General features: G+C 63.5%; 54 protein-coding genes (1 of these 54 running past the window's edge). 31 read left to right on the forward strand and 23 right to left on the reverse strand.

What is annotated here, in order from left to right:
• The 4 genes from BLT66_RS07030 to pip all read left to right on the forward strand — a co-directional run.
• Positions 1-108 carry the end of an oxidoreductase gene (locus tag BLT66_RS07030; protein ID WP_092756872.1) on the forward strand. Its footprint begins 705 nt before the window's first position, so 108 of the gene's 813 nt are visible here — the last part of the coding sequence; the start codon falls outside the window, past its left edge; it ends in the stop codon at positions 106-108.
• A gap of 35 nt (positions 109-143) precedes the next feature.
• Complete coding sequence (locus BLT66_RS07035; protein WP_092756873.1) at positions 144-1,145, forward strand: NADP-dependent oxidoreductase; 1,002 nt, start codon at positions 144-146, stop codon at positions 1,143-1,145.
• A gap of 186 nt (positions 1,146-1,331) precedes the next feature.
• Positions 1,332-1,760, forward strand: a complete 429-nt coding sequence (locus BLT66_RS07040; RefSeq protein WP_092756874.1) for an Hsp20/alpha crystallin family protein — start codon at positions 1,332-1,334, stop codon at positions 1,758-1,760.
• A 72-nt stretch (positions 1,761-1,832) separates the two neighbouring features.
• Positions 1,833-2,798, forward strand: coding sequence for a prolyl aminopeptidase (pip, locus tag BLT66_RS07045; RefSeq protein ID WP_092756875.1), 966 nt, complete (start codon positions 1,833-1,835; stop codon positions 2,796-2,798).
• 9 nt (positions 2,799-2,807) lie between these two features.
• Here the strand turns inward: pip and BLT66_RS07050 are convergent, their stop codons facing one another.
• Positions 2,808-3,566, reverse strand: a complete 759-nt coding sequence (locus BLT66_RS07050; RefSeq protein ID WP_092756876.1) for an IclR family transcriptional regulator — start codon at positions 3,564-3,566, stop codon at positions 2,808-2,810.
• Between the two features lie 94 nt (positions 3,567-3,660).
• Here BLT66_RS07050 and BLT66_RS07055 point away from each other — a divergent pair, with 94 nt between their 5' ends.
• From BLT66_RS07055 to BLT66_RS07065, 3 genes are all read left to right on the forward strand, one after another.
• A complete protein-coding gene (locus BLT66_RS07055; protein ID WP_092756877.1) occupies positions 3,661-4,647 on the forward strand; it encodes a Bug family tripartite tricarboxylate transporter substrate binding protein in 987 nt (328 codons plus the stop codon).
• A gap of 112 nt (positions 4,648-4,759) precedes the next feature.
• Complete coding sequence (locus tag BLT66_RS07060; RefSeq protein ID WP_092756878.1) at positions 4,760-5,443, forward strand: RraA family protein; 684 nt, start codon at positions 4,760-4,762, stop codon at positions 5,441-5,443.
• Positions 5,440-6,372: an NAD(P)-dependent oxidoreductase gene (locus BLT66_RS07065; RefSeq protein ID WP_092756879.1), complete on the forward strand. Its 933-nt coding sequence runs from the start codon at positions 5,440-5,442 to the stop codon at positions 6,370-6,372. Before BLT66_RS07060 ends, BLT66_RS07065 begins: the two co-directional genes overlap by 4 nt.
• 34 nt (positions 6,373-6,406) lie before the next feature.
• On the opposite strand, the gene BLT66_RS07070 is transcribed toward BLT66_RS07065, so the two are convergent.
• The 5 genes from BLT66_RS07070 to BLT66_RS07090 all read right to left on the reverse strand — a co-directional run bounded on the left by BLT66_RS07070 (position 6,407) and on the right by BLT66_RS07090 (position 13,689).
• Positions 6,407-8,494 (reverse strand): laminin G domain-containing metallophosphoesterase family protein, encoded by a 2,088-nt coding sequence (locus BLT66_RS07070; RefSeq protein WP_255406795.1) that lies wholly within the window; start codon positions 8,492-8,494, stop codon positions 6,407-6,409.
• A gap of 335 nt (positions 8,495-8,829) precedes the next feature.
• Positions 8,830-10,950: a putative bifunctional diguanylate cyclase/phosphodiesterase gene (locus BLT66_RS07075; protein ID WP_092756880.1), complete on the reverse strand. Its 2,121-nt coding sequence runs from the start codon at positions 10,948-10,950 to the stop codon at positions 8,830-8,832.
• Between the two features lie 87 nt (positions 10,951-11,037).
• The gene (locus BLT66_RS07080) at positions 11,038-12,354 is read right to left on the reverse strand and encodes a HAMP domain-containing sensor histidine kinase (RefSeq protein WP_092756881.1); all 1,317 of its coding nucleotides are present in this window, start codon (positions 12,352-12,354) and stop codon (positions 11,038-11,040) included.
• Positions 12,355-12,362: 8 nt separating this feature from the next.
• A complete protein-coding gene (locus BLT66_RS07085) occupies positions 12,363-13,034 on the reverse strand; it encodes a response regulator transcription factor (RefSeq protein WP_092756882.1) in 672 nt (223 codons plus the stop codon).
• A 169-nt stretch (positions 13,035-13,203) separates the two neighbouring features.
• Positions 13,204-13,689: a Spy/CpxP family protein refolding chaperone gene (locus tag BLT66_RS07090; protein ID WP_092757053.1), complete on the reverse strand. Its 486-nt coding sequence runs from the start codon at positions 13,687-13,689 to the stop codon at positions 13,204-13,206.
• A gap of 803 nt (positions 13,690-14,492) precedes the next feature.
• Here BLT66_RS07090 and BLT66_RS07095 point away from each other — a divergent pair.
• Positions 14,493-17,321, forward strand: coding sequence for a putative bifunctional diguanylate cyclase/phosphodiesterase (locus BLT66_RS07095; RefSeq protein ID WP_143029156.1), 2,829 nt, complete (start codon positions 14,493-14,495; stop codon positions 17,319-17,321).
• Positions 17,322-17,390: 69 nt separating this feature from the next.
• Here BLT66_RS07095 and BLT66_RS07100 read toward each other — a convergent pair whose 3' ends face one another.
• Together BLT66_RS07100 and BLT66_RS07105 are read right to left on the reverse strand one after the other, a co-directional pair.
• A complete protein-coding gene (locus BLT66_RS07100) occupies positions 17,391-18,341 on the reverse strand; it encodes a tRNA dihydrouridine synthase (RefSeq protein WP_092756883.1) in 951 nt (316 codons plus the stop codon).
• A gap of 168 nt (positions 18,342-18,509) precedes the next feature.
• The gene (locus BLT66_RS07105) at positions 18,510-19,019 is read right to left on the reverse strand and encodes a DUF1993 domain-containing protein (RefSeq protein ID WP_092756884.1); all 510 of its coding nucleotides are present in this window, start codon (positions 19,017-19,019) and stop codon (positions 18,510-18,512) included.
• 491 nt (positions 19,020-19,510) lie between these two features.
• Here BLT66_RS07105 and BLT66_RS07110 point away from each other — a divergent pair, with 491 nt between their 5' ends.
• The 4 genes from BLT66_RS07110 (at position 19,511) to BLT66_RS07125 (ending at position 23,738) form a co-directional block, all read left to right on the forward strand.
• On the forward strand, positions 19,511-19,999 hold the full coding sequence (locus BLT66_RS07110; RefSeq protein WP_092756885.1) for a hypothetical protein: 489 nt from the start codon (positions 19,511-19,513) through the stop codon (positions 19,997-19,999).
• Positions 20,000-20,093: 94 nt separating this feature from the next.
• Positions 20,094-22,208 (forward strand): sensor domain-containing protein, encoded by a 2,115-nt coding sequence (locus BLT66_RS07115; RefSeq protein ID WP_092756886.1) that lies wholly within the window; start codon positions 20,094-20,096, stop codon positions 22,206-22,208.
• A gap of 116 nt (positions 22,209-22,324) precedes the next feature.
• Positions 22,325-22,792, forward strand: a complete 468-nt coding sequence (locus tag BLT66_RS07120) for a CHRD domain-containing protein (protein ID WP_092757055.1) — start codon at positions 22,325-22,327, stop codon at positions 22,790-22,792.
• Positions 22,793-22,925: 133 nt separating this feature from the next.
• The gene (locus tag BLT66_RS07125) at positions 22,926-23,738 is read left to right on the forward strand and encodes a class I SAM-dependent methyltransferase (protein WP_092756887.1); all 813 of its coding nucleotides are present in this window, start codon (positions 22,926-22,928) and stop codon (positions 23,736-23,738) included.
• A 96-nt stretch (positions 23,739-23,834) separates the two neighbouring features.
• On the opposite strand, the gene BLT66_RS07130 is transcribed toward BLT66_RS07125, so the two are convergent.
• The 11 genes from BLT66_RS07130 to BLT66_RS07180 form a co-directional block, all read right to left on the reverse strand.
• A complete protein-coding gene (locus tag BLT66_RS07130) occupies positions 23,835-25,409 on the reverse strand; it encodes a methyl-accepting chemotaxis protein (protein ID WP_092756888.1) in 1,575 nt (524 codons plus the stop codon).
• A gap of 46 nt (positions 25,410-25,455) precedes the next feature.
• The gene (locus tag BLT66_RS07135; RefSeq protein ID WP_092756889.1) at positions 25,456-29,052 is read right to left on the reverse strand and encodes a hydantoinase B/oxoprolinase family protein; all 3,597 of its coding nucleotides are present in this window, start codon (positions 29,050-29,052) and stop codon (positions 25,456-25,458) included.
• A 37-nt stretch (positions 29,053-29,089) separates the two neighbouring features.
• Entirely contained in the window at positions 29,090-29,623 is a 534-nt protein-coding gene (locus BLT66_RS07140) for a nuclear transport factor 2 family protein (RefSeq protein WP_092756890.1), read from the reverse strand.
• A 9-nt stretch (positions 29,624-29,632) separates the two neighbouring features.
• Entirely contained in the window at positions 29,633-30,607 is a 975-nt protein-coding gene (locus BLT66_RS07145) for a TRAP transporter substrate-binding protein (RefSeq protein WP_092757056.1), read from the reverse strand.
• A 48-nt stretch (positions 30,608-30,655) separates the two neighbouring features.
• Positions 30,656-31,423 carry a putative hydro-lyase gene (locus tag BLT66_RS07150; protein ID WP_092756891.1) on the reverse strand — a complete coding sequence of 256 codons (768 nt, stop codon included), beginning with the start codon at positions 31,421-31,423 and terminating at the stop codon, positions 30,656-30,658.
• Between the two features lie 43 nt (positions 31,424-31,466).
• Positions 31,467-32,171, reverse strand: a complete 705-nt coding sequence (locus BLT66_RS07155; protein ID WP_092756892.1) for an ABC transporter ATP-binding protein — start codon at positions 32,169-32,171, stop codon at positions 31,467-31,469.
• A 1-nt stretch (position 32,172) separates the two neighbouring features.
• Positions 32,173-32,883: an ABC transporter ATP-binding protein gene (locus BLT66_RS07160; RefSeq protein WP_092756893.1), complete on the reverse strand. Its 711-nt coding sequence runs from the start codon at positions 32,881-32,883 to the stop codon at positions 32,173-32,175.
• Positions 32,880-33,899 carry a branched-chain amino acid ABC transporter permease gene (locus BLT66_RS07165; RefSeq protein ID WP_255406796.1) on the reverse strand — a complete coding sequence of 340 codons (1,020 nt, stop codon included), beginning with the start codon at positions 33,897-33,899 and terminating at the stop codon, positions 32,880-32,882. Before BLT66_RS07165 ends, BLT66_RS07160 begins: the two co-directional genes overlap by 4 nt.
• Positions 33,900-34,044: 145 nt before the next feature.
• A complete protein-coding gene (locus tag BLT66_RS07170; protein WP_092756895.1) occupies positions 34,045-34,914 on the reverse strand; it encodes a branched-chain amino acid ABC transporter permease in 870 nt (289 codons plus the stop codon).
• A gap of 34 nt (positions 34,915-34,948) precedes the next feature.
• The gene (locus tag BLT66_RS07175; RefSeq protein WP_092756896.1) at positions 34,949-36,214 is read right to left on the reverse strand and encodes an ABC transporter substrate-binding protein; all 1,266 of its coding nucleotides are present in this window, start codon (positions 36,212-36,214) and stop codon (positions 34,949-34,951) included.
• A 150-nt stretch (positions 36,215-36,364) separates the two neighbouring features.
• Positions 36,365-37,285, reverse strand: coding sequence for a LysR family transcriptional regulator (locus tag BLT66_RS07180; RefSeq protein ID WP_092756897.1), 921 nt, complete (start codon positions 37,283-37,285; stop codon positions 36,365-36,367).
• A gap of 118 nt (positions 37,286-37,403) precedes the next feature.
• Here BLT66_RS07180 and BLT66_RS07185 point away from each other — a divergent pair, with 118 nt between their 5' ends.
• The 4 genes from BLT66_RS07185 to crcB are packed head-to-tail and all read left to right on the forward strand — an operon-like array spanning position 37,404 to position 40,633.
• Positions 37,404-38,390 carry a TRAP transporter substrate-binding protein gene (locus BLT66_RS07185; protein WP_092756898.1) on the forward strand — a complete coding sequence of 329 codons (987 nt, stop codon included), beginning with the start codon at positions 37,404-37,406 and terminating at the stop codon, positions 38,388-38,390.
• 3 nt (positions 38,391-38,393) lie between these two features.
• Positions 38,394-38,927 carry a TRAP transporter small permease gene (locus BLT66_RS07190; protein WP_092756899.1) on the forward strand — a complete coding sequence of 178 codons (534 nt, stop codon included), beginning with the start codon at positions 38,394-38,396 and terminating at the stop codon, positions 38,925-38,927.
• Positions 38,928-38,942: 15 nt separating this feature from the next.
• Positions 38,943-40,253 (forward strand): TRAP transporter large permease, encoded by a 1,311-nt coding sequence (locus tag BLT66_RS07195; protein ID WP_092756900.1) that lies wholly within the window; start codon positions 38,943-38,945, stop codon positions 40,251-40,253.
• Positions 40,250-40,633: a fluoride efflux transporter CrcB gene (gene crcB / locus BLT66_RS07200; RefSeq protein ID WP_092756901.1), complete on the forward strand. Its 384-nt coding sequence runs from the start codon at positions 40,250-40,252 to the stop codon at positions 40,631-40,633. The genes BLT66_RS07195 and crcB overlap by 4 nt, the downstream gene beginning before the upstream one ends.
• A 151-nt stretch (positions 40,634-40,784) precedes the next feature.
• Here crcB and BLT66_RS07205 read toward each other — a convergent pair whose 3' ends face one another.
• Entirely contained in the window at positions 40,785-41,192 is a 408-nt protein-coding gene (locus BLT66_RS07205; protein WP_092756902.1) for a hypothetical protein, read from the reverse strand.
• A gap of 138 nt (positions 41,193-41,330) precedes the next feature.
• Here BLT66_RS07205 and BLT66_RS07210 point away from each other — a divergent pair, with 138 nt between their 5' ends.
• Positions 41,331-43,139, forward strand: a complete 1,809-nt coding sequence (locus BLT66_RS07210) for a glutamine--tRNA ligase/YqeY domain fusion protein (protein WP_092756903.1) — start codon at positions 41,331-41,333, stop codon at positions 43,137-43,139.
• A 117-nt stretch (positions 43,140-43,256) separates the two neighbouring features.
• Here the strand turns inward: BLT66_RS07210 and BLT66_RS07215 are convergent, their stop codons facing one another.
• Positions 43,257-45,113 carry an AIPR family protein gene (locus BLT66_RS07215; RefSeq protein ID WP_176954989.1) on the reverse strand — a complete coding sequence of 619 codons (1,857 nt, stop codon included), beginning with the start codon at positions 45,111-45,113 and terminating at the stop codon, positions 43,257-43,259.
• A 55-nt stretch (positions 45,114-45,168) separates the two neighbouring features.
• On the opposite strand from BLT66_RS07215, the gene BLT66_RS07220 reads away from it, so the two are divergent.
• The 7 genes from BLT66_RS07220 (at position 45,169) to udk (ending at position 48,793) form a co-directional block, all read left to right on the forward strand.
• On the forward strand, positions 45,169-45,573 hold the full coding sequence (locus tag BLT66_RS07220) for a DUF924 family protein (protein ID WP_092756905.1): 405 nt from the start codon (positions 45,169-45,171) through the stop codon (positions 45,571-45,573).
• Positions 45,574-45,679: 106 nt separating this feature from the next.
• The gene (locus BLT66_RS07225) at positions 45,680-45,988 is read left to right on the forward strand and encodes a nucleotidyltransferase family protein (RefSeq protein ID WP_092756906.1); all 309 of its coding nucleotides are present in this window, start codon (positions 45,680-45,682) and stop codon (positions 45,986-45,988) included.
• Positions 45,978-46,322 (forward strand): HepT-like ribonuclease domain-containing protein, encoded by a 345-nt coding sequence (locus BLT66_RS07230; protein ID WP_092756907.1) that lies wholly within the window; start codon positions 45,978-45,980, stop codon positions 46,320-46,322. Before BLT66_RS07225 ends, BLT66_RS07230 begins: the two co-directional genes overlap by 11 nt.
• Before the next feature lie 188 nt (positions 46,323-46,510).
• Positions 46,511-47,011, forward strand: a complete 501-nt coding sequence (locus BLT66_RS07235; RefSeq protein WP_092756908.1) for a helix-turn-helix domain-containing protein — start codon at positions 46,511-46,513, stop codon at positions 47,009-47,011.
• Complete coding sequence (locus BLT66_RS07240) at positions 47,001-47,714, forward strand: nucleotidyl transferase AbiEii/AbiGii toxin family protein (protein WP_092756909.1); 714 nt, start codon at positions 47,001-47,003, stop codon at positions 47,712-47,714. Before BLT66_RS07235 ends, BLT66_RS07240 begins: the two co-directional genes overlap by 11 nt.
• Before the next feature lie 51 nt (positions 47,715-47,765).
• Positions 47,766-48,092 (forward strand): hypothetical protein, encoded by a 327-nt coding sequence (locus tag BLT66_RS07245; protein WP_092756910.1) that lies wholly within the window; start codon positions 47,766-47,768, stop codon positions 48,090-48,092.
• A 56-nt stretch (positions 48,093-48,148) separates the two neighbouring features.
• Entirely contained in the window at positions 48,149-48,793 is a 645-nt protein-coding gene (gene udk / locus BLT66_RS07250; RefSeq protein WP_092756911.1) for a uridine kinase, read from the forward strand.
• 77 nt (positions 48,794-48,870) lie between these two features.
• Here the strand turns inward: udk and BLT66_RS07255 are convergent, their stop codons facing one another.
• Positions 48,871-49,782: a M14 family metallopeptidase gene (locus BLT66_RS07255; RefSeq protein ID WP_092756912.1), complete on the reverse strand. Its 912-nt coding sequence runs from the start codon at positions 49,780-49,782 to the stop codon at positions 48,871-48,873.
• Positions 49,783-49,880: 98 nt separating this feature from the next.
• On the opposite strand from BLT66_RS07255, the gene trxC reads away from it, so the two are divergent.
• The 4 genes from trxC to BLT66_RS07275 all read left to right on the forward strand — a co-directional run bounded on the left by trxC (position 49,881) and on the right by BLT66_RS07275 (position 52,246).
• Complete coding sequence (trxC, locus tag BLT66_RS07260) at positions 49,881-50,321, forward strand: thioredoxin TrxC (protein WP_092756913.1); 441 nt, start codon at positions 49,881-49,883, stop codon at positions 50,319-50,321.
• Positions 50,322-50,433: 112 nt separating this feature from the next.
• Entirely contained in the window at positions 50,434-51,489 is a 1,056-nt protein-coding gene (locus BLT66_RS07265; protein ID WP_092756914.1) for an alkene reductase, read from the forward strand.
• A 141-nt stretch (positions 51,490-51,630) separates the two neighbouring features.
• On the forward strand, positions 51,631-51,879 hold the full coding sequence (locus BLT66_RS07270; protein WP_092756915.1) for a hypothetical protein: 249 nt from the start codon (positions 51,631-51,633) through the stop codon (positions 51,877-51,879).
• A 154-nt stretch (positions 51,880-52,033) separates the two neighbouring features.
• Entirely contained in the window at positions 52,034-52,246 is a 213-nt protein-coding gene (locus tag BLT66_RS07275) for a hypothetical protein (protein ID WP_092756916.1), read from the forward strand.
• 158 nt (positions 52,247-52,404) lie between these two features.
• Here the strand turns inward: BLT66_RS07275 and BLT66_RS07280 are convergent, their stop codons facing one another.
• Positions 52,405-53,031, reverse strand: coding sequence for a dioxygenase family protein (locus BLT66_RS07280; RefSeq protein ID WP_092756917.1), 627 nt, complete (start codon positions 53,029-53,031; stop codon positions 52,405-52,407).
• A 264-nt stretch (positions 53,032-53,295) separates the two neighbouring features.
• Between BLT66_RS07280 and BLT66_RS07285 the strand changes: the two genes are divergently transcribed.
• From BLT66_RS07285 to BLT66_RS07295, 3 genes are read left to right on the forward strand one after another with little or no spacing between them, the layout of a single operon-like run.
• Entirely contained in the window at positions 53,296-54,477 is a 1,182-nt protein-coding gene (locus tag BLT66_RS07285) for an S-methyl thiohydantoin desulfurase domain-containing protein (protein ID WP_092756918.1), read from the forward strand.
• 8 nt (positions 54,478-54,485) lie between these two features.
• Entirely contained in the window at positions 54,486-55,517 is a 1,032-nt protein-coding gene (locus tag BLT66_RS07290) for a sensor domain-containing diguanylate cyclase (RefSeq protein WP_092756919.1), read from the forward strand.
• Positions 55,518-55,548: 31 nt separating this feature from the next.
• Positions 55,549-56,088: a DUF924 family protein gene (locus BLT66_RS07295; protein WP_092756920.1), complete on the forward strand. Its 540-nt coding sequence runs from the start codon at positions 55,549-55,551 to the stop codon at positions 56,086-56,088.
• The last annotated feature ends 1 nt before the right edge of the window (position 56,089 follow it).

A 56,089-nucleotide genomic window follows, 5' to 3' on the forward strand; every position in this document is an offset into this window, starting at 1 on the left:
ACCCACTACGCCCCCGGCCTGGCCCGCCGCATGCGCTTGCTGCGCAGGTTCGCACCCGCCAGCGTACTGGATGCAGGGGTTCGCAAAGACCTTCGGCTTGCAGCATAAGAGCCCGATCCGCACACGACAACCAAGGAAAAAACATGAAAGCATTCATTCTCGAAAGATACGGAAAAAAGCGCGCATTGCGGGCGGCAGACGTGCCAGAGCCGGAGCTGCATGACGACGAGGTTTTGGTCCAGGTGCATGCCGCTGGCGTGAACCTGCTGGACTCCAAGATCCGCGACGGAGAATTCAAGATCCTCCTGCCCTATCACCTACCGCTCATCCTGGGCCACGACGTGGCAGGAAAGGTTGTCAAAGTCGGCCCGCGCGTGCGGCAGTTCAAGCTGGGCGACGAGGTCTATGCGCGGCCGGATGATTTCCGCATCGGCACATTTGCGGAATTCGTCCCTGTGAAGGAAGCGTCCCTGGCGCTCAAGCCCAATAACCTGACGATGGAAGAAGCCGCTTCCATCCCCCTGGTGGCTTTGACGGCCTGGCAGGCGCTGGTCGAAAAATCCCAGCTGAAAAAGGGACAGAAGGTCTTCATCCAGGCGGGCTCGGGCGGCGTAGGCACGTTTGCCATCCAGTTGGCCAAGCATCTGGGCGCCACCGTCGCCACGACCACCAGCAGCAGCAATGTCGCGCTGGTGAAGAGCCTGGGCGCTGACGTGGTCATCGACTACAAGACGCAAAACTTTGAAGATGTCCTGCGCGACTACGACGTGGTGCTGAACAGCCAGGACGGCAAAACGCTGGAGAAATCCTTGCGCGTGCTCAAAGCCGGCGGCAAGCTGATTTCTATCTCTGGCCCGCCCGATCCCGCATTCGGCCAGGAAATCGCGGCTCCCGGATTCGTGAGACTGGTCATGCGGCTATTGAGCGCGGGTATACGGCGTAAGGCAAAAAGCCGTGGCGTCAGCTTCTCGTTTCTCTTCATGAAGGCGAACGGAGGCCAGCTGCGCGCGATCACCCTGCTCCTCGAGGCCGGCATCATCCGCCCGGTGATCGACAAAGTGTTCCCCTTCGAACAAACCAACGAGGCCATGGCCTACGTCGAAGCCGGCCGCGCCAAAGGCAAGGTCGTTGTCAAGCTCAAGTAAGTAACTAATTGGGGCTTTGCGCTTATTCCACCGGCACAACATGCTATCAAAAGCAGAGCGTTTGACGGGTGCATGCAGCCCGCGGCCAAACAGCTCTTGAAACCGCGGCAGTCGACACCATCATCGGTTGACGGTGGTTAGCAGAGTTGGCCACCGGCTTTTCATCCACTCATTAAGGAGCCCAAAATGAATGCACTGACGAGCCGCAACAACAGCCTGTTTGACGAATTCTTCCGCGACATGGCACCTGGCTTTTTCATACATCCCCTGCACGGCGCCGCCCAGCCCGCACCCGCCCAGATCAAGGTGGATGTGCAGGAGGACGCGGAAGCCTACAAGGTAGTGGCCGAGCTGCCCGGTGTCCGCAAAGAGGACATCCAGGTATCCGTGGACGGCAGCACCGTCACCCTGCGGGCCGAAATCAAGCAGCAGGACACGCACAAGGATGCCAAGACCCTGCGCAGCGAGCGCTATTACGGCGCTGTGGGCCGCAGCTTCCAGCTGCCACAAGAGGTTGACGCCAGCAAAGCCCAATGCCAGTACAACGACGGCGTGCTGAGCGTGGCCCTGCCCAAGAAGGCCGGGAACAGCGTGCACCGGCTGAACATCAGCTAAACCTTCCGTCCTGCATCGGCGGAGTTTTCTTTGCCCGGATGGCCTACCATCCGGGCAAAGGAATTGACCGCCATGCCCGACGCAGCACTGCACGCCCCCTACCCGCCCATCGAACCCTACCGCACCGGCAGACTGCCGGTAGACGATATCCACACCCTGTACTGGGAAGAATGCGGCAACCCGGACGGCGTGCCGGTGCTGTTTCTGCACGGCGGCCCGGGCGCTGGCCTGTCGCCCAAACACCGGCAGTTCTTCGATCCGGCCTACTACCGCATCGTGCTGTTCGACCAGCGCGGTGCCGGCCAATCGACACCGCTGGGCGAGTACCGCAACAACACCACTCAGCTGCTGATCCAAGACATCGAGCAGATCCGCGAAATGCTGGGCATTGCCCAATGGCTGGTGTTTGGCGGCTCCTGGGGCTCCACGCTGTCGTTGGCCTATGGCCAAGCCCATCCCGAGCGCTGTACCGGCTTTGTGCTGCGTGGCATCTTCCTCTGCACCCGGCCCGAGGTCGAATGGTTCCTGAACGGCATCCGCTGGTTCTTCCCCAAAGAACACGCGGCCTTTGCCGGCCACATTCCCGAGGCCGAGCGCGGCGACCTGTTGAAAGCCTATGTGCAACGCCTGTTCAGCGACGACCCGGCCGAAAACCTGGCTGCCGCCCGCAGCTGGAGCCGCTACGAGGGCAGCTGCTTGCACCTGCTGCCGCACCCCGAGGTAGCCGACCAATTTGGCTCCGACGCCGTGGCCCTGGGCGTGGGTCGGCTGGAAGCGCATTACATGTGCAACGGCGCCTTTCTGGACGACAACCAACTGGTCCGCAACGTCAGCCGCATCCGCCACCTGCCGGCCGTCATCGTACAGGGCCGCTACGACGCGGTATGCCCGCCGCGCTCGGCCTGGGCATTGCACGAAGCCTGGCCCGAAGCCCGTTTCCAGGTGATTGAAGACGCCGGCCACGCAGCCTTCGAACCCGGCATCGCCAGCGCCTTGGTGGCAGCCACCGAGCAGTTCAAGCGCGACGGCACGCTGTAGGGCAAGCGATCAGGGATGCCAGGTGGTCGGGCGCGCAACCCGCACCGGCTGCTGACCGCCGGCCAGCGCGTAAGACAGCTGGTTCGCCGCGTCCATCACCGTGGTCGCCAGCTCTTCCAGCCGAGCCAGGTGCAGCCGCGAAGTTGGGCCTGAAATGCACACCGAACCCAACAGCCGCCATTGCACGCCGAAGATCGGCGCAGAGACGCTGGAGACCTCGGGCTCGCGTTCCCCCTGCGACAAATGGTAGCCACGCCGGCGGATCGCTTCATACGGCTCCCCAGGCTCGCCGGAGAACGCCAGAATCACCCGCCCAGGCGCGCCCAGTTCGAGCGGCAGAGCAGCGCCCACCCGCACATGGTGGCGAATCGCCTGCGGCCCTTCGACCCGCACCAGGCAAGTCCGGCTATCGCCTTCGCGCACGTAGAACGAGGCGCTTTCGCCGGTCTTCAGCGCCAGATCGCGCAGCACCGGCTCCACCACTTCATGCACATTGAAAGTCGCCTGGTAGCACGCCCCCAGCCAACCCGCGGCCCGGCCCAGCCGCCAGCTACCGTCCTCTTTTTGCACCAGATACTGGTCCATGGCCAGGGTGCGGGCGATGCGCAACACCGTGGTCTTGTGTAGGCCGGTGTGGCGGCTCAGCTCGGCCAGGGTCAGCTGCGCATGGCTGGTACCAAAGGCCTCCAGCAGCCGCAGCGCGCGCGTCACGGCGACCACGCCACCCTCGTCCGGGGTGGCGGTTTCAGGATCAGGTGTGGGTTTCATGCTTCGGCAGTTGTTTCAACAGACGCAACACAATTGTACAGAACGAAACGAACGATGAAAATTCGCCCATCGATCACAACAACGGAGACTTTCCATGCAACCCATCCGCCACGGCCTTCTGTGCGCTCTTACCGCGGCCTCGGCTTTTTCCCTTCTGGCCGCCGCACCTGCGCTGGCGCAGAACTACCCCAGCCGTGCGATCCGCGTGATCGTGCCCTTCCCTGCCGGCGGCGGCACCGACATCATTGCCCGCGAGGTGGTCAACAAAGTCGCCACCACCCAGGGCTGGACACTGGTGATTGACAACAAGCCCGGTTCGGGTGGCAACCTCGGCGTCGATGCCGCGGCCAAGGCCGCGCCCGACGGCTACACCGTGGTGCTAGGCCAGACCAGTAATCTGGCGATCAACCCCACGCTCTATCCCAAGCTGCCCTACAACCCCGAAAAAGACCTGGCCCCGGTGGGCCTGGTGGCCAGCGCCGCCCTGGTGCTGGTAGTGGCCGCCGACTCACCGTACAAAACCCTGGCCGACGTGGTGGCTGCGGCCAAGGCGAAGCCCGGCGCGCTGAACTACGCCAGCTCGGGCAACGGCACGGTGGCCCACCTGGCCACCGAACAGTTCCAGAAAACCGCCGGCATCCAGCTCACCCACGTGCCCTACAAGGGCGCGGCCCAGGGCGCGACCGACCTGATCGGTGGCCAGATCCAGATGTATGTGTCCTCGGTACCCACGCTGATCGGCCATATCCGCAACGGAAAAATGCGCGCCCTGGCGGTGACCTCGCTGAAGCGCAACGCCGACCTGCCGAATGTGCCGTCGATGGACGAATCCGGCTACAAGGGCTTTGAAGCCGTGACCTGGTTCGGCCTGGCAGGCCCGGCCGCCATGCCCAAGGAAGCCATCAGCAAGCTCAACACCGCCTTCAACCAGGCGCTGGCCAACCCCGAGGTGAAGAAAAAGCTCGACGCCCAGGGCGCCGAAGTGCTCGGCAGCACGCCCGAGGCCTTTGCCACGCTGATCCGCAGCGACATCCTGCGCTGGGGGGCCATCGTCAAGTCCTCGGGCGCCCGGGCCGACTAAGCGCCTACCGATCCACCGTCCCGGTACGCCCTGCCCCGCCTTACTTCACCGTAGGCGCGGGGTGGGGACCGGCACGCCTGTTCCATCCCTCTATCCCTTGCGAAAGAACCCCATGACCTCACCCGACATCATCCGCGACTTTGCCCGCGTCCCCGCCGACATCGTCAAACAGGCCGCCGCATTCCAGCCCGCCATCCTGGCCGATGTCGCCGGCCGCCGCGGCGCGCTGCATGGCCGCATCAAGCCCCTGCATCCCCGCATGAAGCTGGCCGGCACGGCCATCACGGTCGAAGTGCGCCCCGGCGACAACCTGATGATCCACGCCGCCATCGCCCTGGCGAAGCCCGGCGATGTGCTGGTGATCGACGGCAAGGGCGACCAGACCGCGGCCCTGATGGGCACCATCATGATGACCGCCTGCCAGCAGCTGGGCATTGCCGGCGTGGTGATGGACGGCGCGGCGCGCGACAGCCTGGACATCGACGCCATGGACTACCCGGTGTTCTCGGTCGGCACCAACCCGAACGGCCCAACCAAGAACTGCGGCGGCCGCATCGGCCACCCGGTGACGGTGGGCGGTGTCACCGTGCATGCCGGCGACTTCGTGATCGGCGACGCCGATGGCGTGGTGGTGGTCGAGCGTGAAAAAATCGCATCCCTGCTGCCCCTGGCCGCCAAGAAGGTACACGACGAAGCCGCCCGCATCGCCGCCATCAAGACCGGCGACACCGCCGCCAAATGGCTGACCAGCGCGCTGCGCACTGCCGGCGTGCTGCGCGAAGGAGAAACGCTGTGAGCGCCATCCTCATCACCGCAGCCGACCTGGCACCGCAAGCGCTGGCATTACTCGCCGGCTACGACATCGTCTACGCCGGCAAGACGCCCAGCGAGGACGACATCGTGGCACTGTGCCGCCAGCACGACCCGGTGGCCATCATCGTGCGCTACAGCAAGGTCGGCGCGGCCGCCATGGATGCCGCGCCCTCGCTGAAAGTCATCTCCAAGCATGGCAGCGGCACCGACACCATCGACAAAGCAGCGGCCCAAGCGCGCGGCATTGAAGTGGTGGCCGCCGTCGGCGCCAATGCCGCGGCCGTGGCCGAGCAGGCGTTGGCCCTGCTGCTGGCCTGCGCCAAGTCGGTGGTGACGCTGGACGCGCGCATGCACGACGGCATCTGGGACAAGGCCACGCACAAAAGCCTGGAACTTGGCGGCCGCACCATCGGCCTGGTCGGCCTGGGCGCCATCGGCCTGCGCTTCGCCAAGATGGTGGATGCGCTGGGCATGCGGGTGATCGGCTTCGACCCGTTCGCCAAGAACCTGCCCGACTACGTGCAGAGCGTAGACCTGCCCACCCTGTGGCGCGAAGCCGATGTGGTCTCGCTGCACTGCCCGCTGACCGAGGAAAACCGCCAGCTGCTGAACGCCACCACGCTGGCCCAGTGCAAGCACGGCGTGCTCATCGTCAACACCGCGCGCGGCGGCCTGGTCGACGAAGACGCGCTGCTGGCCGCCGTACGCAGCGGCCAGGTCCAGGCGGCCGGCCTGGACAGCTTCGCCATTGAACCCATCGTGGCCAACCATCCATTCCAGCACCAGCCGGGCTTTGTGCTCAGCCCGCACATCGGCGGCGTAACCGGCGATGCCTACGTGAACATGGGCATGGCCGCAGCACGGAACGCGCTGGCCGTGCTCGCCCGGCACAGCGAAAAAAGCCCGGCCTGAGGCCCCTTAGAACCTCTGCGATACCGGCGAGAGTTCAGGCCCGGCGCGCGGTCAGCCACTTGGTGGAAGGCAGGGCTTCGGCCACCACCCGGACTTCGCCGATCTTGCCGAAGAAGCCATCTGCGCGATCGCCATCCCAGGAGCCGCCGCCGACCACCCAGGGGGACGTGGCAGACAGAGTCGCCAGGCCCACCACATCGCTGGTGTTGCGCAGCACCGGCGCGCCTTCCACGTACATGATGGTGTCGTGCGTAGTGGCGTCATTGACGATGGCGATGTGCACCCAGGTGTCGGCAATGATCTCGCCCGACCAGCTGGCCTCGCCTTCACGCGCGCCGCTGATCTCGGGCACCACTTCCCATTGCACTTCGCGCAGGCTGGAGATGGCGAACAGCAGGGGTGGCGACTCTGGATCGCCGCCGTTGAAGCCAGACAAATCGCCGCGCTTGCCGTCGCGCGTCATGATATTCATCCACGCATGCTTGGACTTGTCCCAGGTTTTGTCGATCTTGATGAAGGCCTCGACCGTATAGCCGCTGCTGGCAAAGGTCTGCGCATTGATCGGGGCCGCGGCATCGGTCAAGAAGTAGCTGAGCCGCGGCGTGTTCTTGTTGGTATTGAGAAAGCCCACCGAGCCCGGCGCGGCCGACAGCCGGTGGTGGTCGCTGCTCCAGACAATGTCGCCGACCTCTGCGCCGACGATCACGCTGGTGTTGAGCGAATCGCGCTTGAGCGGATTCGCGCCGGTAACATCGGCGATCTGCGTGCCTGGCGCCACGGCTGCGCCATCCGCGCCGCCAAAGAAGCGCCAATGGGCCACGGTGGACGCGATCTTGGGGTAGTCGTCGCTGTCCCGGGCCGGCACTTGCACCACGGCCGTGGGCTCGTTGAAGCCCTTCAACACCAGGGCTTTGGCCTGGTCTACCAGCGAGGACGCCACCGTCGCCTTGCCCACGCCGAACGTGGGGTTGAAGCGGGCAAAGCGCTGGGCAAAGTTGATAGCGATGTTGAAGCTGTGGTTGGGCTCGGTCAGCACGGCCTGGTCAAACGCATTCAGGCTGTCGGCGGGTTTCATCGGTACCCAGGGCGAGAACGACAGCACCTTGATCAGGTTGTTGGTCAGGTCAAACTCGTACAAGCGCATCAGGCCGTTGCCGCCCTGGTAGGCCATCTGGTAGTCCACCACCATCTCCTCTACGGGGTTGCCAAAGTCGTTGGTCTTGGTCAGGTGCGCGCCGCCGTGGTGGTGGCCGTTCAGGGTCATGAAGATCTGGTCGTTGTCGCGGATCAGCTTCTCCCACAGCATCTTGCCGTAGCTGGTCTCCAGCGGACTCACGGCGTCGGGCGCAATGTTCAGCAGCTGGTGGTTGACCAGAATCACCGGCAGCTTGGGATGGGCGGCGATCACGCCGCGGGCCCAGGCGATGCCGGCGTCCGAAATCCGCCAGGACAGCGATAGCACCAGGAACTGCTGGTCCTGCCCGGTGAACACGTGGTACTCATGGAAGCCCGTGCTGTCGCGCTCGCCAAAGGTGGTCTGGCGTTTGGCGCGCTTGGCACTGAACCACTGCAGATAGGGTTCATTGGCCAGCACGCGCTGGGTATCGGTGCCGGTGCTGGGGCTGAAATCGAAGTCCACATCGTTCAACACGTCGTGGTTGCCGGCCAGGATGGAGTACGGCACCTTGGCCACCTCCAGCACCTGCATGGCGGTGTCGGCCACCTTCCATTGCTCGGGCTTGCCGACCTGGTCCACCACATCGCCCAGGTGGATAAGGAAAGGGATGTTGAGCTTGGCCGCGTTGTCGGCCACCCATTTGGTCTGCGCGTAGAAGGGCTCGCTGCCGTAGTGGCGCTCGTACTGGCTGCTCTCGCTCGACGTGGCATACCGGGAATAGAACTGGGTGTCGGGCAGCACCGCCAGGGCAAAGCTGGAGATGGGCGCGGCAGCGGCAGCAGCAGCCGTACCGCCACCATCGCCCCCGCCGCAGGCGCTGAGCAAGCCCCCCGCAGCCAAGGTGGAAGCCGACGCCAAGCCCATCTTCAGCAGATTGCGGCGCTGTAGCGCGGCGCCCGGAACACCGGTATCAGACACCAGCGGCATCGGCAAAAACGTCTTCATGGGGCACCCAAACAATAGTTGATATGCCCTTAATATATTTACCGTAAGTTAAACAAATATTACAAATCCAACCGGTTCTTCGCCATCTGCAGGTTGAAGTTCATGCTTGCAAAAATAACATTGAAAAAGGCTGTAGCGCATATAAATACTGCGCAACCAGCTATTTAAAACATAGCACAAAGATTTCATCTATCCATGGATGGATGCAGCCTGCGGCCTTCGCGCTGAGCGGGATTCAATGTGTAAAGACCGCAAAAACAACAGGCCGGCGTGCATGCCGGCAATACCGCAAGCTAGCCGCCGTAATCGGCCCTGCCGGTCCGACCTCGGCCCGCTCAGAGTTCCAGAAAAACCGATTCGGTAAACGCCAGGCCTTGTGGCCGACCGATGTTGGCCGCCCAATCGCCCATCACCGCAGCCGTCATCGGCCGGGCGTACAGGTAGCCTTGCAGCTCGTCGCATTGCAGCGCGGTCAGCACATCGCGCTGGGCCGCGGTTTCCACGCCTTCGGCCACCACGCTCAGGCCCAGGGCGTGGGCCAACTGGACCACAGCTTCGACGATGGCGCGCGCATCGGCGCTGTGCTCCAGATCCTGCACAAAGGACTGGTCGATCTTCAGCTGGCTGACCTGCAGGCGGCGCAGATAGGACAGGCTGGAATAACCGGTACCAAAGTCGTCGATCGACAGCTTGACGCCGATGTCGCCCAGACGCTCGAAGGTCTGCAGCGTGCCCTCGGTGTCTTCCATGGCCACCGACTCGGTGATCTCGAATATCAGCAGCGCGGGGTCCAGCGCATGCTGCTGCAAGGCGCGCTGGATGCGCTGCACCAAGTCTTCCTGGCGCAGCTGGTGTACCGACAAATTAATCGCCACACGGATCTGCAAGCCCTGGTCGCGCCAGGCGTGGGCCTGGCGGCAGGCTTCTTCAATCACCCAGTTGCCCAAAGCGTTGATCAGGCCAAAGCGCTCGGCCACCGGAATGAACAGGCCCGGGCTCAGCATGCCACGCACCGGGTGCTGCCAGCGCACCAGCGCCTCGACGCCGGTGATCACGCCGCGCGCCGAATTGATCTTGGGCTGGTAGTGCAGTGCCAGCTCGCCGCGGTCCAGCGCCAGACGCAGGTCGCGCTGCAGCTCGATCTGCTCGCGTACGCCAGCGTTCATGTGCGGCTCGAAAAACGCATAGGCCGAGCCACCCGAACGCTTGGCCGCGTACATGGCCGCATCGGCATGCGCCATCAACTGGTCGCGCGGGGCGTCGGACGGGTACATGGCAATGCCCAGCGAGCAGGACAGGCGCACATCGTGGTCGCCCGCGGTGAAAGGCTGGTTCAGCGCATCGATGATGCGCTGGGCGATCTGGGCCGCAGCCGTGGTGTCGGGGTTGCCTTCTAGCAGCAGCACGAATTCATCGCCGCCGACGCGGGCCACGGTATCGGAGGCCCGGGCCTCACCGGCGATGCGCTGGGCCATCTCGCGCAGCACCAGATCGCCCACGGCGTGGCCGAACGAGTCGTTCACCGGCTTGAATCCGTCCAGGTCGACAAACAACACGGCCAGGCCCGAACCATCGCGGCTGCAGCGCTCTACCGCCACGGCCACACGGTCGTCAAACAGCAGGCGGTTCGGCAAGCCGGTCAGCGCATCGCGGAAAGCCAGCTGCTGCAGCTCGGTGTTGGCGGTCTGCAGCGATGCGGCCAGCACCGCGGTCTTGCTTTGCATGCGCACGTCGATCATCGAGGTGAACATGGTCAGACTCAGCAGCACGATGGTCGCCGCCGACACCAGCATGCCCAGGCTGTCGCCGCGCAGCTGGTCGGCGCTCAGGCAGACCGAATCCAGCGGGAAAGACGCAGCCGCCATGCCGGTGTAGTGCATGCCGCAGATGGCAGCGCCCATCACCAAAGCAGCCACCAATTGCCACCAGCGCTCTGCATTGCCGCTGAGCCGGCGCAGCCAGAAGAAGATTTGCAAGGCCACGGCCGATGCCGCCACCGCAATCCCGGCCGATGCCAGCACCCAGCCCCCTGACCACTGGATGCCGGGCGCCATGTCCATGGCGGCCATGCCGGTGTAGTGCATGGCGCAAATGCCCAGGCCCATTGCCAGCGCACCACCGGCCAGGCGCGGCAGGGGCAGGCGATTCCGGCTGGCCAGGTACAGCGCAATCGCCGACACCGCCACCGCCGCCACCCAGGACAGCGCGGTCACCGCATAGCCATAGCCCACCGCAAATGGCAGGCTGACGGCCAGCATGCCGACAAAGTGCATCGACCAGATGCCCGTGCCCATGGCCACCGAGCCGCCGGCCCACCAGCCCAGTGCGACTGCGCGGTCGGGGGTGCGCACGCGCTTGGCCAAGTCCAGCGCCACATACGACGCGAAGCTGGCAATAAAGTACGACAAGGCCACGATGCCCGGGGCATAGCGTACGGAGATAAAAGAGGTGTCCATGGTCAACCAGGTGGCGACTGGCAACGATTTGCCGGCCGCAGAAGTGCTGACGCATTATCAAAGATTGCGGGAAACCAAGCGCACGTTCTAAGAAGCTGGAGTGCCCGGAAAATCCACCACTGCCTCCAGCCCGGGCTGCGCAGGCTGCAGGGTCAGACGCCCGCCATGCGCCTGAGCTACCAGACGGCACAGGTACAGGCCCAGCCCCACACCGCCGGTGCCGCGCTGGCGGGCTGCGTCGGCGCGGTAAAAAGGCTCGGCCAACTGTGCCCACTGCGCTGGCGGAACGCCCGGACCGTGGTCGCGTACCCGCAGCTGCAGGCCGGTGTCGGTGCGCTGCAAATGCACTTCGATCTGCCCCTGGCCGTGCTGGCGGGCGTTGTTCAGCAGGTTGCGCAACAGCAGGCGTAGGCGGACCCGGTCCAGCGGCCATGGCGGCAGGTCGGGCTGCAGGTACAGCTGGATGCCTGGGTCGATGGCCATCTCGCGTACCAGTTCACGCACCAGAGCCGCCAGGTCGGTCGGCTCCAGGTGCAGGGCCGCATGCGGGCTGGCCAGGCGCTCGCTTTCCAGCAGGTCGCTGATCAGGTCGCGCATCAGCTGCAGGTCGCGCAGCAGCGGTTCGCGCAGCGGCTGCAGCTCGGCGGTTTCGGGCAGCAGCTCGGTGTTCAGCCGGGCCCGGGTCAGCGGCGAGCGCAGTTCGTGGCTGATGGCCAGCAGCAGGCCGCGCTTGGCTTCCAGCATGCCGTGGATGTCGTGCGCCATGGTGTTGATGTGCTGGGCCAGATCGCCCAGCTCGTCACGGCTTCTCTGGGGGATAGGCTGGCTGAAATCGCCCGCGCCAAAGCGCTGCGTGCCCTTGCGAATGTCTTCCAGCGGCCGCAGCAAATAGCGCACCACCGCAAAGGCCACGCCGGTCAGCAGCAGCAATATGGCCAGTGTGGTCCAGACAACGTGCTGACGCGGTTGCTGCCAATCAATATCGCCCAAACCCAGCACCACGCGGGTGCCGTCGGCGGTGGTGCGCGACAACAGATGGGTTGGGCCTTGCGCATCCTCACGCCGCTGCCACGGGCGGTTGCGTTTGTCGGGATGCGAATCCCAGTGCCCCTGCGGTCCGTCCATGCGCACCGACAACGGCAAGCGCTGCACCAGTGCCTGTGCGCGTTCGATGCTGGGCGGGCTCCCTAGCTCGGCAACCAGGTGGTCCACATAGTCCGTCACCAAGGGCACGGCCGCATCGCGCCAACCCACGGTAAAGGCTTTTTGCATGCCGACAACGAACACCGCCGACATGGTCAACGCCAGGCCCATAAACAGCACCACCAGCCGCCAACGCAGCGAATGGCGAATGGCCTGGCCTGCGCGGCGATGCCAGCGGGCTCTTCCCTTGTTTTTAAACATGGCTTTAGCTACACACGGCCGAGCGCCAGCGAATAGCCGGCATTGCGCCAGGTCTTGATGCAGTCCAGCGGCTCCAGCTTCTTGCGCAAGCGGCTGACCAGCAGGTCCACGGCGCGGGTCTGTAGTTCGGCCTCGTGGCCACGCAGGCGGTTCAGGATGTCGTCGCGGCCCAGCACCTTGCCAGGCTCGCGGGCCAGCAGGGTCAACAGTTCGAACTCGGTGCTGGTGAGTTCCAGTACCTCCCCTTGGCGCAGCACGCTGCGGGTGTCCAGGTGGATGTCCAGGCCGTCAAAGCGCAGGCTGGTCGCAGCGTCCGGCAGCCGCTGGCGGCGCAGCACCGTCAGCAGCCGGGCCACCAGTTCGCGCGGTTCGAAGGGCTTGGGCAGGTAGTCGTCGGCGCCCAGCTCCAGGCCGACCACCCGGTCCATCACCTCGCCGCGGGCGGTGAGCATGATGATGGGCAGCTGGCTGTCCTTGCGGATGGCACGGCACAGCGCAAAACCATCCATCTCGGGCAGCATCACGTCCAGGATCGCCGCGTCAAACCCGCCCTGGCGCAGCAAGGCCAGGCCGGCGCTGGGCGTCAGCGCACAGGCCAGGTCCAGGCCGAAGCGCTGGAAGTAAACAGCCAGCGGCCCGCCAAGCTCGGCGTCATCGTCAATCAGCAGGATTTTGGGCATGGTAACTACGCACACCCCCAGGCTGCAGTGCTGCGCATCTTTCGCCACCCCCCTTGCAGGGGGCGATGCCAGTGGCCCGGCAAAGCCGGTTCCACGGCATCTCTGGGTGGCGTACGTTCTGTCTGAACGCTGAGAGGTGAATAGTTACTGGGCATGGCCTATTGTCATATCAGCCGTGGCGGAACCGACCGCCACGGTGCTGCATGAAGTCGCGCACCTGCTGTTGCTGCGCTGGGTTCAGGGCGTCGAAGAAGTCGGCGGCGGCGGCAACCACCTCGGGGCTCTTGCTGCGCAGGGCTTCGGTCTTCTCGGTGACCAGGGCCTGGGCCTTGGCGCGGTCGAACTGCGGGCCGGCGACCAGCGCCTGGATCTCGGCGCGCGGGTCGGCTCCGCCGGCGAGCAAGGCCTTGCGCTGCTCCTGCAGCTTGTCGCTGAGCACGCCGAGCAACTGCTTCTGCTGATCGTTCAGCTCCAGCTTCTTGCCGACTTTCTCGATCATCTTGCCGCGGAACTCGGCCGAGCGCTGCTCGTTCATAGGGCCGCCCCAGCCGTGCTCCTGGCGGCCGGCGCAAGCGCTGAGCCCCCCGAGCAAAACAGTGGTGCCCAGCAGCCCGATCAGGCCGCGCTTGAGGGTTCTAGGAAGGCGAAATCGCATGGTGGTATCCGGTAGGTTGAACAAGATAGCCATGGTGCCGACACACCCGCTGCGGGTCTTCTCTGCGCGGTATCGGTTTATGTCGTTTTATGTCGTTCGCTATTTTTTGTATAGCTGCCTGCGCAGGTGGAATATGCGTGAAAGCCTGGTTTCACTCATAAACATGCAAGCAATGGCTGGAAGCTGTGACGATTCTTTACACAGATAAGTGGAGCGAAATACCGCGTATTTCTGCAGTTATTTGATAAATATGATTAGTTCAGCCCCATATTCTGGGCAACCGTCCCCTTGCATGCAAGAGAAATAGCTATCATTCGTTAACGATGCAATAAATATGATTTATTTGATAGGCCCAAGACACTTCCACCGCGGCGACAGATAGGCCAGTCGTCCCCGCTGCAGGCCTGTGGTCTGAACCTGGCAGATACGGCAAGGCTCTTTTTCAGAGCTTTTCCAGGCGTGGGCAGCACCTACAAATGAGGCACGGGATCCGCTGTGCGGTGGGTGGTAAGGGGTTGGTATCTGAATATCCAGCCACTTGCTCGCGTGCTCCGTTGGGTGCCAAGGCCGTGGTTCACTTTTATTTCAATAGCGTCTTGCGCAGGCCGTATAAGCGTAAAACCAGGTTTTTGCTCCTGTAGCAATGGTGTGCCGGCCTGGCCTTCCACGGATTGCCGCTGGATGGCGTGCCCTGCGGGCAGAACTACCACCGAATGGGGGATAAAACTATAAATGTTTACAAAAAGTAACACCTTATGTGATAAAACTTCGGGCATTCCAGATTCTTATGTAGCCCACCCGCCATGCTCTTGATCCGAAAAGTCGTTCGCGCATGGCAGGCGTTGGGCGCCCGCACCCGTTTATTCCTGCCAATACTGGTGCTGATCGTGCCGTTCAGCGCGGCCAAATACCATTTGCTCATGGCCGCCGCAACCACCACGGCCCAGCAGCAGATCGCGCTGGAGCTGCCGCAGGTGCAGCGCTATTTGCGCGAGGTGCTGCCTCTGCCCTCGCAGCTGAACGACCTGCCCGCATTGCAGAAGCTGCTGGACACCGAGCTGCAGGCGAATCCCAACCTGGCGTCCATCCAATGGCGCTGGGGCGCACAGCAGGTGGCGGCCCACGCGCCCGATGGGCTGCGCGCGCAGTACCCCGCCTGGTTTACCCATCTGGTCACGATTGCCCCGGTGACCGCACGCCTGGTGGTGCCGCAGCCGAACGCCGAGCCGGGTGAGCTGACGCTGCAGACCAGCACTGTCGAGTCGATCAACAGTGTGTGGCGCGTGGTGGCCGCGCAGTTCTGGGTCACCGGCATGAATATCTTCACGGTGTTCTTTCTGCTCGGGCTGATCCTGCAGGCCACCAACCGCATGCTGCGGCGAATGGCAGATGCGGCCCAGCAATTCAAAAGCGGCGCCCATGGCTTTCGCATGGCGGTGAGCGGCCCCCGCGAAGCCCGGGCCTTTGCCCAGGTGTTCAACGACATGGCCAGCGAAGTACAAAGCCTGGTGCGCACCCTGCAGCAAACCCAGGCCGCACTGCGGACCGAGAAGGAACGCGCCGAGGTCACGCTGTCCTCCATCGGTGACGGCGTGATCACCACCAACCTCGCCGGCCTGATCGAAACCAGCAACGCCATGGCCCAGCAGCTGACCGGCTGGAGCCAGCAGCAAGCCCAGGGCCGGCCGCTGGAAGAAGTGTTTGAACTGCTGGACGATGTGCACCACCTGGCCGGCAGGAACAGCCCTACCCCGCTGCACCTGACCGATGGCGTGGTGCATGCCAGCAACCAGGTGCTGCTGCAGCCCTCGGGCGAGCGCTGCGCCATCGAATACACCGCTGCCCCGATCCGCCAGACCGATGGCAGCGCCGTCGGCTGCGTGCTGGTGTTCCGCGATGTCAGCGAAAAGCACCAGCTGATCCAGGAAATCTCCTGGCAGATCGGCCACGACCTGCTGACCGGCCTGCACAACCGCGCCGCCATGCAGGAGCCCTTCAACCTAGCGATCCTGCAAGCGCGCCACCATCACAAGCTGCTGGCCGTATGCCTGCTGGACCTGGACCATTTCCAGGCCTTGAACGAACGCTACGGCGGCGCCTGCGGCGACAGCCTGCTGCAAAAAGTGGCCCTGCGGCTGGCCGCGTTTGCCGGCGACGACCACGGCCTGGCCCGCCTGGGCGGCGACGAATTTGTGCTGTTGCTTAAAGACCAGAACGATCTGGCCCAAGTCACCGAACATATTTTGCAGGTACAGACAGCGCTGTCCGCCCCCTACCTGCTGGACGGCCAAAACATCCACCTCACGGCCAGCATCGGCATCGCCATCTACCCGCGCGACGATACCCAGCTCGACGCGAACCTGGAAACCCTGCTGCGCCACGCCGACCAGGCCATGTACCAGGCCAAGCAGACCGGGCGCAACCGCTTCCATGTGTTTGACGCCCAGCACGACCAGGAGGTGCAAACCCACCACGACCAGCGCGCGCGCATCGCCCAGGCACTGCAAGACGGCGAGCTGCGGCTGTACTACCAGCCCAAGGTCAACATGCGCACCGGCAAGATCTTCGGCATGGAGGCGCTGCTGCGCTGGCAGCACCCCGAGCAGGGCATCGTCGGCCCCTACCACTTCCTGCCGCTGGTGGAAGACACCGACCTGATCATCGACATCGGCGAATGGGTGCTGCACCAGGCGCTGCAGCAAATGCAGCTGTGGGCTGCGCAGGGCCTGCACTGGGCGGTCAGCGTCAACATTGCGGCGCGGCACTTCCAGCGCTCCAACTTCGTGGCCCGGCTCGGCGAGATCCTGGCCGGATTCCCCCAGGTGTCGCCGCACAAGCTGGAGCTGGAGATTCTGGAATCCGCCGCGCTGGAAGACGTGCAGCACATGCGCAATGTGATGGCCTCCTGCCAGCAGCTGGGCGTGCAGTTTGCGCTGGACGACTTTGGCACCGGCTACTCCTCGCTGGCCTACCTGAAGCGCCTGCCCGCCAACACCTTGAAGATCGACCAGACCTTTGTGCGCGACATGCTGGACGACCCCGACGACCTGACCCTGGTGGACGCCATCGTCGGCCTGGCCAAGGCCTTCGACCGCCGGGTCGTGGCCGAAGGGGTGGAAACCGTGGAGCACGGCCTGCTGCTGCTGCAACTGGGCTGCGACCTGGCCCAGGGCTACGGCATCTCGCGCCCCATGGCCGCCGACAGCGTGGCCCGCTGGGCCGCCAGCTATGTGCCGGCCGAAGCCTGGCGCGCCTGGGGCTCGACCCAATGGGAGCAGGCCGACTTTCCGCTGCTGCTGGCCGAGCACGACCACCGCATCTGGGTCAACCGCATCGTGGCCCAACCCGCGGCCCAGGCCGTCGCCGAAGCGCCCGCCGCCTACCCTGCCAGCTTCAGCACCTGGTATGCCCTGCGCGGCAAGTCGCTGTACGGCCACCTGCCAGCATTCATCGCGGTCGGGCCGGTGTTGCAGCGCCTGCGCACCCAGGGCATGGCGCTGCTGCGCCTGCAGATCGATGGCGAGGTGGTGTCGTTCACCGCCGGCATCGCCAGCCTGCTGGAACTGCAAAGCAGCCTGGCCAGCCACCTGGCCACCCTGCTATCGGTGGCCGCTGCCGAAAAAGCCATGTAAGTCGGCCATTCAAAATACTATATTTTTGATAGCTACCAGCGCTGGTATCCATTGCACTGCAGCCACTTTTTAGCAATTATTCTGCAGCAGCCAGGCCGTCACCTTGGCCTGGTCGGTCTCGGTGCGCAGCGCCTGGAAAGCCAGCTCCGCCTCGGGGTAGCGGCGGCGCATGAAATTCAGCCATTGCTTGAGCCGGCCAGCGCGCTGGCGCGGCTCCAGCTGATTGCAAACCAGTTGCCAAAACGCACCGACCAGCGGCTGCAGGCTGCTCCACGGCAAAGGCACTGCGTCGGCCCCCGCGCCGTTCGCCCGGATGGCCAGCGCCAGACCCGGGTCGGTGACCATGCCGCGGCCCAGCATCAGCGTGTCGCAGCCCGAGGCCTGGCGGCAGCGCAGCGCGTCGTCCAAGGTCCAGATTTCGCCGTTCGCCACCACCGGAATCTGCACGGCAGCGCGGATATCCTGGATGCGCTCCCAGTAGGCTGGCGGGCGGTAGCCATCGGCCTTGGTGCGGGCATGCACCACCAGCTCGTCGGCGCCGGCTTCGGCAATCGCCAGCGCGCACTCCACGGCCCGGCTGTCGTCGTTGAAGCCCAGCCGCATCTTGGCCGATACCGGCTGGCCGGCCGGCACCGCGCTGCGCACCGCGGCCACGATGCGGGCCACCAGCTCGGGCTCGTCCAACAAGGCTGCGCCGCCGCCGTGGCGGTTCACCACCTTGGCCGGACAGCCAAAATTCAGATCGATACCGGCCGGCCCCAGCCCGGCGAGCCGTGCCGCGTTCTCGGCCAGGCACTGCGGGTCCGAGCCCAGCAGCTGGCCGCGCACCGGCACGCCGGCCAGCGTGCGGCCGCCGTTCAGCAGCTCAGGTATTACGCGGACAAACGCCCGTTCGGGCAGCAAGGTATTGGTGACGCGGATGAATTCCGACACGCAGCGGTCGATGCCACCCACCCGCGTCAGAATGTCGCGCAGTACGAAGTCGAGCAAGCCCTCCATCGGGGCAAGGAGGAGCTGCATCAGAGGCTATTCAACATGGGTTCAAAACCAGGCCAGCGAAGGCAATAGACGCCGACGACGCCTCTCCTCCCAGAGATACCACGGAACCGGCTCCGCCGGGCCGTTGGTATCGCCCCCTCCCTGCAAGGGGGTTGGCGAAAACGCGCAGCGTGTAGCCTGGGGGTGTGCTCAGTAACTGCCGACAAAGTCCTTCTTGCCAACCTCAACGCCGTTGTGGCGCAGGATGTCGTAAGCCGTGGTGGTGTGGAAGAAGAAATGCGGCAAGGTGTAGTTCAACAGGTACGAGGTACCAACAAAGGTCTTCTCGTTCGGCGTGCCCGCGCGCAGCACGATGCTGCGGTCCACACCGGCGTCGATGTCGGCAGCCGGCACGCTGTGGATGAAGGCCAGGGTCTTGGCGATGCGGGCCTGCAGGTCGGCAAAGCTGACCTCAGAGTCTTCATACGCAGGCACGTCCACACCGGCCAGGCGGGCAGCGGCGCCCTTGGCGAAGTCGGCGGCGATCTGCACCTGGCGGGTCAGCGGGAACATGTCGGGGAACAAGCGCGCCTGCAGCAGCGCGTTAGGGTCGATCTTCTTGTCGGTGGCATGGGCCTCGGCCTTGCGCAGCACGGCGCTCAGACCGCCCAGGATCTGGGTGAACAAGGGGATGGAAGCTTGGTAGAGAGAGAGGGACATGGGGTTTCAGGGTTGGTCAAAGAAGCAGGAGTCTACGGGGTTCTGCCTGGCCTCGGGCTGGCAGTGCCATTTGCCATGTTCGGGTGGCGTGGGGCTGCGCATAGACCCTCTTTGAAACTGCATTTTTTCGACCATACGCAGAATCACCGGCGGGACTGCGCTGCGCCGGTATTGCTATCTTAAATATAGCTTATTGCGCTGGTTGGATAAGCGCTACAGGTCTTTTTTACTTGAAAATCCAGTAGCCGTCCACGCGACTTGGCCAGGTACAAGCACTATGCAGATTGCCGTGAGAAAGCCCACACTCGATAGGGGTCGCCTGCCGCGCCGGGGCCAGCGGCGTGCGACACGCACAACCTAGTATGTATGCACATTCGAAATTCACGCCGATTGGTGCCAAAATGACTGAAATACGCGCTATGGATGCGTAGGGGGCGTACGCGTCAAGCGCGCTACAGATCGGTTCAAACGAGGGATAGAGGAGAGCCACCATGGTCTCGGACTCAGAGAAAAAAATATACGCCAAGCTGGCCGAGCTGGAAAGCGAGATGCATTCGCTGCGCGAAGGCTATCTGGTGGTCAACAAGCGCTACACGCATGCGCTGGAATCGATGAAGAACCTGACCGCCAACGCGCTGGAGGCCGCCACCCGGGCAGCCCTGGCTGCCGAGAAGTCGGCGCTGGCCAGCAAAAGCGCGACCGACGCTGCGAAGGCGGCATCCGTCAGGCTGGTGATTGATGCCACCGAAGCCGCGGCCGAAGCCGCCAGCCTGGCCGCCCTGGCGGCGTCGGAAGCTGCGGCAGCCGCATCGGCAGCTGCATCAGCGGCGGCATCGGCAGCCGCATTCCAGGCCGAAGAAACTGCGCTCCAGGCTTCGGCGGAAGCGGCCAACGCCACCTCGCGCGCCACCGCGGCGGCGGCCACCGCCGCCAAAATGGCCAACGAAGCAGCCGCCATTGCGCGCACGGTGCGCAAGTAGAGCCCCTCTCCCCATGGACCACATAGCAACCTCCATCGCCCGACAGCAATGCCGGCACGCATGCATGCAGGGGCCTGACTACAGGTAGCGCACCATGGGGGAGTCGACCATCACCACCTATACCAACGGCTCCCGGGCGGTCATCACCAATCCCAGCCTGGCCAGCCGGCTGGTGGCGATAGAAAACGAAATCAACGGCCTGTTCGAGCGCGTGCCCTTTGGCAGCCATTCGCTGGACGCCAACGGCACCTACAAGTCCATCAATGCGCTGGAATTGGCCTGGCTCGGCTATACGCGCGATGAGGTGATTGGCAAGAAGAAGCTGGTCGACTTCCTGACCCCGACCAGCCAGGATAAATTCCGTGCCTATTTTGCGCACCCGCATCTACGTTCCACAGTGGCAGAGCTCGAGCTGGAGCTGGTGCGCCGCGACGGCATCAGCATGCCGATATCCCTCAGCGTCAGCGACCACCTGGACGACGCACACCAGTTGCTGAACCGCCGGGCGGTGATTTTTGATCTGACCGAAAGCCGCGCCGCCAAGGCCAAGCAAAGGGTGTCGGCGGTGGCCTTCGAGTCGCTGTCCGGCATGTTCATCACCGACCGCAACCAGGTGATCCTGCAGGTCAACGGCGCCTTCACCGAGCTGACCGGCTATACCGCACAAGAGGCCGAAGGACAGACGCCGCGGCTGCTGAGCTCGGGCCGGCACAACAAGGCCTTCTACCAGGCGATGTGGGCCGCGCTAAAGGAAAAGGGCTGCTGGCACGGCGAGATATGGAACCGGCGCAAGGACGGCAGCCTCTTCGTCGAATGGCTGAGCTTGTCCACCGTCCTGGACGTGGCGGGCGAAGTCACCCACTACGTGGCCAGCTTCATCGACATCACGGCCCGCAAGAGCGCGCAAGACCAGATAGCCCACATGGCTTACCACGACGCGCTGACCCAGCTGCCGAACCGCCGCCTGCTGCAGGACCGGCTGAACCAGGCACTGGCCGCGGCCCGGCGCAGCGGCTTGTATGGCGCACTGCTGTTCATCGACCTGGACAATTTCAAGAAGATCAACGACAGCGCGGGCCACGAGGCCGGCGACCTGGTGCTGGTCGAAGCGGCCAACCGCCTGCGCCGCACCGTGCGCGAAGGAGATAGCGTGGCCCGGCTGGGTGGCGACGAATTTGCCATCCTGCTGGAAGACCTGGACACTGACCGGCTGGAATCCGCCGCCAAGGCCCAGCAGCTGGGCGAAAAGATCATCGAGGTACTGGCCCAACCCTATGTGTTCGGCCGGCACAAGTTCCATTGCTCGGCCAGCATCGGCATCGACCTGTATGCGCATACCGAAAGCGGCCCCGACCTGCTGCAGCATGCCGACCTCGCCATGTACCAATCAAAGCGGGCCGGCCGCAATACCCTGCGCTTCTTCGACCAGGCGATGCAGACCGCGCTGAACTCGCATGTCGCCCTGGAAAACGAGCTGCGGCTGGCCCTGGAAGAGCGGCATCTGCAGCTGTACTTTCAGCCGCAAAGGGACCGCAAAGGCAAAACCGTAGGTGCCGAGGCCTTGCTGCGCTGGCCCCATGGGGAGCGGGGCTTTGTTGCGCCAGCGGAGTTCATCACCCTGGCTGAAGAAACCGGGCTGATCCTGCCCATAGGCCAGTGGGTACTGGAAGCCGCCTGCGCCCAGCTCAAGGAATGGGAAGACAAGCCGCAGACCCAGCAGCTGCGGCTGGCCATCAACGTCAGCGCGCGCCAGTTTCGCCAGGCCGAATTTGTGTCCCAGGTGCGGCAGGCCATGGAACACCATGCGGTCAACCCGACCCTGCTCAAACTAGAGGTGACCGAGAGCGTGCTGCTGGACGTGAGCGACACGGTACGCAAGATGGAGGCCTTGCGCGCGCTGGGCGTCCAGCTGTCGCTGGACGACTTCGGCACCGGCTATTCCTCGCTGTCGATACTGACCCAGCTACCTATCACCCAATTGAAGATCGACCAGTCGTTTGTGCGCAACATCGGCGTCAAGCCCAGCGATGCCAGCATTATCCAGACCATCATCTCCATGGCCCAGATCCTGGAGATGGAGGTGATTGCCGAAGGGGTGGAAACCGAGGCACAAAGCGCCTTCCTGGAGCAACAGGGCTGCCAGCTGTTCCAGGGCGTGCTTTTTGGCCCGGCGGTGCCTATCGAGGTGTTTGAGGCGCAACTGGCTTAGGCTAGAAGTCGCATGCCAGACTGGCGCCGCGGTGCTAGACTGATTTGGCTCTGGCGAGGCAGCCGGCTGCCATGGCGTCCCGCGCGACAAGCGCATCCAAACAGGAGACCCACATGATGGACACCCGCCGTAACTTCTCAAAGTCGCTTTTCGTGGCCAGCGCCCTGGCCCTGGGCCTCGCCGGTTGTGGCGCCATGAAGCCGTCCAACACCGTGCGCCTGAGCGCCCAGCTGGCCGGCGCCAACGAGGTGCCTGCGGTCGCATCGCCGGGTACCGGCACCGCCGAAGCCTGGCTCAACAAAGACACCAACCTGTTGACCTGGAAGGTCAGCTTCTCGGGTCTGACTGGCCCGGCCACGGCCGCCCACTTCCACGGCCCGGCCGTCGCCGGCTCGAACGCCGGCGTGGTCGTACCGTTCACCGGCACCACCAGCCCGCTGGAAGGCCAGGCCACGCTGACACCCGCCCAGGCCGCCGACCTGCTGGCCGGCAAGTGGTACGCCAATGTGCACACTGCCGCCAACAAGGGCGGCGAGATCCGCGGCCAGATGCTGCCGTCCGCAGGTGGCGCCTCTCGCTACTGAATGAATAGCTGCCAGCGCAGTATCTACCTGCGCTAGCAAGCCATTACATCTGTTTTCAGACAGCGCAGGGGAAAAGGCGAACAATCACGCCCCGCCAGGCCCACCTGGGCTGCGGCCAGCACCGGAGAACGCCATGGACCCTGCCCCCAAGAATCCGGCCGAGATGTACGAGCAGTACTTCGTGCCCGCCATGTTCCACCCCTGGGCGCAGATCCTGCTGCGCCATGCCGCGCCGCAAGCGGGAGAGCGCTTGCTGGATATCGCCTGCGGCACCGGCATCGTGGCCCGCGAGGCCGCGCCCCGGGTCGGGCCGCAGGGCCAGGTGGTGGCGCTGGACATGACCCCCGCCATGCTGGCCGTGGCCCGCGCGCTGCCAGCGCCTGCCGGGGCGGTAATTGACTGGCAGGAAGGCAATGCCCTGGCCCTGCCCTTCGCGGATGGCGCGTTCGAGCGGGTGCTGTGCCAGCACGGGCTGCAGTTCTTCCCCGACCGCGCGGCCGCCCTGCGCGAAATGCGGCGCGTGCTGGCACCCGGTGGCCGGGCCGTGCTGATGGTCTTGCAGCCGCTGGCGCTGCACCCGGTATTTGAAGCGCTGATGCAGTCCGTGGCGCGCCAGCTGGCCCTGCCGGTGGCGGCGGTGGCCACCCCGTTCGTCCTGGGCGACTCAGAAGCGCTGCAGGCCTTGTGCCGGTCTGCCGGATTCACTGCGGTGCAGACCGTGGCCGAAACCGCCAACATGCGCTTCCCCGACCCGGGCCGCTTCGTGCCGCTGGCCGTTACCAGCTCGGCCGCGGCCATACCGGCGTTTGCGCAGCTTGCCGCGCCCGAACGGGCTGCGCTGGTGGAGGCGGTGCGCGCCGATGTGACACCCGTGCTGCGGGCCTATAGCGATGCGGAGGCTGTCAGCTTCCCCATGTTTGCGCACGTAGTGGTTGCCGGCCATTAGCTAGCAAATCGATAGCTGTTTGCGCAGGATTTATATGCGCCAGCGGCTCTTTTTCCGTAAATTTTCGCAATTCCAGAAGCCGTAGCCGGCGGTCCCCTAAGCCAGCCGCTCCAGGCGAAAAGCTCCCACCATCCCGGCCAGACCCAGGGCCTGCTCTTTCAGCGAATCGGCGGCCGCCGCGCTCTGCTCCACCAGGGCGGCGTTCTGCTGGGTCATGTGGTCCAGCGCGGTGACCGAGGCGTTGACCTCGGCGATGCCGGTCGACTGCTCGGCGGCCGCAGCGGTGATCTCGCCAATGATGTCGGACACCCGCTGCACCGATGTGACGATCTCGCCCATGGTGCGGCCGGCGTCGCCCACCAGTCGGCTGCCCGAGCCCACGCGCTCCACCGAGGCGCCGATCAGGCTCTTGATCTCCTTGGCGGCCTGGGCCGAGCGCTGGGCCAGGTTACGCACCTCGGAGGCCACCACCGCGAAACCCCGGCCCTGTTCGCCGGCGCGGGCCGCTTCGACCGCCGCGTTCAGCGCCAGGATATTCGTCTGGAACGCGATGCCGTCGATCACGCCGATGATGTCGGCGATCTTCTTGGATGCGCTGTGGATGTCTTCCATGGTGGCCACCACTTCCGACACCACCACGCCACCGCGCGCGGCCACCGCAGCCGCCGAAGACGCAAGCTGGTTGGCGCGCTGGGCCGAATCGGCCGAGTTGCGGACGGTCGCGGTCAGCTGCTCCAGCGAGGCCGCAGCCTGCTGCAGATTGCTGGCCGTGGTCTCGGTGCGCTGGCTCAGGTCGAAGTTACCGGTGGCGATCTCGGTGCTGGCGGTGGAGATGCTGTCGGTCGACAAACGGATGCCGCCGACCAGGCTGCGCAGCGACACCACCATTCCCTCCAGGCTGTGCAGCAGGCTGCCGGCAGGTGCCTGCGCCAGCGCGCCGGACAAGTCACCCAGGGCCACGCGTTCCATCGCGCGCTGGGCCTGCACCGGGTCGCCGCCCAGCTGGGCCATCACCGTGCGATTCACGCGCCAGGCCACCGCGCCGACCACCAGCACCACCAGGCCGCCGAGCAGCAGGGTCAGCACGATCTTCTGGCGCACCACGGCTTGCAGGTCGTCCATGTACAGGCCCGAGCCGATCATCCAACCCCAGGGCTGCAGCTGCATCACGTACTGCAGCTTGGGCACCGGCACCGTGCCGCCGGGGCGCGGGAAGTTGGTGTCGACAAAAGCCCGGCCGTTCGGCGCGGCGCGGGCGGCGTTGATCATGTTGACCACAATCATCTCGCCATTGCCGTCCTTCACGTTTTCAGACCGCTGCTTGCCCGCCCACTCGGGCTTGAAGGGGTGCATCACGTTGATGCCTTCCATGGCCCAGATGTAGAAGTATTCGCGCTTGCCGTCGTCACCGCCAAAGCGCGCCTCGCGGATCGCGGCGATGGCGGCGGCCTGCGCCTGCTGCTGGGTCATGCTGCCGGCGGCCTGCTTGGCCGCGTAGCCAGCGGCTACCTGGTAGACCGACTCGACCGAGGCCTGCAGCAGCTCGCGGCGGCTGGTGGCCGCGTCGCTGCCAGCCGCAAACGCCTGGGCCAGGGTCAGCGCCACCAGGCCGGCAATGGCGGTGATGGCCAGCGCGGCAATGCGCTGGCGGAACGTGAGTTGCAAGGCCATGGCCAACTTTCTGGAACAGGTGGTGGGAAGTTTGCGCGGAGCCGGATCAGGCCTGGCCGAAGCCACCGCCGCCCGGCGTGTGGATCTCGAACACATCGCCCGGTGCCATCTCGGCCTGGCCGATGTGGCCGAGTTCTTCCACCCGGCCGTCGGCGCGCACCACACGGTTCAGCCCCACCTGGCCGGGCTGGCCACCGGCCATGCCGAAGGCGCCGTGGACCCGGCCATTGCTCAGGATGCTGGCCGTCATGGGTTCCAGGAACTGCACCCGGCGCACACCGCCGTTGCCACCCTTCCAGCGGCCGGCGCCGCCCGAGCCCGGCTGGATCTCGAAGCTATTGAGCCGCACCGGGAAGCGGAACTCGAACACCTCGGGATCGGTCAGGCGCGAATTGGTCATGTGCGTCTGGACCACGCTGGTGCCGTCGAAGCCCTCGCCCGCGCCGCTGCCGCCGCTGATGGTTTCGTAGTACTGGTGCTGCGCATTGCCGAAGGTGAAGTTGTTCATGGTGCACTGCCCGCCGGCCAGCACGCCCAGCGCGCCGAACAGCGCATTGGTGATGCAGGTCGAGGTTTCCACATTGCCCGCCACCACGGAGGCCGGCGGGTTCGGGTTCAACATCGAGCCGGGCGGGATGATGACGTTCAGCGGCTTCAGGCAGCCGGCGTTAAGCGGGATGTCGTCGTCCACCAGGGTGCGGAACACATACAGCACGGCCGCCATGCAGACCGCGGTGGGTGCGTTGAAGTTGTTGGTCTGCTGCGGGCTGGTGCCGGTGAAATCCACCTCCGCGCTGCGGTTAGCGGCATCGACGCGGATCGCCACCTGGATCTGCGCGCCGTTGTCCAGCGGCAGGGTGAACTGGCCGTCTTTCAGGCGCGAGATCACGCGGCGCACGGATTCTTCGGCGTTGTCCTGCACATGGCGCATATAGGCTTGCACCACCGGCAGGCTGTACTGTTCGACCATGCGGCGCAGCTCTTGCACGCCCTTCTCGTTGGCGGCGATCTGGGCGCGCATATCGGCCAGGTTCTGCGCCGGATTGCGGCTGGGGAATTCGCCGCTTTGCAGCAGCGCCACCATCTCGGCCTCGCGCAGCACGCCGCCGTCGACCAGCTTGAAATTGTTGATCTGCACGCCCTCTTCCTCGATGCGGGTGGAGAACGGTGGCATCGATCCTGGCGTGGTGCCACCGATGTCGGCATGGTGGCCGCGGCTGCCCACGTAGAAGGCCACCTTGCCGTCCAGGTAGACCGGGGTGATCACCGTCACGTCGGGCAGATGGGTGCCGCCGTGGTAGGGGTCGTTCAGCGCGTACACATCGCCGCGCTGCATGCTGCCGGCGTTCTCGCGCATCACGGTCTTGATGCTTTCGCCCATTGACCCTAAGTGCACCGGCATGTGCGGCGCGTTGGCGATCAGGTTGCCATCGGCATCGAACAGCGCGCAGCTGAAGTCGAGCCGCTCCTTGATGTTGACCGAGTAAGCGGTGTTCTGCAGCTGCAGGCCCATCTGCTCGGCGATGTTCATGAACAGGTTGTTGAACACCTCCAGCAGCACCGGGTCCACCGTGGTGCCCGCTGCGAATTTAATAGCACGCTGCGCAGTCCGCTCCAGCGTCAAGTGGTCAAACACCGTCACAGTGGCGGTCCAGCCGGGCTCGACCACGGTGGTGGCGTTCTTCTCGGCGATGATGGCCGGGCCGGGGATCTGGTCGCCGGGCCGCAGGTCTTCGCGCACCACCAGCAGTGCGTCGTGCCACTGGCCGCCCGAATACATGCGCACCGTCTCGCGGCTGGGCACCGGGCGCGGGTCGTACACCGTGTGGCGCGGCTCGGCGGGTGCATCGCCGGCCACCACGGATTCCACCGACACGGCTTCCACCACCAGCGATTTGCCCTGCATCAGGAAGGCGAAGCGCTGGCGGTAGGCTTCTTCAAACCAGGCCTGGATCTGCGCCACCGTGCCAAAGGCCACCACCAAGGCGGTGTCGCTGCCGTCGTAGCGCACATGCACGCGGCGCTGGGTGCGGATGGCGCCGGCGCTGACCTGCTGGCGCTGCAGCTCGGCCTCGGCGGTGCCGGACAGCACTTCGAGCCGGGCGGTGATGCTGAGCAGGTTCGACTCGTCCAGCGCCAGCTCCACCGCCTGTTCGCGGATCACGTTCTGGTCGGCCAGGCCCATGCCGTAGGCGCTGAGCACGCCGGCCAGGGGGTGCACAAACACCTTGGTCATGCCCAGCGCATCGGCCACCAAACACGCATGCTGGCCGCCGGCGCCACCAAAGCACTGCAGGGTGTAGCGCGTGACGTCGTAGCCGCGCGCCACCGAGATCTTCTTGATGGCATTGGCCATCTGCTGCACCGCGATGTCGATGAAGCCCTCGGCCACTTCCTCCGACTGGCGGCCGGTCTGGTCGGCCAGCACGGCGAACTGGGCTTGCACGGCCTCCAGGCTCAGCGCCTCGTTGGCGTTGGGGCCAAACACCTTGGGGAAGTAGCGCGGCTGCACCTTGCCCAGCATCACATTCGCATCGGTCACCGCCAGCGTGCCGCCGCGCCGGTAGCTGGCCGGGCCGGGATTGGCGCCGGCGCTCTGAGGGCCGACGCGGAAGCGCTCGCCGTCGAACTTCAGCAGCGAACCCCCGCCGGCCGCCACGGTGTGGATGCTCATCATCGGCGCGCGCATGCGGACGCCGGCCACCTGGGTTTCGAACTCGCGCTCGAAGGCGCCGGCGTAGTGGCTGACATCGGTGCTGGTGCCGCCCATGTCGAAGCCGATCACCTTCTCGTGCCCGGCAATCGCCGCGGTGCGCGCCATGCCGACGATGCCGCCGGCCGGACCGCTGAGGATCGCGTCCTTGCCCTGAAACACATTCGCATCCGTCAGCCCACCGGAGGACTGCATGAAGAACAGCTTGACGCCCGGCATCTCATGCGCCACCTGCTCGACATAGCGGCGCAAGATGGGCGACAGATAGGCGTCGACCACGGTGGTGTCGCCACGGCTGACGAACTTCATCATCGGGCTGGTTTCATGCGAGGTGCTGATCTGGGTAAAGCCGATCTCGGCCGCGATGTGCTTGGCCGCCTGCTCGTGCAGGGTGAAGCGGTAGCCGTGCATGAATACGATCGAAACACTGCGCAGCCCTTTTGCGTATTGCGCCAGCAGCTCCTTTTTCAATAGCAGCTCATCCAGCGCCTCGACCAGCTCGCCCTGTGCGCCAACGCGCTCATGGGCTTCAATCACCGCGCTGTACAGCAGCTCGGGTAGCACGATGTTGCGGTCGAACAGGCGCGGCCGGTTCTGGTAGGCGATGCGCAGCGCGTCGCGGAAGCCGCGGGTGGTGACCAGCAGCGTCGGCTCGCCGCGGCGCTCCAGCAGCGCATTGGTGGCCACGGTGGTGCCCATCTTCACGCACTCGACCAGCTCCGGCGTCACCGGCTCGCCGGGCTGCAGGCCCAGCAGATGGCGGATGCCGGCCACGGCTGCGTCCTTGTACTGCTCGGGGTTTTCGCTGAGCAGCTTGTGGGTGGTCAGCGAGCCGTCGGGGCGCTTGGCCACGATGTCGGTGAACGTGCCGCCACGGTCGATCCAGAATTGCCAGCGGTCGCCACCTGGTTTGGAGATGTTGTCTTGCATGATTTTTAAAGGTTGAAAGTTGAACGTGATGGATGGGCTAAACGGCTTCTCGGCCAAGGTATGCAAGAACGGGGCTTACACAAGCCGGCGCGTCCTGCATGGCAACCTGGAGGCTGCACCATGGATAGGCGAGACCGGACACCCAGTGCATGACAGCACCGAGTTCCTGTGCCGGCAATGACTGCATGGCCTCGATGGTGATCAGCAGGCGGTCCGCCAGCTGCGACGCTGGGGCAAAGTGCCAGTCGTAGCGGCCACAACCCACGCGCACGGCGCGGCTGTCTTTCTCTGTCATGGCGACCAGCCAATCGCAGCGGAAGGTGTCGGTCGGCCGCTGCGGCGGCGGCGCCAGGCATACGGTGTAGACGTTCTCATAGGTCTGCGCGAAGCGCCGCACCAGGACTTCGGCAATCGCCTCACGCCCCGCCGAAACGGGCGGAAACGCAATGTTCCCGGTACGGACGTCCATGGTCAGCGTCGCATCTTCGGTGAATGCCTGTGCCAGCAGGTGCGGGTGGTTGCCATCCTTGGCACGCAGATAGGCCGCAATGGCGTCAGCAGGTGTTGTCATAAGCATGGCTCAGTTGAAGTAATACGGGACGAAGATGGAGCTGGCCTCGTGGCCCATGCTGCGCACCCATTCCCGGGAGAATCGTTCGCCCATGCGCCGCAAGTCGCGTTCCATATCGGCGGGCAGGCGGTCGAGCTTGATGCCATGGGCTTGCAGGGTCTGCACGGCTGTGCGGGCCTCGGCCTCGCTGCTGGCCCAGCCCCGGCGCTCGGCCAGCGCAGCGGCTTTGAGCAGCTGGGCGCGGACCTCGGCGGGCAAGGCGTCCAGGCTCTTGGTGCTGGCAAACACCAGGTTCTTGGGGAACCAGGCATTGATGTCGTAGTAGTAATGGATAGCGCCCCAGACCTTGTTCTCCACGCCTGTGACGGCCGAGGTGATCATGCTGTCGACCCGGCCGTCCTGCAGCGCCTGGCCCACATCGGCCATGGCCACGTCGACCGGCTTGGCGCCCAGCATCTCGGCAATGCGCAGCGTAGTCTGGTTGTAGCTGCGCATGCGGGCGCCGCGCAGGTCGGCCAGCGAGCGGATCGGCTTGGTGGAATACAGGCCCTGCGGCGGCCAGGGCACGGCGTACAGCACGCTCAGGCCGCGCTCGGCCAGCTTGGCAGCCAGCACCGGGCGCTGCAGCTGCCACAGCCGCTGCGCGTCCTGGTAGGAGCCCACCACGAAGGGTACGGAGTCGGCGCCCGCCAAGGGGATGTCCTGCACCATGCCGCTCATGATGGTTTCGCCGGCCTGCAGGCGGCCGTCTTCCACCGCCTGGCGGATCTCACCGAGCTTGAAGGCCTGGCCGTTCGGCAGCAGCTCTATCTTCAGCTGCTGCTGGGTGGCCGCTGCCACATCCTTGGCGAACTGGGCCAGGTTTTCCACCTGGAAGGATTCCGCGCGGTAGCCCGAGGCCAGCTTCCAGCTGGTCTGCGCGCCAGCCAGGGCCGCATGGCCAAGGGCTGCCGCACACAGTGCGGCTTTCCAGACTTGCTTCATAGGGGCCTCGCGGAACATGGTTGGGGGCGGCGGTGGGCTGCTGGGCTCTCAGCCCAGGATGTCAGTCACGAACATCTTGCCCGGCGCGTGGGTGATGCACAGCGACAGGCGGCTGGCCTGGGCCACGGCCTGGGGTGTGACGCCGCACGCCCAGAACACCGGGGTCTCGTCGGGCAGTATGTCGACCGCGTCGCCGTAGTCGGGCCGGGCCAGATCCTGGATGCCGATGGCCTGCGGATTGCCGATGTGCAGCGGCGCGCCATGGGCCAGCGGAAAGCGGCCCGACACCTCGACCACCTTGGCCACATCACGGCTCTTGATGGGGCGCATGCTGACCACGGTCGGGCCCTGGAAAATGCCGGCCGGCGCGCAGGCCAGGTTCGTGCGGTACATGGCCACGTTGCGGCCCTGGTCTACATGGCGCAGCGGTATGCCGGCCTGCATCACGGCCGACTCGAACGAGAAGCTGCAGCCGATCAGAAAGGTCACGAAGTCGTCTTGCCAGAGCGCCGAGATGTCGCTCCTCTCTTCGACAAGTTCGCCGTCGCGGTACACGCGGTAGCCGGGCAAGTCGGTGGCGATGCTGGCGCCGGGCGCGCAGGCGGGTTCGACCTGCCCTGGGCCTAGCACTTCCACCAGCGGGCAGGCCTTGGGGTTGCGCTGGCAGAACAGCAGAAAGTCGAAGGCCTGGGCCTGCGGCACGATCATCATATTGGCCTGGATGTAGCCAGGCGCGCAGCCGGCGGTGGGTTCGGCAAACTGGCCGCTACGGGAGGCCAGCCGTAGGCCGGCGGGGGTATTCAATGGGGGGGTCATGGCAACAGTACTTTGTATCAATGTAAGGGTCACAAGCTAAGGGTTACAGGCCCAGGTAGGCCTTCTTGACCCGCTCGTCGTTCAGCAGCTCCTGGCCCGTGCCCTGCATCACAATGCGGCCGGTCTGGATCACGTAGCCGTAGTGGGCAATACCCAGGGCTTTCTGCAAGTTTTGCTCCACCAGCAGGATGGACACGCCCGTCGCGTTGACCTGCTGGATCACGTCCAGCACCTTGGTCACGAACTTGGGCGCAATGCCCCAGGAGGGCTCGTCCAGCATCAGCAGCTTGGGGCGGGCCATCAGGCCGCGGGCAATGGCCAGCATCTGCTGTTCGCCACCGCTCATGGTGCCGGCCAGCTGCGTGGCACGCTCCTTGAGGATGGGGAACAGGTCCAGCATTTCGGCAATACCGCTCTTTACCTCGTGCTTGTCCAGCCGGGTAAACGCGCCCAGCTCCAGATTGCGCAGCACCGTCAGGCCCGGGAACAAGCGTCGGCCTTCGGGCACCAGCGACAAGCCCAGGGGCACGCGCTTGTGCGCCGGCATGCGGTGGATGGGCTGGCCGTTGAAAGTAATGCTGCCCGCGGCCGCGGCGTTCAGCCCCGCCACGGCGCGCAAGGTGGTGGACTTGCCGTTGCCGTTGCCGCCGACCATGGCGACGATCTTGCCGGGCTCGACTTTCAAACTGACATCGGAGATGGCCAGCACATCGTCGTAACAGACCTTCAGATTGGTGATTTCTAGCATCTCAGTCTCCCAGGTAGGCGGTCAGCACCGCAGGGTCGTTCGACACCTGCTGCGGCGTGCCTTCGGCGATCTTCACGCCCCGGTCCAGCACCACGATCTTGTCGGCAATCGGCATGATGCCTTCCAGCACATGTTCGACGATCAGGCAGGCGATTCCGCGGTCACGGATCTTCAGCACCACGTCGACGGCCTCGCGCACTTCGGACGGGTTCAAGCCTGCCATCACCTCGTCCATCAGCAGGATCTTCGGCTCGATAGCCAGCGCCCGGGCCACGGCCAGGCGGCGTTGCTCGCTGATAGTCATGCTGGCGGCCGGCTTGTCGGCAAAGCGCTGCAGGTTGGCAAACGCCAGCCAGCCCATGGCCGCTGTGCGCGCCTTGGCCACGTTGTGCTGCAGCAGCATGGCGGCAGCCATCACGTTCTCGCAGGCTGTCATGCTGGTGAAGGTGCGCGCCACCTGGAAGGTGCGCGCCACGCCGGCACGGGCACAGGCCTCGGGGGGCAAACCACCGATGTTTCGGCCGTCCAGCTGGATGCTGCCCGCGCTGGGCACGTAGTAGCCGGCCACGCAGTTGAACATGGTGGTCTTGCCTGCGCCGTTGGGGCCGATCAGGCCGACCACGGTGCCCGCATCCACGCTGAACGACACGTCCTGGTTGGCGGTGAGCCCGCCGAAGCGCTTGCTCACCTGTTTGACTTCCAGCAAGCTCATACGGCCTCCTTGCCGGTGGGTTGTGCCGTGGCCGCATGGGCGGCGATCTGGCGGGATGCATCGGCCCGTGCGGCGCGGCGCTCTTTGAAGCTGCTCCACCAGCCAAGCACTCCCGTGGGGTAGAACACCGCCACAAAGACGATCAGGCTGGCGTAGATGATCACGTCGGTACCGCGGCCGCTGCCGCCGAACAGGATGCGCGAGAACTCTTCGATGCTGGTCAGGATCACCGCGCCCACCACCGGCCCGAACAAGGTGCCGACACCGCCCAGGATAGACACCAGGGCCATCTTGATCGACAGCGCCGTGCTCAGCACTGAGCCGGGGTCGATATACAGCTCCTTCTGGGCGTACAGGCTACCGCCCAGCGCGGTAAAGAAGGCGCTGACCGTCAAGGCCACCTGCTTGTAGCGGGCGATGTTGATGCCGATGCTGCGCGCCGCATCCGGCTCGTCCTTGATGGCGCGGAAGTAGTAGCCCAGGTAGCTGCGCTCTATCCACCAGTTGGCGGCCAGGGTCAGCAGCAGCAGGCCGAGCGCCAGCCAGTAGTAGGGCAGCTTGGTGGCAAAGTTCATCCACAGCCAGCCATGCTTGTCCATGGGCACATACAAGCCCACGGCAGCTCCGCCATATTCCCATTCGGTGAAGAAAATCTGCACCAACTCGGCCACGGCGATGGTGGCCATCGCAAAGTAGTGGCCCTTGAGCCGGAAGCACGACCAGCCAAAGGCCAGGCTCAACAGCGCAGCCACCAGCCCACCGGCCAGCACGCCGAGCCAGGGATTCACCCCAAAGTTGATCAGCAGCACGGTCGAGGTGTAAGCCCCCAGCCCGTAGAAGGCCGCGTGCCCCAGCGACACCTGGCCGGCATAGCCGCCCACCATGTTCCAGGCCACGCCCAGCTGCGCAGCCATCAGCACCAGGATCACCGTGTTCAGATGCGAGGCATCGACCAGACTCGGCAAGGCCACTGCGCACAGCAGCGCAACCCCGATCATCAAATAGCTTTTCATCATGTTTGCTCCATCGGCATAAACAGCCCGGGCGTTTGTTTCTCAAGAACACCGCGGAACTGGCTTTGCCAGGCCGCTGGTGTTGCCCCCTGCAAGGGGGTGGGAGTAGCGACACGCAGTGCGCGAAGCCTGGGGGTGTGCAACAAGTTCATGCCTTCTTGCCCATCAGGCCTTGGGGGCGGAACATCAGCACCGCCAGGAACAGCACCAGCACGATGGCGGTCTTGTACTGCGGGCCGAGCAGCAGCCCACCCATGACCTCGATCACGCCGACCAGAATGCCGGCCCAGAAGGCGCCCGACACGCTGCCGAAGCCGCCCAGGTTCACCACCACGAAGGCCAACAGAATGAAGCTGGCGCCTACGTCAGGAAAGATCGGGAAGAAGGTCGCCAGCAGGCCACCCGCAGCCCCCGCACAAGCGGCGCCTATGCCCCAGGCCAGCGCGAACATCTTGTGTGAATCAATGCCCATCAAACGGGCGGCTTCCTTGTCGGAGGCCGTGGCCTCCAGCGCCGCGCCCAGCCGGGTGCGGTTCAGAAAGAAGTAGACCAGGCTGGTCACCACAATCGCGCCCAGGCCGGCCACCAGCTGTGGCGTGCCCAGCTGTATGCCCAGCAGCTTGACCGAGCCGCTGACGGACGATTTCTCGATGGAGCGAAAGTCTGGCTTCCAGAGAAACTGGGCCACGCCCCGCAGCAGAATCATGATGCCGAAAGTGGTGAATATTTGCGACAGCATGGGCGCATTGATGATGCGCACGATCACCAGTTTGTATAGCAGCACGCCGAACGCAAACAACATGATCACCGTCAGGGGTAGCGTGATCATCGGGTCCAGCGCATACAGCGAGAACAGCCAGAAGGTCGAGTACATGCCGAGCATGAGGAACTCGCCGTGCGCAAAATTCACGATGTCCATGACGCCGAAAATCATCGTCAGGCCAATCGCCACCAGCGCGTAAATCAGTCCGATCAGCACACCCGAGGCGAGCGTCTGCAGCAGAATTTCCGTGGTCATAGTTTTCTTTCAGAACGGGGCGGTCAACGCAGGTTTATTTGCGCTGGTCCCACTTGGGCATGGGCCAGACCACGTCACGGGTCGCCAAGCTGAACGGCCAGACGGTGTTGTACTTGCCGTCGACGATCTGGGTCAGGATGCCCTGGCCCAGGACGTTCTGGCCGGTGGCGTCGAACTTCACACCCTTCCAGGGCATGATCAGCTTGCTGCCCGGGATGTCGGTAGCCACCAGCGCCTTGCGGATGGCCTCCGGCTCGGTCGAACCCGCACGGTTGATCGCATCGGCCATCACCATCAGCCCGGTGAAGGTGCGCGAGGAATTGCCGGTGAAGTTGATCTTGTAGCGGCTGTTGAACAAGTCGTTCACCTGCTTGATCAGCGGGTTGCGCGATGCCAGGTCCAACGCCCAGACCTCACGGGTGATCACGTACTCGGCATCCTTACCCAAGGTCTTGACGAAGTCGGTGTCGGTGAAGCCGGCGTTGTTGGCCAGGATCATGTCCGGCAGGAAGCCCAGTTCCTTGTAGGTCTTCATCGACAGAATCGCATCGGCCGTGTACGAGGACTGCAGCACCAGGTTCGGGTTCGCAGCCTTCAGGGTTTGCACCTCGGAGGTCAGCTGCGTGGTCTTGGCCGGGTACATCACCTGCTTGGCCAGGTTCAGCTTGTACTCGGGCGCCAGCTTGGTCTGCAGCTTGGTGGTTTCGGTGCCCCACAAGCCGTTTTCGTTCAGCGACACCACCACGCCGGGCTTGATGCCCTTCTTGGCTTCCAGCTCCTTCAAAAACTCAAAGGCGTTGTGCACGAACAGGTCGTCGTGCGGCGTGATGCGGAAGAACCATTTGAAGTTGCGCTGTGTCAGCGATGCCGACGACGACTCGGGGTTCAAGAACGGCACGCCCGCACGCTCGGCTACCTGGCTGGCGGTGGCAGTGACGGCGCTGTTGTAGGCGCCGACGATGGCCACCACCTTTTCTTGGGTGATCAGGCGCTCGGCTTCGGACGCGCCGGTTTGCGGATTTGCCTGGTGGTCGGCAAATACCAGCTTGATCTTGGCCCCCTTCAGGTTCGACAAGCCTTTGCCAGCGGCGAACGGCAAATCGGCAATGCCGGGCGAGCCGTTGTTGATGATGTCGGCCGCCAGCTCCAGCGCGCTGCGCAGCTCGGCACCGACGGCAGCACCTGGGCCGGTCAGTGGGTAGATCACCCCGATCTTGACCTCTTGCTGGGCTTGCGCGCTGGCGGTAATACCGGCACCTACCAACACTGCAGCCAGCCGAAATTTGAACGAACTTTTCATAACAAAACTCCTCGTGAGACATGACGTTTAGATGACATGCCGCGGAGTGTGCGTCGCCGAAAAGAACAGATCAAACAAGAAATTTTTCGCTTACATCATCGATTTTTTCGATATTAGGCGTTTACCCTGATGCACCATTTTTGCCAATTTTCAGGGCTTTGCCGTGCCCCTTTTGGTGCCCCGCTGCGCACCCATGGTTCCACCCGCAAACTCCACGGCCGACTTCACCAGGGTCTCCACCGTGGTCGCCGTGGGGTCGGTGCGGTAGCTGACGTAGATCGGCAGGTTCTTCAAAGGCGTGTCGCTGGAGAGCAGCTTCAGCTTGGCCGATGCAGTCAGTCGCTGGGCCGCAGTGCGCGGCAGCAAGGCCACGCCGAAGCCGCCCTGCACCAGCTGCACCATCGCCGAAATCGAGGAAATGGCGTGCACCTTTTTGGGCTCCAGACTGTGCTGGCGGAACAGATCCAGCAGGGTCACATGCGGTTGCGAACCCTTCTGGAAGGTCATCAACTCCATATCCGCCAGCTCGCCGAGGCGGTAATTTCTTTTTTTATGCAGTGCCGGATTGCCCACAAACACCATTTCCATGGCCGGCAGCGCATGGTTGCGCACGCCATCGCCCGATGCCGGCATGGCAGCAAACACCAGATCCAGCGTGCCGCGCTGCACCTGGTCGGTCAGGATGGGCGTGGTTTCCACCGCCAGCTCCAGCTCCAGGCCCGGGTAGTCGATGCGCAGCTTCTCCAGCCAGGGAACCAGCCAGGAATGCAGCACCGACTCGATGGCGCCGATGCGCATCGCCACTGCCATGGTGGTGGCCGCACCCATCTCGGATTTGGCTTCGCGCTGCAAGGCCAACAGCTTTTCGGCAAACACCAGAAAGCGTGCGCCCGCAGCGGTCAGGCGAAACTGCTTCTCGCTGCGGTCGAGCAGCAGCACGCCCAGTTCTTCCTCCAGCGTGGAGATCCGGCTGGACATGGCGGACTGGGTGAGAAACAGCTTTTCGGCCGCCCGCGTGACGCTCTTCAGCGACGCCACCCAGTAGAAGGCTTCGACAAAACGCAGGTTCATGGCGTGGCCTCCACGGTCTGGCGTATCAGGGTTAACAGTGACGCGGTGGGGTCCGCTGGCCCAAGAATTGCACTTATGCTTTCTGATTCATTCATCGGCATATTGTCTTGGAGAGAGCATGGAACACAAATTCAGCCTGGCGACCGGCGCCCTGGTCATCTTGTCGGGCCTGAGCGCCCCCCTCGCCGCGCAGACCAAATGGGACCTGCCCTCCGGCTACCCGGCCAGCAATTTCCACACCGAAAACCTGGTGCAGTTCTCCAACGACGTGGACAAAGCCAGCGGCGGCAAGCTGAAGATCACCGTGCATGCCAACGGCTCGCTGTTCAAGGCCAACGAGATCAAGCGCGCAGTGCAAGGCGGCCAGGCCCAGGCCGGTGAAATCATCCTGGCCAACTTCGAAAACGAGAGCCCAATCTACGGCCTGGACGGCGTGCCGTTTCTGGCCAGCTCGTACGCCGAATCCAAACGCCTGTACGACGCCCAAAAGCCGGTGCTCGACGCCGTACTGGGCAAGCAAGGCATGAAGCTGCTGTACTCGGTGCCATGGCCGCCGCAGGGCATCTTCACCAAGAAAGAAATCAACTCTGTGGCCGATCTGCGCGGCATCAAATGGCGCGCCTACAGCCCGGCCACCGCCAAAATCGCTGAACTGGTGGGCGCGGTGCCGGTCACCATCCAGGCGGCCGAGCTGTCGCAAGCCCTGGCCACCGGCGTGGTCGAGAGCTACATCAGCTCGGTCTCCACCGGCTACGACAGCAAGACCTACGAGAGCACCAAGTACTTCTACGACACCCAGGCCTGGCTGCCGAAGAACGCGGTGTTCGCCAACAAAAAGGCCTTTGACGCGCTCGACCCCGCCACCCAGGCCAATGTGATGAAGGCCGCGGCCGACGCCGAAGAGCGCGGCTGGAAGACCAGCCAGGAAAAGACCGAGTGGTACAAAAAAGCCTTGACCGACAAAGGCATGAAGATCGTGCCGCCCAGCCCCAAGCTGATGGCCGACATGCGCCAGCTCGGCGGCATCATGCTGGCCGACTGGCAGAAGAAGGCCGGCGCCGACGGCGAAGCCATCCTGGCCGGCTACGCCAAGAGCAAGAAGTAAACGATGCGCCGCTTTCTGGACCGGCTGTACGACGCGTCGGGCGCGCTCGGCGCCATCTTTGTGGCGCTGATCTGCGTGCTGATGCTGGGCCAGAGCATATTGCGCACCATGGGCATACGCACCGGTGCGGTGAACGATGTGGTGTCGTGGTTCTGCGCGGCGGCGGCGTTCTTTGCCATGGCCCATGCGTTCAAACACGGCGACTTTGTGCGCGTCACGCTGCTGCTCGAAAAGGTCAACGCCAAAACCCGCCGCGTGCTGGAGATCACCTCGCTACTGATCGGCACCGTGTCCACCGCCTTCCTGGCCTGGTCGGCCGTCAAGTTCACCTACGAGAGCTGGGAGTTCAACGACCTGGCCCAGGGCCTGCTGCCCATGCCGATGTGGATTCCGCAACTGAGCTTTGCCTTCGGTTCCATCCTGCTGCTGGTGGCGGTGGTGGACGAACTCATCATCGTGCTGCGTGGCGGCGTGCCCACCTTTGTGCGGGTGGTGGAAGAGCGCCATGCGCGCGGCGATTTCTCCTCCGACGTCTAGCCAGGGCTGTATTCAATGGAAATCTTGTTCATCGGCGGGCTGCTGCTCGTCATCATGATGCTGCTGCTGTCGGGCGGCGTCTGGATCGCCATGACCCTGGCCATCTGCGGCTGGGTCGGCCAGGCCTTTTTTACCAATACCGAGCCGGGTAAAAACTTGTTCTCGGCCTTCTGGGAGAGCAACGCCAGCTGGGAGCTGGCCGCGCTGCCGCTGTTCATCTGGATGGGCGAAATCCTGTTCCGCACCAAGCTCAGCGAAGAAATGTTCGAAGGCCTGCGCCCCTGGCTGAACCGCATTCCCGGCCGCCTGGCGCACACCACCATCCTGGGCTGCGGCATCTTTGGCTCGGTCAGCGGCTCGTCGGCCGCCACCTGCGCCACCATCGCCAAGGTCGCCCTGCCCGAGCTGAAGAAGCGCGGCTACAACGAAGACCTGGTACTAGGCGCGCTGGCCACCGGCGGCACGCTGGGCATCTTGATACCGCCGTCCATCACCATGGTGGTGTACGCGGTAGCGGCCGATGCATCCATCATCCGCATCTTTTTGGCCGGCTTCATTCCGTCGGCGGTGCTGATGGCCTTGTTCATGGGCTATATCGCCTGGTGGTCGATCCGTAACCCCGACAAAGTGCCCGCCGCCGACCCGCCCAGCAGCTGGGCCGAGAAGTTCCGCAAAAGCGGCAACCTGATCCCCTGCACGGTGCTGATCATCTTTATCGTCTGGGTGCTGGTGGCCGGCTATGCCACGGCCACCGAATGCGCGGCCTACGGCGTGGCCGGCTCGCTGGCGATTGCCGCCTGGGGCCGGGCGCTGACCTGGAGCAACTTCTGGGAAGGCCTGATGGGCGCCACCCGCACCAGCTGCATGATCATGTTCATCCTGGCCGGCGCCGCCTTTTTGACCAAGACCATGGCCTTCACCGGCGTACCCCGCGCGCTGGCCGAATGGGTGATGGCCATGCATTTGTCGCCCTATGCGCTGATCGCCGCGCTGGTGGGCATCTACCTGGTGCTGGGCACCGCGCTCGATGGCATCAGCATGATCGTGCTGACCAGCGCCGTGGTGCTGCCCATGATCCAGGCGGCCGGCTTCGACCTGATCTGGTTCGGCATCTTCATCATCCTGCTGGTCGAGATCGCCGAGGTCACGCCGCCGGTAGGCTTCAACCTGTTTGTGCTGCAGAACATGACCGGCAAGGACAGCAACACCGTGGCCCGCGCGGCCCTGCCGTTCTTTGGCTGCCTGGTGCTGTGCATCGTCATCATCACCGTCTTCCCGCAAGTCGTCACAATACTGCCCGACTTGGTAATGGGAACCGATAAATGATGGCTGTGTTTGCGATATGTGTGGGCGCCTGCTTTGGTGCGCTGGCCCGCTGGGGCCTGGGCCTGTGGCTGAACCCGGGCACCAGCATTCCCATGGGCACGCTGGCCGCCAACCTGATCGGCGGCTACCTGGTGGGCGTGTGCGTGGGGGTGTTCCAAAGCCTGCCGCAGCTCGACCCGGTGTGGCGGCTGCTGCTGGTCACCGGCTTTCTGGGCGCGCTGACCACCTTCTCCAGCTTCTCGGCCGAGGTGGTGGGCATGCTGATGCAGCAACGCTACACCTTGGCGCTCGGCACCGCCGCCATCCACCTGCTGGGTTCGCTGCTGCTGACGGTTGCCGGCATCAAGACTGCTCTTTATTTCATAGCGCCTGGCGCTTGATCTACCTACGCCAGAGGCCGATTTATCCTAAAAAATCGGCATAGACAACCAACGCCAGCAACGCAAAAGGCCCTTTCGGGCCTTTTTGCTACTTATTCAATAGCTGCCAGCGCAGGTTCTATCTGCGTCAGCGGCCATTTTTATTTAAATATTAACGATCCCAGCGGCGACCATCGCCGCGGCCATCGTTATCCCAGCCGCGGTGGTGGCCGTGGCCATGGCGCCAGCCGGGGTACACCACTTGCGGCTGTACGTAGACCGGTGGGCGTTGGTACACCACGGGCTGCGGCTGGTAATACACCGGCGCGGGCCGCACGTAGACGGGCCGTGGCTGCTCGTAGTACACCGGACGGGGCTGTTGGTAGTACACAGGCTGTGGCTGGTAGTACACCGGTGCGGGCTGCACATAAACCGGCTGCGGATTGGCCGCAATGACCTGTACGCCGGGAATGCCCACTCCGATAGACCACGACACATCGCTACGCGCCTGGGCCACGCTAGCGGCGCCCAGAGCGGCAACCGCCAAAACACCCACAAAAACCGAACGGTGGAACTTCATACAGATCTCCTTGTTGCAATTCCAGAAGCGCATTGCTTCCTACTACTGACAACGCGATAGACAGCATCTGGTGGACAAAGGTGCCCATAGAAGAGTTGCCAAACGTAACAGTACGGCCCGCACCCCTAAAATCAGAGCATGAGCGCACTCCCCCCCTCCAAAGCCCCCGCCGCAGCCCCTGGCGAAGCCACCAAGCCCAGCAACTTCCTGCGGCAGATCATCGAAGCCGATCTGGCCAACGGCACCTACACCGCCCGCCAATGGGCCGGCAGCCCCGGCGACGCCGCCCACCACGCGGCCGGCCAGCCCGACCCGGCCAAGATCCGCACCCGCTTCCCGCCCGAACCCAATGGCTACCTGCACATCGGCCACGCCAAAAGCATCTGCCTGAACTTCGGCCTGGCACGCGACTACGGCGGCGTCTGCCATCTGCGCTTTGACGACACCAACCCCGAAAAAGAAGACACCGAGTACGTCAACGCCATCATCGACACCGTCAAATGGCTGGGCTACGACTGGAACGGCGCCCCAGACGCCGCGCCCTACCAGGCCAGCGACTACTTCGATTTCATGTACCGCGCCGCCGAATACCTGGTCACCGCCGGCCACGCCTATGTGGACGAGCAAACCGTAGAGCAAATGCGCATCAACCGCGGCGACTTCGGCAAACCCGGTGTGGACAGCCCATTCCGCAGCCGCACCACGGCCGAAAACCTGGCCATCTTCCGCGAAATGCGCGACGGCCAGCACGAGGACGGATCGATGGTGCTGCGCGCCAAGATCGACATGGCCAGCCCCAACATCAATATGCGCGACCCGGCCATCTACCGCATCCGCCGCGCCACCCACCACCACACCGGCGACAAATGGTGCATCTACCCGATGTACACCTTTGCCCACCCCATCGAAGACGCGCTGGAGCAAATCACCCACAGCATCTGCACGCTGGAATTTGAAGACCAGCGCCCGTTCTACGACTGGCTGCTGGCCCGCCTGTGCGAAGGCGGCCTGCTGGCCAGCCCGCCCCCGCGCCAGTACGAATTTGCGCGCCTGAACCTCACCTACGTGGTCACCAGCAAACGCAAGCTGGCCCAGCTGGTGTACGACCACAAGGTCAGCGGCTGGGACGACCCCCGCATGCCCACCATCGTCGGCCTGCGCCGCCGCGGCTACACCCCCGAGGCGCTGAACCTGTTTGCCGAACGCATAGGCGTGACCAAGAGCGACAGCTGGATCGACTACAGCACCCTGGAAGGCTGCCTGCGCGAAACCCTAGACCACAGCGCCCCCCGCACCATGGCCGTGCTCGACCCCGTCAAGTTGGTGCTGACTAACTGGGACGCCGTGATGGGCGCTGGCAAGCTAGACGCCTGCAGCGCCCCCGTGCACCCGCACCTGCCGGAGCTGGGTAAGCGCCAGTTCAACATCGGCAAAGAGGTCTGGATCGAACGCGGCGACTATGAAGAAACCCCGCCCAAGGGCTTCTTCCGCCTGTTCCCTGGCAACAAGGTGCGTCTCAAATACGGCCACGTCATCAGCTGCACCGGCGCCGTGAAAGACGCCAGCGGCCGTGTCACCGAAGTGCACGCTGAACTGATCCCCGACACCAAGAGCGGCACCCCCGGCGCCGACGCGGTCAAGGTCAAGGGCGTGATCACCTGGGTCGCCGTAGCCGACGGCCTGCCCGCCGAAGTCCGCATGTACGACCGCCTGTTCAGCGACGCCCAGCCCGACGCCGGCGGCAAGGACTTCATCGAAAGCCTGAACCCAAACAGCCTGAAAGTCGTGCACGCCATCGTCGAGCCGTCATTGGCCGCGGCCAAGGCGGACGACAAGTTCCAGTTTGAGCGGCATGGCTACTTTGTGGCGGATCGGGTGGACCACGTGCAAGGCACGAAGTTGGTGTTTAACTTGGCTGTGGGGTTGAAGGATTCTTGGGGGAAGTAACGAGGGCACTCCATCGTGTACTAATCGTGCCAATTAGGCTCCTGGAACATTTGCAGAAGCAATAGCCACACTGAACTAGCCCTAATGGCTATTTGGTTTTTCCCTGCGACGTCTTCTTTACTGCAACAACTTTTTAGTTGTTGCAGGTTTTTTTGTCACCAACTTCTTTTTGGCGGGCGTCTTCAGTACTACAGCCTTTTTAGCTGGAGCCTTCTTGGCAGGAGTAAGCAACTCCTTTTTTTCCACAACTACCTCACTGATTTTCGCCCGTCTTCTGATGACAGAAGTTTTTACTTTTTCTGTAAAAGCAGATGTGCGAGGTTCAGTTCTAGTTTTACCTCGCATTAATGCAACGATAAGCTTTGTTGGCTCCTCTAAAGCTCTCAGAACTGAGGCCTCATCCTTCAATAAACTGTGCAATAGATTCTCTGCATGCTTAACTATTGAGCGCGAACCCAAATCTCCCGGCGCATCTCTTTCATAAAAAATTCTAAAGGCGTAAATGAGTTGATATCTTGCAGGTCGAATTGTTGATGAAATTCGGCCATTGCGCATGAAATACTCGATCCAGTAGTTAAGCAAAGCTGCAACATAGTACGGTTCGTACTTGTGAGATGCGGCAAAGATTGATGAGCCCAAGTCTTTCAAGATCGAGCTGAAATCCCGTGCTGTCTTGTGAGGTTCGTTGCGGTACATAGCAGCAACCGCCTTCACCAGCCCAAGTGGCGTAACAATTTTGGTCTTATCTACCTGAGCCCCAGAGTATTGTTTTGAGCGCCTCTCATACTTGAGTCCCGGCTCGGTATGTGTAAGGAAGTAAGCTTCCAACCCTTTTTGAAAGTCAGTAACAGCAAGCAGCTGTGGCTGCGTTACAGCCGTTTGATTGTTTGTTGCCTGGATGACGTCACGTATTACCTCATCATCAGATGTCTCTATAACTCGCAGAGGAATCATCACTCCGTGCAAATCTTTTGTTTCCATTCGCGCTAGTACATGGCTCGTCTGGCAACCATTGACAATCTGGTAATCCTCTAATAGCAGTCTTTCGTTAACTTGCCTGATTTTTTTTGCAATGACCGTCACGCCGTTGTTCATCACCGCAAATCGTTGTTTGCGGGCTTTGTCTCTAAGCGTTTCTTGCATGACCGTATTGACTGGATTCAGCCCTTGCCAATCCCGAACGTTGTCATAGAAAGCCGCCTGCAGAACTTCACCTGCTGCACCAACAATTAGCCTCCTAAACTCATCTGCGGGGATTACACCGACAAAAGCATTTTTTACTTTTTCGATATACCCAATTGAAATTTTCTTAGGGAAATTTAGATCAGCTGAAAGTTGATTTGTTAGTTGTTTATATCGTTTTTGCGTTTCGGAGGCGCCAATCAATTTAACAACAACGCTGCCAAAATTCCCAGTTTCATTCAACCTTTTAGTAATCTGCTTTTTCTTCTTGGCGAAATTTAGATCGCTTTCAAGCGGCTCATTTCCTGTCGTCACATAAAACAAGGAAACACTAGGATTTTGATCCCGAAACTCATGCGCATGCTCAAAAACTCGGGTCCAAACCGCATGAAATCGTCGAATTTTTTCATTGTCCGCAGGCGTGCAACCTTCCGTGACAAAGTGCTCTACGAAGTCTCCCAAGCTACCCAATACGCTCACATCAAAGGATGCGGATGTTTTCGCCTGTCCAAATACAAAATGAGCATCAACATATTTGTTTGTTTCGGCAAGCGCATCCACTTCATCAGGGTCGATAACTGGAACACCATTCACAATTGCAGAGACAAAATCCACGTCCGGCTGGGCATCCTCTCCTATTACAAAATCTTCAGGGGACACCGTTCTTTGAGCGATAGGCTCTACTGCTATAAAAGCCGCAAATCGCTCATACGCGTCACTCTGTGACATGACCTCCAATAATGCATTTTGGCTTCGGAAATTCTTGAGTAAGTTCTCAATAATTTTATTCATCGCAGTCATGTCTCCACATAATTCATTGATTTTTCACCAACAATCATGTTAACGGATGATTCCTTATCATCTCTATAGATGTAGTATTCCTGTTTCCACAAACGCCGTCTCTATTGAAACCCACTTAATCCTCCACTTCTGCTCCACCGAGCTAACCCCAAAGCAGCACTTCACCAAAGACGCAGCGCTGGACGAAACCATCCGCACCCGCTTCGGCGCTACGCGGGAGACCGCAGCCCAATGTGAGCTGTTTGCCTGGCGCGCAACGCCAGAGGGGCGACTGGCGGAGATATTGGTGCAAGACCAGTTCTTGCGCGATGTGTACTGCGACACGCCGAACGCCTTTGCGCAGGGCACGCTGGCCCTAGCGCTAACGCAAGAGTTGGCGGCCAGCGAGAAAAACCGCAGCGCTACGGCGAAAGAGCTGACTTTTCTGAATGAGCCAGGGTCTTTGTTCTAGCCACACGCCTTGATTTCGCTACGCTTTTAGTAGCTGCTTGCGCAGCATTTATCTAGGGCAGAGGCCGATTTAACGGAAAACCGTTACGCTCCATTAAACTCCCGCCATGCACCCCGCTATCGCCCAACACCGTGCCGGCATCACCGCCATTTGCCAGCGCTACCGCATCCAGCGGCTGGAGGTGTTTGGCTCGGCCGCACGGGCAGATGACTTTGACCCGGCCAGCAGCGACGCAGACTTTTTGGTGGAATTTGCGCCCGGCGTGCAGCCCGGGCTGGACTCCCTATTTGGTGCCAAAGCGGCGCTGGAAACCTTGCTGGGCCGTGGGGTGGACCTGGTGGAGCCCGGCGCTGTGCGCAACCCCTACGTGCTGGCCAGCATCAACCGCAACCGCGAAGCCGTGTATGCAGCGTGACCCGCGAGCCTATCTGTGGGACGTGCGCGAATCTGCCTTGGCGATTCAGTCGTTTACCGCAGACATGGACGCAACAGCGTACGCGGGCAACGCGATGGCGCAGGCGGCGGTAGAGCGCAAGTTTGAAGTCATCGGCGAAGCCCTCAACCAGTTGGCCAAGCTGGACGCAGCCATGGCCGCACGCATCCCGGACCTGCCGCAGATCGTGGCGTTTCGCAACCAGCTGATCCACGGCTACGCCACGGTGAACGTGGGCACGGTGTGGAACATTGCCCAGAATGCCCTGCCCACACTGCTCGACGCAGTGCAGGCCCTGCTGGACGAACTTGCATAGCTTTTGCTGCATTTTTCATAGCTGCTTGCGCAGAGGCTATCTGCGCCGATTGCATATTTCCCCTGTAGTACGGCTGCACAAAAGTACAGGAGCAAACGGGTAGCCCACACCGTTGATCGCACCACACAGATACAAATATGCTTCTCATTATTGACAAAAACTAGATTTTGCAAATAATGAGAAACACAATGCCTTCAAAACCACCTCTTACTACCGACACCTGCGCAGCCCAGCTACAAGCCCTGGGCGCGCAGATCCGCAGCCAGCGCAAGGCTTTACGCCTGAGCGCCACGGTGACGGCCGAGGCGGCGGGGCTGTCGCGGGTGACGCTGCACCGGATTGAAAAGGGCGAGCCGTCGGTCACCATGGGGGCGTGGTGCAATGCCATGGCGGCGCTGGGTATGGCGCTGCAGGTGCGCAGCGGAGCCGATGCCGATACGGCAGCGCAAGCGACTGACCGCACCGGCTGGATTCCGGCGCGGGTGGCGCTGGCCGACTACTCGCAACTGCGCGCACTGGCCTGGCAGGTGCACGGCACCGACACGCTCACGCCCACAGAGGCGCTGGACATTTACGAACGCAACGCACGCCACCTGGACCTTCAGGCCATGTCCGCCGATGAACAGGCACTGCTGCAGGCGTTACGGCTGGCCTTGTCGCGCAGCACTAGCGCGGGCGATGCAGTTTGAACGCCCTCACCACCAGCGCATTGCCCATGTGCTGGGTAGGCTGGACGCCGCCACGCTGCGCCAGTACGGCTGCCTGTTTGGCGGTGGCACCTGTATTGCGCTGCGCTACGGCGAATACCGTGAATCGGTGGACATCGACTTTCTGGTCTCCGACGCTGCGGGCTACCGCGAGCTGCGGCATGTGCTGACCGGCCCCGAAGGCTTGGCGGCCATCAGCCATGCGCATGCAGTGCCCCTAGTGGCGCTGCGCGAGATACGGGCCGACCAGTACGGCATACGCACACAGGTGCAAATGGATGGGCAGGCCATCAAGCTGGAGATCGTGCGCGAGGCGCGCATCACCCTGGAGCCCCCGGTGGCCGACGACACGGTGTGCGGCATCAGCACCTTGACCCGGCTGGACCTGGCCACATCCAAGCTGCTGGCCAACTCAGACCGCCAGGCGGATGACGGCGTGTTCAGCCGCGACGTGATCGACCTGGCCATGATGGGCTTGCCCCTGCCTGCTTTGCGTGCCGCGCTGGCCAAAGCGGCCGAGGCCTATGGCCCGTCCGTGGCGCGCGACCTGGGCAAAGCGATTGACCGGCTGCAGAACCGCACGGGTTGGCTGGAGCGCTGCATGCAAGCCATGGCCATGCAAATGCCCAAGGCCGTGCTGTGGCAAAAGCTACGGGCTCTGCGGCGCATCGTGCCGGGCGCCTGAGGCCCTTGCACCGGCGACTACGGCATCTGAGCCACAACCAGCCAACCCGCCATGCCCCGCCGCAAACACCACCACGTCTACGTGATCGAACTCTCCAAGGACGTGCTGCTGGAGCCTCGTTTTCGCAAGGGCAACCCGGGCTACGTAGAGGGCAAGCCCTGCGTGTATGTGGGCATGACGGGGCTAGACCCGGATGTGCGCTTTGACAAACACAAGGCCGGCATCCAGGCCAACCGCTATGTGCTGCTGTACGGTCTACGCCTGCTGCCCGATCTCTACGAGGCCTTCAACCCCCTGCGCTACGAAGATGCCGTGGACAAGGAGATCGAGATCGGCATCGACCTGCGCTCGGCAGGATTCGGGGTGTGGCAGGCCTGAGCACAGCACCCGGCTTGTAAGATCAGGCGTTTTGTCAGCCTGGATACGGAGATCGCATGAGCAAACCCAACAACAATAAACCCTTCGTGATCGGCGTCGCAGGCGGCAGTGGCAGCGGTAAATCGACGGTGACGCGCCAGGTGCTGTCATCCATCGGGCCGGAGATGACGGCGGTGCTGATCCAGGACGACTACTACTGCGACCAGACGCATATGACGCCCGAAGATCGGCGCAAGACCAATTACGACCACCCCGACGCATTTGACTGGCCGCTGATGGTGCAGCATGTGCAGGCGCTACGCCGCGGCGAAGCTATCGAGATGCCGACCTACGATTTCACGCAGGACAACCGCGCCAGCAAAACCATCACCGTCAAGCCCGCACCGGTGATCGTGATCGAAGGCCTGTTTGCGCTGTTTGACGCCGATTTGCGCAAGATGATGTCGCTGAAGATTTTTGTCGATACCGCCGCCGATGTGCGCTTCATCCGCCGCCTGCAGCGCGACATGGCCGAGCGCGGGCGCAGCGCCGAAAGCGTGATCAACCAGTACCTGGAAACCGTGCGCCCCATGCACAAGCAGTTCATCGAGCCAACCAAGCGCCGCGCCGACGTGATCCTGCCGCACGGCGCCAACGGGCCGGCGGTGGACATCATTACCACCAAGGTGGTAAGCCTGATCCGCGATCTGGAGCGCGGCTAACGCCTATACGGTGCCGTGGCTAGTCCGCTACTTTTTTTGTAGCAGACAGCGAATATTCCACCTGCGCCAGCAACCCATTACCCTACAAACTCAACCGCAGCACATACCACCGCCACCTGCGCGGCGATGCATTGCTCTGGCGTAGCCTGCGGACTATCGGGGTACACCTCGGTCGTCGTGGTGTAGCGCGCGCCCGAGATGCCGGCGCACAGGCTCAGCTCTTTCATTGCGTAGTGGATCACGCCATGGGCGACCAGCGGTGAGCCGATGATGCCGCCGTGCGCATCGGCCGGCGCGATGTGTGTGACGCGCTCTACTGCTTCGATGATGGCCTGCTGGAACGCGGGTTGGGGATTCGCCGTGTCGTCCACCAGGTAGAAGCCGTCGGGGATGCCGTGGGGCTCGAAGGGCTTGCCATCGCGCGCAGCCACCGCTGGCAGGTATTCAGAGCCGTCGGTGTCGGTCGTTTCGTGCAGGTCGATGTGGGCCGCAAACTGGCCGCGCAAGGGCTCCACCAGGCGCATCAGGGCGGCGGATTCCTGCGCCGGGCTGTCCGTACGGAACGAGCGGTTCGGGTCGATGGCGTCGAAGTTCCAGCGCTGGATGCGTTCGTAGGCCCAGGGGCTGACACAGGGCACAACCAGCAGGTTGACACGGCCGGCATAGCTTTCGGCATGCGCGTCCACAAAACGCAGCGCACCCAAGACACCGCTGGTTTCATAGCCGTGCACGCCGCCGGTGACCAGCACGCTGGGCAAGGCGCTATTCCAGTTGCGGCTGCGGATGGCCTGCAGCGCAAAGCGCTCGTCGCCATAGACGACTTCTGCATAGCTTTCCACGTCGAAGCGCTCGCGCAAGAGGTCTACCGCAGTCAGCACATCGTCCGCATAACTGCGCTGCCGCACCTGGCGCGCGCGCCACTGGGCCAGCTCTGCCGCGCCCCAGGCTTGGCCGGGGGTACCGATGGGGTAGAAATGGGGGTTGCTCATGGGTGTTGGCTAAAAAAATGTTTGGGCATTATCAGGTTCGCCGTGCCCGGCAACACGCAGCCCTTGCAATCCTGACCCCGCGCCACTATCTAGATGCGATGAGCGAATCCCTGCACATCGTCTGCCCCCATTGCCACACCACCAACCGCGTACGCGCCGACCAGCTTGGCAGCGCGCCGGATTGCGGAAGCTGTAAAAAGCCCTTGTTCACCGGCAAGCCGGTCGACCTGGACGTCGCCGCGTTCGACAAGCACCTGCAGCGCAACCAGATCCCGCTGCTGGTGGACTTCTGGGCGCCGTGGTGCGGCCCATGTCGGCAGATGGCGCCGGCCTATGTGCAGGCCGCGGGCCAGCTGGAGCCGCGCGTCCGCGTCGCCAAGGTGGACACCGAGTCGCACCAGGCCTTGGGAGCGCGCTACCAGATTCGCAGCATTCCGACCCTGGCGTTGTTCGTGGGCGGCCGTGAAGTGGCCCGCCAGGCCGGTGCCATGGGTGCGACCGACATCGTGCGCTGGGTACAGCAGCACAGCCCGCGCTAAAACGCTTACCTTAGTTTGCAGTAACCCGACAGCAGTACAAGTATTCGCCGGCTGCTACCTTTCGCCACCTGTTATTTTCTTTCCCATTCACCATCCACTCACGTTCAACACCATGCTATTCAATCCCCTGCAACTCGGCTCCATCACCCTCCCTAACCGTATCCTGCTGGCGCCGCTGACGCGCACCCGTGCCGACGCCGGCCACGTGCCCAACGACCTGATGACCGAGTACTACAGCCAGCGCGCCACTGGCGGCCTGCTGATCACCGAGTGCACCATGGTGGCTCCCGGCACCTCGGCCTTCATCAACGAGCCCGGCATCTACAACGACGCGCAGATCGCCGCCTGGAAGAAGGTCACCGCCGCCGTACACGCCAAGGGCGGCCGCATCTTCATGCAGATCTGGCACGCCGGCCGCGCCGCGCACCCGGACATCAACGACGGTGTGCCCACCGTGTCGTCCAGCGCCACCGCAGTGGAAGGCGACATCCACACACTGACCGGAAAGGTACCGCACGCCGTGCCGCGCGCACTGGCTGCTGAAGAAATTCCGGCCATCGTCGCCGCCTTCGCCCAGGGTGCCAAGAACGCCATCGCTGCCGGTTTTGACGGCGTGGAAGTGCACGGTGCGAATGGCTACCTGATCGACCAGTTCCTGCGCGACACGCCGAACCAGCGCACCGACGGCTACGGCGGCTCGCTGGAGAACCGCGCGCGCTTCCTGTTCGAAGTGCTGACCGCCGTAACCGCCGCCATCGGCGCCGACAAGGTGGGCCTGCGCCTGTCGCCGCTGAACAGCTACAACAGCATGAAAGACAGCGACCCACTGGCGCTGATCAGCTTCCTGGCCGACAAGCTCAACGCCTACAAGCTGGCCTATCTGCACGTGATGCGCGCCGACTTCTTTGGCGCACAAAAAGGCGACGTGCTGAGCATCGCCCGCGAGAAATACCAGGGCGTGCTGGTCGGCAACATGGGCTACACCGCCGAAGAAGCCGAGGAAGCCATCAGCGCCGGCAAGCTCGACGCGGTGGCCTTTGGCACCAGCTTCCTGGCCAACCCCGACCTGCCCGCACGCATCCAGCTCAAGGCCCCGCTGAACACGCCTGACCAGAGCACCTTCTACAGCCCGGGCGCCAAGGGCTATACGGACTACCCGACGCTGTAATCCGCCAACCAGCTGCAGCCACTGCAGCTGATTCCACAAGGGCTGGGGGCCAATTTAGCTTGGACCCCAGCCCTTGTCGCATTCCAGCCTCACCCCCGCTTCGGTTACCCTCACCGCATCGCAAACGAAGGGAAATCTGCCATGAAAAAACTCAACATCACCATCCAGCTCGAAATGTCCGTACCCGACGACTGGGAGCTGAGCAAGACCTCCGAAGGCGGCCAGGTGCTGAAGCTGCCGAATGGCCAGTTCATGGACATCGCCATCGAGCCGCTGTTTGCCAACGACCCGGAAGACACCTGGACCAGCACCGGCGACGACGATGTGCTGAACGACGTGCTGGACATGATCGAAAGCGAAGACGTAACCTACCAGTTCGTCACCCACTAAACAGCTGTTCACGGGCCTGTGCCGGGCAACACGCGGCGCTGTGCGGCATGCAAACGGGCGGTTATCTGACACGCTTTAGCGGACGCCCGGTTTGTAATGGGATTCAGCTGCGCCACTGTGCGCACCCTATTCCACCAAGCTACAGGAGTCCGCCATGACCATTTATGCCTCTATCACCGGCCTCGTCACCTACACCCCCGGCGACGGTGCGCCCATCGAGATCCCCAAAGGCCCGGTAGAAATCGATCTGGCGCCCGACAGCGCCACCCTCAGCTGGACGTCCGAAGGCGTCGCCGGCCTGACCGCCATCCCGCTCACCCAGTACAAAGAGTATGTGCGCGACAAGAAGATCACACTGGTGCCGTAAGCCGGGCTAGCCCGCCGGCGCTATGGTTTACATAGCTGCCTACGCAGGTATTTAGAGCGCCAGGAGCAGATTTCATTACTGAATTGCAGACTTAGCTCTTGCCCACAGATGCCGGCTTGCGTCGCACGTGCAGATGTACTTGCTGTCGAATCCAAAAACTACGCCGCCACCACCAACCCATAGCGCGCCCGCAGCCCGTCGGCCACCCGCACAAACGGGGACGACACTGCCGCCTGGTCCAGCGGGTGTAGTCGGCTGTAGATGCCGTCGCGGGCATTGCCCGGGTCGCCGGCCACATACAGCTGGGTGGTCAGCAGCTCGCGCGGGCCGAGCTTGATCTTGGCGTGGATGTGCGGCGTACGGCCGGTGTAGGGCGCGGGCTGGATGGTGCGGAAGCGAAAGGCTCCCTGCGCATCCAGCCGCACGCGGCCAAAGCCCTGGAACGCTGGGTTCACCCGGCCGCCGTCACCGGGGTGGTCGTAGTGGCCGGTTTCGTCGCACTGCCAGATTTCGATGCTCGCGCCTTTGAGCGGCCGGCCGTCCAGGTCGGTGACCACGCCTTCAACCCAGGCAGGGTGGCCGGCCGCATAGGCCAGGCTGCCGTTCTTTAACAGATCGAAATCGGCGTCCTTGGGCTCGCGCACCGGGTAGTAAGGGCCTTCGGTCTGGGCCGGGGTGGCGCGCAGCCGGGTCTGGGCGCTGGCCAGCGGCCACGCTGTACCAAGGGCGGCGGCACTGGCCCATCCGAGTGCATGGCGGCGGCTGAGGACTTGTGCGATGGGCATGGTGGAACTCCAGGTGTGCTGTCATGTACGAGACAGCCGATGGCGCGAAGTTCCGGTGGCCGTGGCAAACAGAAATGCTCTATTTTCAATAGCATCTTGCGCTTATTGGATATGCGCCACAAGCCGATTCGACACCTAAACCATCCGGTACTTGGAATGGTCCGTGCTTGCAGCGAATGCAAAGCCCTGGTGCTCGCACAAGCAACTGTTACAGTTTGTGTCAGGCTCCCCGCATCCCTGCCACTGCACCGTTCAAAGGAAACAATGACGTCTTATCGCTATGGAATTGCCGATTTTCGATCGATTGCCGCAGGTGCTGCGGTGCTTGCCAGCGGCGGGGGCGGCAGCTACCGCGACGCGCTGACGATATTGCAGCAGCTGGCCGACAGCGGCTGGAGCGAGAGCGTTACCGTCCAGCCCTATGACGGCACGAGCAATGCCTGCGTGCTGGCCATGATGGGTTCGCCCGACGCCGGCGACCAGCTGACGCTGACCGACATCCAGAACTCGGTTCTCAATACGCTGCAGCTGCTGCAGGCCAATACCGGCTGCACCGTGGGCTGCGTGATCCCGGTGGAGATCGGTGCCATCAACTCGCTGGTGCCGCTGATCGCCGCAGCCATGACGCCCGGCAGCATGTGGGTGGTGGACGGCGATGGCGCCGGCCGCGCCGTGCCTGAGCTGCCGCAAACCACGTTCAGCGGCAGCAACACTTTGCCCGTCAGCCCCTGCGCCCTGGCCACCGACGTGGCCGACCCCAGTGCGGTCGAATCGGCCCTGCTCACGGCCAGCAATGCGGCCAAGATGGAATCGCTGGCGGGCGGCGTGGTCGGCGGCTTTGGCGGGTTTTCCGGCATCGCGCTGTGGCCGTCCAACCCCAGCAATGGCTATGGACTCACGGGGAGCTACATCCCCGGCACGCTGGGCCAGGCCTGGGCTCTGGGCCAGTTTCTGCTGACGGCGACCAGCCCGCCGACGGCAGCCGATGTGGCGGCCCAGATCAGCCTGATCACCGGGCGCGCAGCCTCGGTGACCGTGCGCAATTTCTACATCACGGCGATTTCCCAGTCCACCACCACAGCATCGCTCGACGCCGGCGTGATTCGTCTAGACAATACGCCCGATCCGGCCACCAGCACGCAAACGCACACCATCTACAACATGAACGAGAACCTCATCATGTATTCGAGCCAGAGCGCAGTGCCCGACACCATTGCGCCGGACTCGATTTGCTACTACTCGGAAAGCACCGGCCTGGGGTTCTCTAACGCCAGCGACGATCTGGCGGTGTACTTCGACAGTGCCACCGGCAAGAGCACCGGCCAGACCGTCAGCATCATCCAGGTCGCCACAGTGCCGCAGCTGTACAACGCGCCTGGCGTGCTGGCCTCGTTTGCCAGCCTGCTGCGCGACATAGGCTACGCAGGCGTGATGCCCACCAACTGATACAGGCCATGGGCGAAACCGATCTCAACAAGGAGCGCCTGGAACTGGCGCTGGAAGCCGCAGGTCTGGACCTGTGGGAAAACAACCTGCTGACCGGTGAAGTCACCCGCAAGGCCTTGAAGACCTTTTCGGAGCTGGGCTACAGCGACGAAGAGGTGCTGCAGCACATCGACCGCCTGTTCGAGTTTGTCCACCCCGACGATCTGGCCATGATCCAGGCGGCCGTGGGTGAACACATGGCGGGCCGCACCCCCGAGTACCGCTGCGAGTTCCGGCTGCTGGCCAAGGACGGCGGATGGGTCTGGTACGCCAACTACGGCCGCATCATGGACACGCACAGCGCCACGCCTGGCCAGCGCTTCATCGGCGTGACCTTCAACATCGACAACCGCAAGCGCCGCGAAGACGAGATCAACCAGATCAACCGCCAGTTGGCCGAGCAGAACGCCTTGCTGCAAAGCCTGAACAGCGCACTCGAACTGCTGGCCGCCAACGACTCGCTGACCGGCCTGGCAAACCGCCGCACGCTGATGGACCTGGGCGCCAAGGAGTGCAAGCGGGCCGAACGCTTCCGGCACCCGCTGTCGGTGCTGATGGTCGACATCGATTCCTTCAAGAGCGTGAACGACAACTGGGGCCACCTGGTCGGCGACCGGGTGATCTGCGCGGTGGCCGACATCTGCCGCCTGCGCACCCGCAGTGGCGTAGACGCGGTGGCCCGCCTGGGCGGCGAAGAGTTCGTTGTGCTGCTGCCGGAAACCACGGTCGCCCATGCCCAATTGCTGGCCGAAGCCCTGCGTGACGCCGTGGCACAGCAGGAGCTGGTGGTGAACGACGACGGCGAGCGCGTGGCGTTCACCGTCAGCATCGGCGTGGCGCCGCTGGGTGCCGACGGCCAGTCGTTCGAACAACTGCTCAACAACGCCGACAAGGCGCTGTATAAAGCCAAACAGAACGGCAGAAACAACGTGCAGTGCTTTGACCCCGCCAATCCCCGGCTGCGGCTGGCAGCCAACAGCGCCGACGGCGCCAAGGGTTAGCGACCACCCCCTCTTCCGCTGGAGACCGACCATGCAAGCCCAAGACATCCTGCATTTCTGGTTTGAGGAACTCAGCGACAAACAGCACTTCGCCAAAGACCCGGCGCTGGACGCAGCCATGCGCAGCCGTTTCGGCGCCACCCTGGCCGCTGCCGCACGTGGCGAGCTGTTTGCCTGGCGCACCACGCCGCAGGGCCGGCTGGCCGAGATACTGCTGCTCGACCAGTTCACCCGCAACATCTTCCGCGACACGCCGCAGGCCTTTGCCCACGACGCCGTCGCCCTGGTGCTGGCGCAAGAGCTGGTCGCCAGCGGGCAGGACCGCAGCCTGCCGCTGCCGCAGCGCTGCTTTGCCTACATGCCCTACATGCACAGCGAGTCGCTGCCCATCCAGGAGCAGGCGGTGCAATTGTTTGCCCAACCCGGCATGGAAGCCCACCTGGACTCGGCGCAGCGGCACAAGGCCATCATCGAGCGCTTTGATCGCTTCCCGCACCGCAACCAGATCCTGGGCCGCGCGTCCAGCACGCCGGAGATCGCCTTTCTGAGCGAGCCTGGTTCTTCGTTCTAAC

The sequence above is a fragment of the Rhodoferax sp. OV413 genome, from assembly GCF_900104385.1.
Lineage (GTDB): Bacteria > Pseudomonadota > Gammaproteobacteria > Burkholderiales > Burkholderiaceae_C > Rhodoferax_B.

Bases quoted from the DNA above. Each gene is read 5' to 3' on its own strand.
- BLT66_RS07040 (WP_092756874.1), top strand. From the start codon at position 1,332: ATGAATGCACTGACGAGCCGCAACAACAGCCTGTTTGACGAATTCTTC.
- BLT66_RS07055 (WP_092756877.1), top strand. From the start codon at position 3,661: ATGCAACCCATCCGCCACGGCCTTCTGTGCGCTCTTACCGCGGCCTCG.
- BLT66_RS07090 (WP_092757053.1), bottom strand. From the start codon at position 13,689: ATGCGATTTCGCCTTCCTAGAACCCTCAAGCGCGGCCTGATCGGGCTG.
- BLT66_RS07105 (WP_092756884.1), bottom strand. From the start codon at position 19,019: ATGTCCCTCTCTCTCTACCAAGCTTCCATCCCCTTGTTCACCCAGATC.
- BLT66_RS07080 (WP_092756881.1), bottom strand. From the start codon at position 12,354: ATGTTTAAAAACAAGGGAAGAGCCCGCTGGCATCGCCGCGCAGGCCAG.
- BLT66_RS07175 (WP_092756896.1), bottom strand. From the start codon at position 36,214: ATGAAAAGTTCGTTCAAATTTCGGCTGGCTGCAGTGTTGGTAGGTGCC.
- BLT66_RS07165 (WP_255406796.1), bottom strand. From the start codon at position 33,899: ATGATGAAAAGCTATTTGATGATCGGGGTTGCGCTGCTGTGCGCAGTG.
- BLT66_RS07220 (WP_092756905.1), top strand. From the start codon at position 45,169: ATGATTCCTTATCATCTCTATAGATGTAGTATTCCTGTTTCCACAAAC.
- BLT66_RS07240 (WP_092756909.1), top strand. From the start codon at position 47,001: ATGCAGTTTGAACGCCCTCACCACCAGCGCATTGCCCATGTGCTGGGT.
- BLT66_RS07255 (WP_092756912.1), bottom strand. From the start codon at position 49,782: ATGAGCAACCCCCATTTCTACCCCATCGGTACCCCCGGCCAAGCCTGG.
- BLT66_RS07210 (WP_092756903.1), top strand. From the start codon at position 41,331: ATGAGCGCACTCCCCCCCTCCAAAGCCCCCGCCGCAGCCCCTGGCGAA.
- BLT66_RS07145 (WP_092757056.1), bottom strand. From the start codon at position 30,607: ATGAAGCAAGTCTGGAAAGCCGCACTGTGTGCGGCAGCCCTTGGCCAT.
- BLT66_RS07275 (WP_092756916.1), top strand. From the start codon at position 52,034: ATGACCATTTATGCCTCTATCACCGGCCTCGTCACCTACACCCCCGGC.
- BLT66_RS07135 (WP_092756889.1), bottom strand. From the start codon at position 29,052: ATGCAAGACAACATCTCCAAACCAGGTGGCGACCGCTGGCAATTCTGG.
- BLT66_RS07110 (WP_092756885.1), top strand. From the start codon at position 19,511: ATGGTCTCGGACTCAGAGAAAAAAATATACGCCAAGCTGGCCGAGCTG.
- pip (WP_092756875.1), top strand. From the start codon at position 1,833: ATGCCCGACGCAGCACTGCACGCCCCCTACCCGCCCATCGAACCCTAC.
- BLT66_RS07075 (WP_092756880.1), bottom strand. From the start codon at position 10,950: ATGGACACCTCTTTTATCTCCGTACGCTATGCCCCGGGCATCGTGGCC.
- BLT66_RS07280 (WP_092756917.1), bottom strand. From the start codon at position 53,031: ATGCCCATCGCACAAGTCCTCAGCCGCCGCCATGCACTCGGATGGGCC.
- BLT66_RS07070 (WP_255406795.1), bottom strand. From the start codon at position 8,494: ATGAAGACGTTTTTGCCGATGCCGCTGGTGTCTGATACCGGTGTTCCG.
- BLT66_RS07190 (WP_092756899.1), top strand. From the start codon at position 38,394: ATGCGCCGCTTTCTGGACCGGCTGTACGACGCGTCGGGCGCGCTCGGC.
- BLT66_RS07235 (WP_092756908.1), top strand. From the start codon at position 46,511: ATGCCTTCAAAACCACCTCTTACTACCGACACCTGCGCAGCCCAGCTA.
- BLT66_RS07100 (WP_092756883.1), bottom strand. From the start codon at position 18,341: ATGCAGCTCCTCCTTGCCCCGATGGAGGGCTTGCTCGACTTCGTACTG.
- BLT66_RS07120 (WP_092757055.1), top strand. From the start codon at position 22,325: ATGGACACCCGCCGTAACTTCTCAAAGTCGCTTTTCGTGGCCAGCGCC.
- BLT66_RS07170 (WP_092756895.1), bottom strand. From the start codon at position 34,914: ATGACCACGGAAATTCTGCTGCAGACGCTCGCCTCGGGTGTGCTGATC.
- BLT66_RS07265 (WP_092756914.1), top strand. From the start codon at position 50,434: ATGCTATTCAATCCCCTGCAACTCGGCTCCATCACCCTCCCTAACCGT.
- crcB (WP_092756901.1), top strand. From the start codon at position 40,250: ATGATGGCTGTGTTTGCGATATGTGTGGGCGCCTGCTTTGGTGCGCTG.
- BLT66_RS07180 (WP_092756897.1), bottom strand. From the start codon at position 37,285: ATGAACCTGCGTTTTGTCGAAGCCTTCTACTGGGTGGCGTCGCTGAAG.
- BLT66_RS07205 (WP_092756902.1), bottom strand. From the start codon at position 41,192: ATGAAGTTCCACCGTTCGGTTTTTGTGGGTGTTTTGGCGGTTGCCGCT.
- BLT66_RS07225 (WP_092756906.1), top strand. From the start codon at position 45,680: ATGCACCCCGCTATCGCCCAACACCGTGCCGGCATCACCGCCATTTGC.
- trxC (WP_092756913.1), top strand. From the start codon at position 49,881: ATGAGCGAATCCCTGCACATCGTCTGCCCCCATTGCCACACCACCAAC.
- BLT66_RS07115 (WP_092756886.1), top strand. From the start codon at position 20,094: ATGGGGGAGTCGACCATCACCACCTATACCAACGGCTCCCGGGCGGTC.
- BLT66_RS07245 (WP_092756910.1), top strand. From the start codon at position 47,766: ATGCCCCGCCGCAAACACCACCACGTCTACGTGATCGAACTCTCCAAG.
- BLT66_RS07215 (WP_176954989.1), bottom strand. From the start codon at position 45,113: ATGAATAAAATTATTGAGAACTTACTCAAGAATTTCCGAAGCCAAAAT.
- udk (WP_092756911.1), top strand. From the start codon at position 48,149: ATGAGCAAACCCAACAACAATAAACCCTTCGTGATCGGCGTCGCAGGC.
- BLT66_RS07230 (WP_092756907.1), top strand. From the start codon at position 45,978: ATGCAGCGTGACCCGCGAGCCTATCTGTGGGACGTGCGCGAATCTGCC.
- BLT66_RS07150 (WP_092756891.1), bottom strand. From the start codon at position 31,423: ATGACCCCCCCATTGAATACCCCCGCCGGCCTACGGCTGGCCTCCCGT.
- BLT66_RS07270 (WP_092756915.1), top strand. From the start codon at position 51,631: ATGAAAAAACTCAACATCACCATCCAGCTCGAAATGTCCGTACCCGAC.
- BLT66_RS07035 (WP_092756873.1), top strand. From the start codon at position 144: ATGAAAGCATTCATTCTCGAAAGATACGGAAAAAAGCGCGCATTGCGG.
- BLT66_RS07060 (WP_092756878.1), top strand. From the start codon at position 4,760: ATGACCTCACCCGACATCATCCGCGACTTTGCCCGCGTCCCCGCCGAC.
- BLT66_RS07085 (WP_092756882.1), bottom strand. From the start codon at position 13,034: ATGCCCAAAATCCTGCTGATTGACGATGACGCCGAGCTTGGCGGGCCG.
- BLT66_RS07130 (WP_092756888.1), bottom strand. From the start codon at position 25,409: ATGGCCTTGCAACTCACGTTCCGCCAGCGCATTGCCGCGCTGGCCATC.
- BLT66_RS07185 (WP_092756898.1), top strand. From the start codon at position 37,404: ATGGAACACAAATTCAGCCTGGCGACCGGCGCCCTGGTCATCTTGTCG.
- BLT66_RS07295 (WP_092756920.1), top strand. From the start codon at position 55,549: ATGCAAGCCCAAGACATCCTGCATTTCTGGTTTGAGGAACTCAGCGAC.
- BLT66_RS07195 (WP_092756900.1), top strand. From the start codon at position 38,943: ATGGAAATCTTGTTCATCGGCGGGCTGCTGCTCGTCATCATGATGCTG.
- BLT66_RS07285 (WP_092756918.1), top strand. From the start codon at position 53,296: ATGACGTCTTATCGCTATGGAATTGCCGATTTTCGATCGATTGCCGCA.
- BLT66_RS07095 (WP_143029156.1), top strand. From the start codon at position 14,493: ATGCTCTTGATCCGAAAAGTCGTTCGCGCATGGCAGGCGTTGGGCGCC.
- BLT66_RS07155 (WP_092756892.1), bottom strand. From the start codon at position 32,171: ATGCTAGAAATCACCAATCTGAAGGTCTGTTACGACGATGTGCTGGCC.
- BLT66_RS07160 (WP_092756893.1), bottom strand. From the start codon at position 32,883: ATGAGCTTGCTGGAAGTCAAACAGGTGAGCAAGCGCTTCGGCGGGCTC.
- BLT66_RS07140 (WP_092756890.1), bottom strand. From the start codon at position 29,623: ATGACAACACCTGCTGACGCCATTGCGGCCTATCTGCGTGCCAAGGAT.
- BLT66_RS07290 (WP_092756919.1), top strand. From the start codon at position 54,486: ATGGGCGAAACCGATCTCAACAAGGAGCGCCTGGAACTGGCGCTGGAA.
- BLT66_RS07050 (WP_092756876.1), bottom strand. From the start codon at position 3,566: ATGAAACCCACACCTGATCCTGAAACCGCCACCCCGGACGAGGGTGGC.
- BLT66_RS07125 (WP_092756887.1), top strand. From the start codon at position 22,926: ATGGACCCTGCCCCCAAGAATCCGGCCGAGATGTACGAGCAGTACTTC.